Below are 57671 nucleotides of genomic sequence, written 5' to 3' on the forward strand. Positions count from 1 at the left end.
TGGAGCTTATCAGTATATAGTGTCCGAAGCTGCCGAGACCGTCCAGAAGGTGATTTACGTCATCGGCGGTGTAAGCTGTTACATCAATGACAGCGTCAAAGTGCTTATCTCTGAGGGCGTCGCCAAGAGCATGACGGTCTGCGATGATCGGCGTAACATTTTCAGGCTGCGGTTTTGAGCCTCGGTTGAGAACATAGACCCTATGTCCTTTTGATGCAAAATACTCTGCGGTATATCGGCTTGCAAAGACGGTACCGCCTGTTACGAGAATATCCATAGCTTCCTCCTTATGAATTAACGATACAATTATTATATCATTAACGCGTAAAAAGAGCAAGGTGGATACTTCACAATAACGGGAAATGTATCAGAAAGCGCTGCTGTCGAATTCTTTTTTCAGCTTTCCGATAGCTTTTTTCTCAATTCGTGAGACGTAGGAGCGTGATATGCTCATTTTTTTCGCTGTTTCGTTCTGAGTGTGTGGTGAGCTGCCGTAAAGACCATAGCGATAGGTGAGAATTTCAAGCTCCCTTTTGTCGAGGCAGGTCCTGATGAAGCTGTATAGCTGACGAGAGCGGATAAGTATATCCACCTGTTCGTGAATGTCAACACCATCGTCTATAAGATCCATGAGGGTCAGGGTGTTTCCGTCCTTGTCGGTCTCAACGGGCTCGTTTATATAAATGTCCCCGGCGGATTTTTTTGCGGCGCGGAATTGCATGAGTATCTCGTTTTCGATGCAGCGACTTGCGTAAGTGGCAAATTTTGAGCCTTTGGTATAGTCGAAAGTGGACACTGCTTTGATAAGACCAACTGTTCCGACTGAAATGAGTTCGTCCTGTTCATCGGCGGAAGAAGCGTATTTCTTGACAATGTGGGCAACAAGTCTCAGATTATGCTCTATGAGATGGCTTCGGGCTTTGTTATCTCCGTGTGACATTGCTTCAAAGCATTGGAGCTCCTCTTTTTTTGAAAGTGGCTTGGGAAAAACGGAAGAGTTTTCAACGTGAAGGGCAAAAAAGAAAAATGTCCTGAGTAATTCAATGAGCATATGCGGATACCTCCAGAAGTTCTATGGCACATTGTATGCGGAACTGCATGGACAATATATTCAAATCAAAAATATTGACAAATCTCTTCTTGCTTTTTACTGTTAAAATTACGGAAAAAGCATAGCTAACTATTGACGGAAAGGGATAAATATTATATAATAATAGTGTATGGTTTTTGAAAGATCTATTTTTGCCTGAAGTTTAAGGCGAATGAATTCGGAAGAAGTGATAAATTGAAGAATTATGTTTCAGCCTCCGTGCTGAGCGCGGATATGCTTGAGCTGAAAAATGAGATAAAAAAGCTTGAACAAAGCAATATCGATATGCTCCATTTTGATGTGATGGACGGCATTTTCGTGGATAATATCACATTCGGTCTCCCCGTCCTCAGACAGGTCAGGGCGGCTACGGATATGACTCTCGATGTGCACCTTATGATAACCGATCCGCTGAAGTACATTGATAATTTTGCGGATTTCGGCGCTGATATTATTTCATTTCACATTGAAAGTGAAAGCGATACTATGTCTGTCATCAAGGCTATAAAGGCGAAGCGGATCAAAGCTTCCATTGCCATAAGGCCTGCTACTCCTGCTGAGAGCGTATATGAGTTTCTTCCCTTTGTGGATATGATACTGGTGATGACCGTAGAGCCCGGCTTCGGCGGTCAGAGCTTCATTCCCGAGACCCTTGACAAGGTAAGAGCTGTCAGGGAGAGGATCAGGGAGCTTGGGCTTGAAGTTGACGTTGAGGTAGATGGAGGCATCAATTCCGATACAGCTGCTGCAGTGAGGGCGGCAGGTGCCAATGTGCTGGTATCGGGAAGCTTCCTTTTCGGGGCGCAGGATATGGCTGCTGCTTCGGAATCTCTCAGGAAAGACATATCATGCTGAAAAAAGCAAGAAAAGAACGCCTTGTATGGCTGGATATAATGATAACTCTCCTCACTCTTGAACTGATGTCCTATTTCTACTATGGTTTGCGTTCTGTTTTCCTTGCAGGTATATGTGTTCTGACAGGTTTTGCTGCGGAGCTTGTATCTGTGCGACTTATGAAGCGTAAATTCACTGCCGATGACCTGACATGTACATCCGATGCACTTATCCTCGCACTTATGTTTCCGGCGGTAATGGACTATCATATCTCGGTGATCGCTGTGCTGTTCGCTATTATAGTCGCAAAGAACCTCTTCGGCGGTCGTCTGAATATGATATTCTCACCTGCGGCGGCGGCTTATGTGTTTGTTCTGACATCGTGGGAGCGTCAGCTTTTGCAGTATACAGAGCCTCATGTTAAGACAGGCTTTTTTGAAACACCCGACAATCTTGTTAAGTCAGCTTCTTATATTTTCGATCATACAGGAACCTTCAATCACACCGATTTTGAGGTCCTTCTCGGAAACTTCAGCGGTCCTGCGGGAGCTGTAAGTATTCTTCTGCTTGCAGTAGCAGCGGTGGTACTGATGATGAGAAGGAGTATTTCAGCAGGCGCATTTCTCGGAACTGTCTTTGGAACAGGACTTTTTGCTGTAATAACTCCTATGGTCAGCTCAAGAGCTGATTCGCTGAAGTATTCACTTGTTACCAATATGGTGCTTTTCTCGGCAGTTTACATCGTCTCTGATGTAAGGATCGCTCCGAAAAGGGATTATTACGCTTTTTTCTACGGGTTGTTTATCGGCATAATCTCCTATATACTTGTGCTGACCGGTGCAAAGGAGAACGCCATAGTCATTGTTTCGGTGCTGTTTACGCCTATTGCTCTCGGATTCAGACATCTTGAAAAGCAGATAGACAAAGCCGCACAGGAGCACGCACTCGCAGAGGCTGCGGCAGGCACTTCAGACGTGACCGCAGCAGGAGAGGAGGCGGTTTCCGATGACTGACCGCAAGAAAGCACTCCTTGGCGGAGTTCTTGGCGATAATATCGTATTATCGGGACTCATGGTGATCTCTCCCGTAATAATCTGCGGAGACACGCTGAAAAATGCAGTAGCTCTTATATATGCCTTTTCGGCGATAACCTTCCTCTCGGTGCTCATATCTTCATTTGTACCGAAGAAGCTTCCATATACAGCCAAGGTGATAATCTACGCGCTTATATCAGCTCTGGTCTATATACCCGTTAAGCTTGCGGCACAGGAGTTCTATCCCGAGTCCATAGAGCGTATCGGCATATATTATCCGCTCCTTGCAGTGAATTCCCTTATCGTTTTCCAGACTGAGGCGAAGTTCTTCCGCATGAAGAAGGGCGATATGATAATATCACTGCTGAGCTGTATCGTCGGATTTGATATTGTTATGCTTCTGACGGGGTTTATACGTGAGCTCTTTGCCTACGGTACCATAAACAGCAGGATCGTAGATGTTAATACTCTTATCGGAGGTCTTTCACAGCCCTTTGGTGGATTTATCTTTCTCGGACTTATGTGCGGAGCTTACCGCTTTATCAGGGGACTTGTCTCGAGAAACAGCAATAATGATGTAAGGAGTGACGCTGATGTTTCTGATAAATGATCTCATTGCACTCCTTGCAGCTAACCTTATTCTTTCACAGGCGCTTGGAACGAGTACCATTTTCATAGCCGCCGGAAGCAGGAAGAACCTTATCGGTACTGCGGGTGTCATTACCGTATTCACAACTATCGGAGCGGCAGCTGCCTACCTGATAGACCTTCTTATCCAGCCCTCTATAGCTGACCTGAGACTCCTTTTCTATACGATAGTCATAGGTATTCTCTATGTTGCGCTTCTTGCGGCGGTCTACAGGTTCGCAAACAAATGGTTTGAGGAGCTTCGCAGGTATATCCATGTATCTGCTTTCAACTGTGCGGTCATGGGCACTCTGTTTACAATAAACAGCAGAGCTTCCATGGACGGCACTATGTTCAATCTCGGGGGATATGTTTCGGCAGGACTTGAGGCAGGCATCGGCTTCATAATCGCTGCACTTATACTTACTGCGGCGTATAAAAGGCTGAATTCATCAAAGGTGCCTGCATCGTTCAGAGGATTTCCTGCAATGCTTGTATATCTTGGAATTATATCAATGGCAGTATATTCGCTGAAGTAACTGTAATATACTGATATAGGAGAGTTAGTTTAATGAAGTTCAAAAATAAAGGAAGGAAGATCTATAAGACCAAGGAAAAGAACTACTACGGAAAAAGCCCTGTTGGAAAGGCGTTCTCCGTTGGCCTTACAGTTCTTCTGATCGGCGGGATCGTGTTTATTGGCTACAGTGTTGCCGAGCCGCTTATCAATTACACAAAGAAAAAGGGTGACAGCACTGGCGGATCTTCGCTGATCGTTTCCGATACTACTCCGACAGATGAAAACGGAGAGCCTGTTACAGACGGCGGCGCTGAGCCTCCTGTACCTGTAAGTGCAGAGGCATACAGAGCCTTTGCACTTGATCCTCTTGATATTTCTGACGCACAGTCCATAAAGGCAGCGCTGAAGAGAGTTCCGTCAGAGGAGAAGATAGAGTATATCGAGGTGCCTCTTAAAGTCAGCGGCGGAAATATCTACTATGCTACCAATAACTATTACGCTACTTCATCGGGCGTTATACAGTCATATACCAAGCTCAGTGAGATAGTTTCCGCTATCTCCGAACAGGGGTATAAGCCTGTAGCCCTTATCAGCACCTTCAATGATAATATTATCCCAAATTATTTCCGTGATATGAGTTATCTTACCGTTGATGACGGCTCACAGTGGATAGACAATGACATAGATGCGGGCGGAAAGCCCTGGATGACGCCTTTCTCGGATTCTGCTGTCGAGTACAATACTGATATTGCGGAGGAAGTTGCTCAGGCGGGCTTTGACAGAGTGGTATGCTACGATTTCGTTTTCCCGGATTTCAGGCAGAGTGATGTTGAGTATCTGGGCGAAAAGGTCGTGAGCACCGACCGGTACATGGCTCTTACATCAGCTGCGAACATGATGTATGACACTATAATGAACGAGGGCTCGAAAATGATGCTTGAGGTCAATGCCTCAGACCTGCTCAAGGGTAAGAATGACGTTCTTCAGCCCATGCTTCTCAAGGTAAACACAGTCATACTCAATATAGATCTTGATCTAATCAGCTACGGAGTTTACACAGACGATACTGTTTATGAGTTTACCGGAACTCCTGCTGAAAATGTCAGAAAAATGCTTGAGCTTGTAAGCGATGACGTTTCGGATTTCAACGTTGCAGTCCGCGTCTCGGGAACAACTCTGAGCACACAGGAAATGCTTGAAGCAAAGGATGAGATAGTCGGGTACGGCTTCGACTCATATGTACTCGGCTAAAAAATAATTCCCGATCACCGATCGGAGAACGGAGCTTATTATGGCAGAGAATTTTAAAGTTTCGCTTCAGAGCGTCATTGACGAATTCAAACTGGAAGCGATATACGTTCACAAAGATGCTAACGAACTGATGATCGACGAAAACGACGTAAACCGTCCGGGACTTCAGCTCATGGGTTTTTATGAGTACTTCAATCCCGAGCGTATTCAGATCATCGGAAAGATGGAATTCGCATACCTTTCAACTATTGACGAGAAGACAAGACGCGAGCGCCTTCAGCTTCTCTTTGCACAGCGTATCCCTGCTCTCATAATCACAAGAGAACTGCCCTATTTCGCAGAAATGCTTGAGCTTGCAAAAGAATACGAGGTTCCTCTGCTCAGAAGCAAGGAGAGCACATCAAACTTTATCGCAGGTCTTATTGCCTACCTTAATCTTACACTTGCTCCCAGAATAACCCGCCATGGTGTTCTCATCGAGATCTATGGTGAAGGTGTATTCATCACAGGTGAGAGCGGTGTTGGTAAGAGCGAGACCGCCATTGAGCTTGTTAAGCGCGGACACCGCCTTGTTGCGGACGATGCTGTTGAGATCAGAAAGGTCTCCAATATTAGCCTTGTAGGAAGCTCTCCCGACAATATCCGCCATTTCCTCGAGCTCCGCGGTATAGGTATCATCAATGCAAGACGACTCTTCGGTATCGGTGCTGTCAAGATGACTGAGAAGCTTGACCTGGTAGTTGAGCTGGAGCAGTGGAATTCAGAGAAGGTATATGACAGAATGGGCGTGGACACAGAGTTTGTATCCCTTCTTGGCGTAAAGGTGCCGTCTCTTACGATACCTGTAAAGCCCGGACGTAACCTTGCTGTTATCCTTGAAGTTGCGGCTATGAACAACAGACAGAAGAAGATGGGCTATAATGCTGCAAGAGAGCTTCTTAACCGTCTGGGTATGGAATCCGATCCCAAGGAAGTAGTCCGCGATTACGAGGCATTCTGACAGCCTTTAACATTCTTGAATAATTCAGGGGGAAACTATGATAGACATAAGTGAATTATCACAGCTCTGCGATAAGCTGGGCTGTCGGATAACACCCGAATGCTCACTGAGCGAATATATAACCTTCCGCTTCGGCGGTCCCTGCAGAGCGCTTATCAACGTTAACTCTGCAAGATCTGCTGTAGAACTCATTAGGTTCATGAAGGAAAAGAACATAAAATACGGAGTTCTCGGAAGAGGAAGCAACGTCCTTGTATCCGATGAGGGCTTTGACGGAGTCATTCTCCTTTTCGGCAGCGATTTTGCACGTATAGATGTAAACGGCAACACTATCCGCTGTGATGCGGGAGCTTCTCTTGCAGCTGCCTGTGTAAGAGCACAGCAGTCGGGACTCACCGGTATGGAAAATCTCTTCGGCATCCCCGGCACCGTAGGCGGTGCTCTCTATATGAATGCGGGAGCCTATGGCAGTGAGATGAAGGATATTGTTGCTTCAGCGGAGTATATCGACGAGGACTGTGAAATAAAGACGATAAAAGCCGAGGATATGGAGCTTGCTTACCGCAGAAGCTTCTTTTCGGGAACTGAAAGAGTTATAACATCAGTTACCATGATGCTTAAAAACGGTGATCCCGAGGAGATAAAGAGCGCTATGTCAGAGTGTATGGCTAAGAGAAGCTCCAAGCAGCCCCTCGAATATCCCAGTGCGGGAAGTACCTTCAAGCGTCCAGAGGGAAGCTATGCTTCACTTCTGATAGATCAGTGCGGACTCAAGGGACTTACCTGCGGAGGGGCCATGGTCAGTGAAAAGCACAGCGGCTTTGTGATAAACAAGGGATATGCGACCTGTGCCGACGTGCTTGAGCTTTGTGAAAAGGTAAAGTCTGTCGTTAAGGAGAAAACGGGCTATCAGCTTGAGCTTGAGCCTGTTATCCTGAGATAAGACCATATTATAAGGAGATTTGTATGCAGCTTTTGATAGTAACGGGTATGTCGGGCTCGGGAAAGTCAAGCGTCATGGACGTTATGGAGGACATTGGCTTTTACTGTATCGACAATATCCCACCCAAGCTGATAACTCAGTTCGTGGATCTGTGCAGACAGTCCGAATCTGAGATAAATAAGATCGCGGTTGCGGTGGATATAAGATCGGGAGATATGTTTGCAGAGATCTTCCGTTCATGGCAGGAGCTCAAACAGCGCAGCGACGTTGATGTAAAGGTGCTCTTTATCGAGGCTAACCATGATGTGCTTCTCAAGCGCTACAAGGAGACTCGCCGCAAGCATCCGCTTTCCGAAAAGTTCAACGGAAATATCCATGAAGCGATAAACTATGAGTGGGTACAGCTCTCACAGCTTCGTGAGATAGCGGATTACTACATAGAGACTTCAAACTTTACCGCTTCCCAGCTCAAGGAGCAGGTAAAGGAGCTCTTCCTTGAAAAAAGCTCGGACTCTCTGCTCATCAAGGTCATGTCCTTTGGCTTCAAATACGGAGTTTCCACAGAGGCTGATCTTGTATTCGATGTAAGATGTCTTCCGAATCCCTTCTATGTTGAGGAGCTTCGCAACCATACTGGCTGTGACAGCTGCGTAAGGGATTATGTCATGAGCTTTGAGCAGTCAAGAGTGCTTTTTGATAAACTGACTGACCTCATAGATTATCTTATACCTCTTTATGTCCATGAGGGAAAGAGCCAGCTGGTAATTTCCTTCGGCTGTACGGGCGGAAAACACCGCTCCATAACCTTTGCCGAGCTTATGGCTGACCACCTTATCGAAAAGGAGTACAAGGTACAGAAGTACCACAGAGATATAACAAAGGATAAAAAATTCTGAGTAATGGGGTGAGTATAGATGTCCTTCTCAAATGATGTAAGAAGAGAGATCTGTTCCTCTGTAAATGATAAAGACAGGCGTTTTGCCTGTCTTTATGGTATGCTCCTGTTTTCCAGAACTCTCACCGACAGATATATTTGTTTTCAGAGCGAAAGCGGTACATCAGCAGAGCTGTTCCACAGTCTTTTCGGTGCTGTATTCAGGTCTGAGCCTGTTATGGATCAGCATACCAGAAAAAACGGCACGGTGCTTTACACCTGCGAGGTAAGGGACGCTGATGCTGAAGCGGTCTTCCGAAAGTACAGGATCGCAGGAAATACAAGAGCTATAGATTCCGAGATTATTGCCACCAATAGTCTCGGAGTTTTTACAGCAGGGGTATTTCTTGCCTGCGGAAGTGTAAATGATCCCTCCAAGGAGTATCATCTGGAGTTCGCCTGCCCTGAGGAGGGACTGGCTTCCCAGCTTGCTACGCTTCTTCATGACATCGGAGTTACCGCCAAGACAATGATACGCAGAGGACAGAATATAGTTTACATCAAGGGCAGCGAATCCATTGAGGATACGCTGACCTTTATCGGTGCGCCCCATTGTACTCTGGAGCTCATGAATATGAAGATATACAAGGATATACGCAACAAAGCCAACAGGATAGCCAACTGTGACGCTGCCAATATAGATAAGGTCGTTAAGGCTGCCATGAAGCAGATAGAGGATATAAAGCTTATCGACAAAGTGATCGGACTTGATGAGCTTTCCGATGAACTTCGCGAGGTGGCACAGCTTCGTCTTGACAATATAGATATGAGTCTCCAGGAGATAGGAGAGACCCTCAGTGAGCCCATAAGCCGTTCGGGAGTGAATCACCGTTTCAAGAAGCTTGCAAAAATGGCAGATGAGCTTCGTATGGGAGGTGCGGAGATTGAAAAGTGACGAATTTGTAAACCTCCATGTCCATACCGAGTACAGCCTTCTGGACGGAGCATGTCGCATAAATAAGCTCATAGCCCGAGTAAAGGAGCTGGGGCAGACTGCTGTTGCCATTACGGACCACGGTAATATGTACGGTGCAGTAGAGTTCTGGAACGCCGCAAGAGCCGAGGGGATTAAGCCTGTTATCGGCTGCGAGGTCTATGTTGCCAGAAGGACGCGTCATGACCGTGAGCCCAAGCTGGACTCCTCTCCCTATCATCTCATACTTCTCTGCGAGAACAATGAAGGCTACAGAAACCTTGTAAAGCTTGTTTCAGCGGCAAGTATAGAGGGATTTTACAACCGCCCGAGAGTTGATATGGAGCTGCTGAAAAAGTATAACAGGGGACTTATCTGTATGTCAGCCTGTCTTGCAGGAGAGATACCGCGGCTGCTGGTCGATGGTCACTATGATGAGGCAAAAGCAGTTGCCCTTAAATATCAGGAGATATTCGGCAAGGGCAACTACTTCATTGAGGTTCAGAACCACGGCATAAATGACGAACTCAGGATACTGCCCCTGCTTTACAAGCTCTCAGCTGAAACAGGGATAGAGCTTGCGGCGACCAATGACTGCCACTATATAAATAAAAGCGATGCCGAGATGCAGAACGTGCTCCTGTGTATACAGACGGGAAAAACATTGGACGAGCCTAATCCCATGCGCTTTGAGACCGATGAGTTTTATGTTAAATCAGCGGAGGAAATGGCTGAGCTTTTCAAAGGACATGAGGAGGCAGTCACCAATACTGCTAAGATCGCAGATCGCTGCAATGTGGAGTTTGAGTTCGGGAATATAAAGCTGCCCAAGTTCACTATTGAAGGAGTAGAGGATAATACTGTTTATTTTCGTGAGCTCTGCCGCAGGGGCATGATAGAGCGATACGGTGCAGAGCCTCCTGAAAATGTCAGGGAGCGCATGGAGTACGAGCTTGATGTCATAACAAAAATGGGGTATACGGACTACTACCTTATTGTCTGGGACTTCATACGATATGCCCGTGAGCATAATGTCCCCGTCGGTCCGGGACGCGGCTCGGGAGCGGGAAGCCTTTGTGCCTATTGTATCGGAATTACGGGCATTGACCCTATAAAGTTCAATCTGCTCTTTGAGAGATTTCTCAATCCCGAGAGAGTTAGTATGCCCGACTTTGATATTGATTTCTGTATTGAGGGACGACAGAGTGTAAAGGATTATGTAGTAAAACGATATGGTTCTGACAGAGTTTCCGAGATAATCGCCTTCGATACCCTTAAAGCCAGAGCAGCAGTACGCGATGTGGGACGTGTTCTGGGAATGTCATATCAGCTTTGTGACAGGGCTGCCAAGGAGATAGATCCCAGAGCTACCCTCGATGAAGCACTTAAAGAGTCTGAGGAGCTTGACTCGCTTTATCATACCGACAGGGATATGAGAAAGCTCATAGATCTTGCACGTCAGCTTGAAGGTATGCCCCGCCATGCTTCGACTCACGCGGCAGGCGTTGTTATATCGGCAGTTCCACTCAGTGACCTTGTACCCCTTCAGCGTAATGATGATACCATAGTCACACAGTACACCATGGGTATACTTGAGTCGCTTGGACTTCTGAAAATGGATTTTCTTGGACTGCGTAACCTTACTATTATAAGAGATACAGTCAACGAGATTCACCGGACTGATCCTGATTTTGACATAAGCCGTATCCCAACTGATGATATTGAAGTATATAGGATGATGTCGGCAGGCGACACCGAGGGCGTGTTCCAGTTTGAGAGCGAGGGCATGACAGCCAGAGTTATGGAGCTGTGTCCCGAGAGACTTGAAGACCTTATCGTTATAATCTCATTGTACCGTCCCGGACCTATGAAGTCCATACCGCTGTATATCGAGAACAAAAAGCACCCGGAGAAGGTCACCTATAAGCACCCGCTGCTGAAGGATATACTTGAGGATACCTACGGCTGTATGGTCTATCAGGAGCAGGTAATGGAGATATGCCGCAAGCTTGCAGGCTATTCCTACGGTCACGCAGATATAGTCCGCAGGGCTATGGCTAAGAAAAAGCACGATGTTATGCTGAAAGAGCGCGAGAGCTTTGTAAAGGGCGCCTCCGAAAACGGAGTCTCAGAGGAGATCGCCAACTCTGTTTTTGACGAAATGGTAAGCTTTGCCTCCTATGCCTTTAATAAGTCTCACGCGGCAGCTTATGCTTACCTTGCCTATCAGACAGCATATCTCAAGTGTCATTACCGCGGTATTTACATGGCTGCACTTATGTCAAGCGTTATGGGAGTCAGCGGAAAGCTGGCAGAGTATATAAACTCATGCAGAGATTACGGTATAGAGATACTTCGCCCCGATATAAACAAGAGCAACAAGGGCTTTACCTTTGTGGACGGTAAGATGTACTTCGGACTTCTTGCCATAAAGAATGCAGGAAGCGGACTTGCTGATAAGATAATCGCAGAGCGCACCGAAAACGGCGATTTCAAAAGCCTTCAGGACTTCTGCGAGAGAGTTGAGGGCAGAGAACTAAACAAAAAAGCTCTTGAAAACCTCATCAAGGCAGGCGCCTTTGACGGTCTTGGCTATAACAGGCGGCAGATGCTGGAGAGCTATGAGATGCTGCTGGATATGGCTGGCTCGGGCAACAGGGGAGTTATTGAAGGGCAGCTCAACTTTCTTGACGGGGCAGACACTTCTGAGATGAATGTGCGGATACCCTATAAGCAGGAGTATGACCACAAGACCCTCCTCACCCTTGAAAAGGACGCCACGGGAATGTACCTCAGCGGTCATCCGCTTTCACCCTATAATTGGCTGATGGAGCTCATGCACACACGAAAGATAGGTAATATCATATCTGACTCATCTATAAGGGACGGCATGGCTGTCAAGCTTATCTGTTCCGTAGAGAGCTCAAAGCTCCATATTACCAGAAACGGTGACAAAATGAGCTTTCTTGAGCTGTCAGATGATACGGGAGAGATCGAAGCAGTAGTGTTTCCGGACCTTTTCATGGTAAGCGGCTCTAAGTTAGTAAGCGATGCTATCGTATACATCAGCGGAAAGATCTCTGTCAAAGACGACAGAGTTACGGTCATATGCGGATTTATCGCCTCAGAGAATGAGTTTGCAAGACTTGCTTCCACAATGAAGCTGTGTATAAAGACTACCTCCGCAGCAGCCTCAGTAAGTGACGAGCTGAAACAGCTCTGCGACAAGCACAGAGGAGATACAGCAGTCTGCTTTTATCTCTCAGATGTGAAGAAAACAGTTTCGCCCCGTGTAAGGCTGTCACTTTCCGTGAATGAGACTTCTTTTTCGGAGCTGAGTGAACTTTTCGGAAGTGCGAATATCGGCCTTATAAGCTGATTTTTCGGACAAAAGCAGATCATTGCGGAAAAAATGTGGAATATACTTGACATTTTTTCCACAAAGTAGTAAAATATAAGAGTATGGAATTATGCCGCAGCAAAACTGCGGGTTCAACAATATATGCCAAGCGCAGAATGGAGAATATGTATGATCAAGAAAATCGGTGTCTTAACAAGCGGAGGAGACGCTCCGGGAATGAATGCCGCAGTCAGAGCAGTTGTAAGAACAGCTCTCAGCAAGGGCATGGAGGTCTACGGAATCCGCAGAGGTTATGTTGGACTTATCAACGGCGACATCATCAAGATGGACGAGAGAAGCGTTTCTGATATTATCCACACAGGCGGTACTGTTCTTTATACAGCAAGATGCCCCGAGTTCAGGACCATGGAAGGCGTTGCAAAGGGCAAGGCTAAGTGCGATGAGCTTGGTATCGAGGGTCTCGTAGTTATCGGCGGCGACGGTTCATTCAGAGGAGCTGCTGACCTTTCGGCACAGGGAGTTCTCTGTATCGGTCTTCCCGGTACTATCGACAACGATATTGCCTGCACAGATTATACCATCGGATTTGATACAGCTATGAACACAGCTATGGAGCTTGTTGACAAGCTTCGTGATACATCTCAGTCCCATGACAGGATCTCAGTTGTTGAGGTAATGGGACGCGGAGCAGGTCACATCGCTGTAAATACAGGTATTGCCTGCGGAGCTACAGATATTATTACAAAGGAAGTTCCTTACGACATCAATGCTATTGCAAATACAATGCTGGCTAAGAAGGCTAAGGGCAAGCAGAACTTTGTTGTTATCGTTGCTGAGAGCGTTGGTCACTCACAGGAGATCGCTACTGCTCTTCAGGAGAAGACAGGTATCGAGGCAAGAGCAACTATCCTTGGTCACGTTCAGCGCGGCGGCTCACCTACAGTAAGAGACAGAGTTGAAGCTACAAGAATGGGCTACTATGCAGTTGAACTCCTTGAGCAGGGTATCGGCAACAGAGTTGTTGGTATCAAGGACAGCAAGATCGTTGATTACGATATACAGGAGGCTCTGTCGATGCATAAGCCTTATGACGAGAAGCTCCACCATATTGCAGAGCAGATCGCATTCTGAGTATAATAAATATAATGCACCTGAGTATATCAGGTGCATTTTTTATCAGAAGACGGTTTTTATGTTTTTGCCGGATGATGCAGTGGAGTATTGCCAGAGACATATTTTGTCGTCATCTATAAAGTATTTTATAGGAAGCGGTTCGGAGCTTTCTCCGCAAACGTCAACGATTATCAGCTTTATCTTCATCTTATCCGGTATTATCGCCTTAATGTAGACACTGACGCTCTGCCCTGCCTTTATGCCTTCTTTGGGTTCCGCCAAACCTGCAAGATTGGGGGCAAGCTCAACAAAGACTCCATAATCTTCAATTGAACGAACTATTCCCGGCACTGTTTCTCCAGTCCTGAACTGACGTGCATTTTCCTCCCATGTGCCGAGCAGTTCCTTGTGGGAAAGGAATATCCTGCCGTTTTCGTTTTTTGTAACTACGGCTTTGATCAGCTGACCGGCAGTAAAACGGTCGGATGGGTGGGATATTCGTGAAACTGACATTACATCTATCGGGATAAGAGAGGGCACGCCGCAGCCAATATCCACGAAGCTTCCGAACTGCTCAAGGTGAGTGACTCGTGCTTCTATTATATCACCAGGTGAGAGCTTGGATATGTATTTGTCTATACATTGAAGCTGAGCGTCTTTTCTGGATAATACAGCAATAAGTTCGTCATCATTTCCGAGAGCGAGCTCCTTGACCTTGAAGCAGACGATTTTATTCACCCGTGATATAAGAGCAATATCACGGGTGTTTCCTTCCTTTACGCCAATGGCGCCTTCCTCGCGCGGTATAATGCCTTTTGCGCAGGGAAGATCAACGATGAGGTCATGGGAGCTTGTGCAAAGTACAGCTTTCGCCTCAAGAATAATACCCTTCTCCATAGCTTCGGCAAGACCTTCGTATGTGGATATGAGCCTCTGATTTGCTATACTTTCAAAAATGCAGCCTTCAGGTCTGTGATCCATATTTATACCTCCGTAATTATAAAAACTTTGTAGTTGATTATATGCACAGGAGGTGAAGGATATTCTACTGTGCGAACCTTATATTAAGTCCGCCCATAGCATTTAGAAATGCGATGACGTTGTCAACAGCAGCACTTCCACATATTATGCAGGTAGTGGTCTTTCTGTTTCTTGCAGGCTCGGGGATAATGTCCTTTGACGCCGGGGACTCAATTACCGAGGTCAGGAAGTTAGTATGAGTGTTATAATAAGTGGGGATGACAGTAAATGTTGTACTTCTGCCTATACGTTCTGCACGTTCTGAGAACCTGTTATAGATCATTTTAGCCGAATACACATAGTCCACGCTTTCCCTTATTCTCTTCATTGCGTACTCCGCAAGCTCGGGAGTTTCAAATTCAGCGGTAACTCTTGATAACATAACTTTGATTTCCTTTCTGGTTTTTTGTATGTGTTCAATATGTTTGACTGGGAGTTTTTATTATTTTTCACCAAAATGAAAAAAATATACTCCTAAAATATTGATTTGAGAGCGTATTTAGGGTATAATGAAGAATGTACGATTTTTCATTTTTTGCGGAAGGGGGATACTGCTTTGGATATCAGACCGGGTGATGTGCTTACTATGAAAAAAAATCATCCCTGCGGCGGAAACAAAATGTTTGTGATCCGTTCGGGAATGGACTTCAGGCTCAGATGTATGAAGTGTGCAAGAGAATTCATGGTTGCCCGCAATAAGATAGAGAAGAGTATCCGAAACGTAAAACACGCTGATGAGGGTTAGCTTACTGCAACGTCTTTTGTAATATTTTTAGCATTAAGGAGAATACTGAATGTTTGAAAAGCTTGCATTAATGGAGCAGAAGTATAACGAGATAAGCGAAAGGCTTGCTGATCCAGAAGTCATCAGCGACAATAAGCTGTATGCACAGCTTATGAAGGAGTTCAAAAATCTTACACCTATCATCGAAAAATACAGGGAATATAAAAAGGCACAGGCGTCCTTTGAAGAAGCAAAGGAGCTTCTGGAAGGCGGCGGACTGGACAAGGACTTCAAGGAAATGGCTCAGGCTGAGTACGATGAGTCAAGAGAGTCCATAGAGAGCACGACTCAGGAGCTTAAAGTGCTGCTCCTTCCCAAGGATCCCAACGATGATAAGAACGTTATAATTGAGATAAGAGGCGGCGCAGGCGGCGAGGAGGCTTCTCTCTTTGCAAATTCACTGTACCGTATGTATACAATGTATGCGGAAGCCAACGGCTGGAAGCAGGAGGTGCTCAGCGCCAATCCTACCGAGCTGGGCGGTTTCAAGGAGATCTGCTTCTCTATTGAGGGCGAGGGCGCATATTCCCGCCTTAAATATGAGAGTGGTGTCCACCGTGTACAGCGCGTTCCCGAGACTGAGTCTCAGGGACGCATCCACACCTCGACAGTTACCGTGGCAGTCCTTGTCGAAGCAGACGAGGTCGAGCTTGAAATAAATCCCACGGATCTGAAAATAGACTATTTCCGCGCAAGCGGTGCAGGCGGACAGCATATAAATAAAACAGAGTCCGCTGTAAGAATAACATATCTGCCCACCAATGTTGTGGTGGAGTGTCAGGACGAAAGAAGCCAGCATAAGAACAAAGATAAAGCAATGAAAATTCTGCGCTCAAGGATCTACGAAGCTATGCAGGAGGAGCACGACGCTAAGATCGCATCGGAGAGAAAAATGCAGGTCGGTACAGGAGACCGCTCCGAGAGGATCAGGACTTACAATTATCCGCAGGGACGTCTTACGGATCACCGTATCGGTCTGACTATATACAGACTCGAGGATATCCTTAACGGAAATCTTGATGAAGTATTTGATGCGCTTGCTACTGCCGATCAGGCTGCCAAGCTCGCAAATCAGGAAGCGTAGTTTTTATGGATACAGTTTTACTTAGCGACAGGGAATCAGATCTTATAAAGGCTGCTGAGTTTATAAAAAGCGGCGAAATAGTAGGCATACCTACTGAGACTGTCTATGGTCTCGGAGCCGATGCTTCCAATGAGGAGGCTGTGGCTATGGTATTCCGAGCCAAAGGCAGACCTGCCGACAATCCGCTCATAGTGCATCTGGCTGATTTTTCTCAGGCTGTGAAATATACAAGTTCGATCCCAGAGCTTGCCTATAAGCTTGCGGAGAGATTTTGTCCCGGACCGCTGACAATGGTGCTTCCAAAGAATGACAGGATCCCCATGATAACCTCTGGGGGACTCGACACCGTCGGAATAAGAGTTCCTTCACACCCTGTAATGCACAGGATAATCGAACTCTCAGGCTGTCCCATTGCAGCTCCGTCAGCTAATACCTCAGGCTACCCCAGCCCTACCTCAGCTTCTCACGTTATGCGTGACATGAACGGAAAGATTGCGGCTGTAGTTGATGGCGGAAGCTCGGAATTCGGCGTGGAATCTACGGTGATCTCCATTGAGAGTGAAAATACCGTCAGGATACTCCGTCCGGGCTGTGTCACCAAGGAGATGCTTTCCGAGATCTGCGACGAGGTCATTATCGACCATGCGATCCTTCACGAGCTTGAAGCAGGACAGAAGGCAGCTTCTCCGGGTATGAAGTACAAGCACTATTCGCCCAGAGCCGATATAATCATGGTAGAAGGCAGCCTTAGCAGCTTTATTTCCTATGTTGGCGAGCACTGTGGTGATGGTGTGTATTCCCTGATTTTTGACACTGACAGGGATAATTTCCCTTACAGATATATGACCTACGGCAAAGACAGCTCCGAGCAGGCACATCTGCTATTCCAGCGCCTCCGCGAGCTTGATGACATAGGTGCAGAGAAGGTCTATGTCCGCGCTCCCAGTCCCGAGGGAGTAGGACTTGCAGTATATAACCGCCTCATAAGGGCGGCAGGATTCGAGGTGATAAGGATATGAACAGTCTCAACGGAGTCATGGTCGTCGGACTTACAGGTCAGACAGGGGCAGGCAAGAGCACAGTCTCAAAGATATTTGCCTCCAACGGCTTTGCTGTCATCGACGCCGATCAGGTGGCGAGAAAAATTGTTGAAAAGGGCACAAAATGTCTCGATGAGATAGCTGATTTCTTCGGCTCTCAGGTCATCAACGAGGACGGTACTCTTAACCGTAAGGCTCTTGCAGGCATCGTTTTCTCTGACAAGTCAAAGCTTGAAATGCTCAATACTATCTCATATCCTTATATCACAGGCGAGATCCTTCGTCAGATCAGAGTTCACTCCATGAAGGGGGAGAAGCTCATACTTCTTGACGCTCCCACTCTTTTTGAGAGCAGAGCCGATGATTTCTGCGAGATAATCATATCTGTTCTTGCTGATGCTGATATACGTGAAAAGCGTATCATCTCCCGTGACGGTCTAACCGCAGATCAGGCAAGAAAAAGAATGAATTCCCAGCTCAATGAGGAGTTTTTCATCAGTCACTCGGATTACATAATCCACAACAACGGAGATCTAGATACTGTAAACGGTATCTCATGGGAAGTTTCGGGAAAGATCAGGGAACTCTTCAAAAGCAAGCAGACACCCGTCCAGTGCAGCAACTCAGCCGATATGGCTGTGCTATAAATCAATATCTATAGTCAACGTCGGAGTATCTATGGCGTTGACTATTAATTTTCTGCGAAAGGAGAATACAATTAATGGCAGAAAAAAAGGACTCAGCAAAGAAGCTCAAAGAAAAGCTCCTTATGCAGCGTAAAAACGCTTATCACCGCATTTCTGACAAGGACCTCAAGGCTTGCGACAAGTTCTGCGAGGGCTACAAGGACTTCATGAACAAGGCGAAGATCGAGCGTGAAGCAGTTATTTATTCTATCGACCTTCTCAAGAAGAAGGGCTTTGTAGAATACAAGGAAGGTATGAAGCTGAAGGCAGGAGACAAGATCTACCGCAATAACCGCGGCAAGGCTGTTCTTGCAGCTATAATCGGTACTGCTCCCATAACAGAGGGAGTAAGGCTCTGCGCAGCTCACATCGACTCACCCAGACTTGACCTGAAACAGAATCCTCTTTATGAGGACACTGAGATGGCTCTTTTCAAGACCCATTATTATGGCGGTATCAAGAAGTATCAATGGACTACTATCCCTCTTGCTCTCCACGGTGTGATCATCAAGGCTGACGGAACAAGCATTTCCGTAAATATCGGCGAGGACGAAAAGGATCCTGTATTCGTAGTTACAGATCTTCTTCCTCATCTTGCTGCTGCACAGATGCAGAAGCCAATGGGCAAGGGTATAACAGGCGAGCAGCTCAATATCGTTATCGGTTCCCGTCCCTTTAAGGACGATGAGGAAAGCGGTTCCGTAAAGCTTGCTATCATGAACATTCTTTTTGAGAAGTACGGTATCACTGAGGCAGACTTCATTTCCTCAGAGCTTGAGGCAGTTCCTGCGTTCAAGGCAAAGGACATCGGCTTTGACAGAAGCATGATCGGCGCATACGGTCATGATGACAAAGTGTGCGCATACACAGCACTTATGGCAACAGCTGAGTGTAAAAAGCCCAAGCATACCGTAGTTACTGTCCTTACCGATAAGGAGGAGACAGGCAGCGACGGAAACACAGGACTCCGTTCTTCATACCTTGAGTATTTTGTAGCCGATATTGCAGAGGCTCTCGGCTCAGATGCAAGAACAGTCCTCTCGGCTTCCGAGTGCCTTTCCGCAGATGTAAACGCAGCTTATGACCCCACATTCCCTGAAGTAAATGAGCGCAACAACAGCGCATACATCAATCACGGTGTAGTTGTTACCAAGTACACAGGTGCAAGAGGCAAGGCAGGCACATCTGACGCTTCCGCAGAGTTTACAGGACGTATCAGACGCCTTATGGACGCAAAGGACGTTATCTGGCAGACAGGCGAGCTTGGCAAGGTAGATGAAGGCGGCGGCGGTACAGTTGCTGCATACATCGCAAACCTCAATGTTGATACTATAGACCTGGGAGTACCCGTGCTCTCGATGCACGCCCCCTATGAGATAGTTTCAAAGGTAGATACCTACATGGCATTCAAGGCATTTGAGGTATTCATGGCTGACTAAGCTATTATTACGAAAATAAGCCATAGTGTTTCGTTATAAAGGAACACTATGGCTTTTTTGTTGACTTGGTATGATTTATAATGTATAATTGATACAACACTACTATTTACGGAGAGAATGATGAAAAGCTTTAATGTATATGAAATGGAATACAGCGGAGAAGCATCAGCACCGCCTGATATAAGTCTTATCCGATTCAGCGAGGAATATTATCCACAGTATGAGCAAATATACAACGAATGCTTCTATGAAATGAGGAAGGCGCTTGATGTAAAGCCATATAATTTTTATAATGGTATAGAACAGCTGATAGATAAAGCAGAACACATATATCTTTTATTCGATGGCAATACGATCATAGGCAGCGTAGGCTGCTTCGGCGCTGAGATAGATGATCTGATAGTTGATCGGGCGTATCAGGGCAGGGGATTTGGAAAGAAGCTTCTGTTGTGGGCGATAAACTATATACGAAGCTATACTGATAAGCCTATAACTCTCAATGCAGCACAATGGAACAACAGAGCAGTGCAGCTATATGAAAGTGCAGGCTTTGTGATAACAAAGACAGTTACAATTACCCGAAGCTGACATTATGAAGAAAAATCGAAGTAAATATTAATGAAATGTAAATTGCTTACTTAAATAATCGATAATAAATAATACATATAAAGGAATTAAATTTTTATATTTGCATTAAATAGCACCTTATGCTATAATAATTTATGGAAAGTCATTCTTTCATAAATGACAATCTCATATCCCCTTATTAAGAATGAGAACCTCCCCCCTAATGGCTCTCATTCTTTTTTTCGCCAAAAAAAGCCCCGATCAAAGACGGAAAGCCGTCTGATCGGGGTATAATTATATTTCAAGTCCTTCAACCTTATCAGCATACTCGTAAACTGCTCTGATACAGTCAGCGATGAGTGTGCTGTTTTCGCTTGCTTTACGATAGATTATCATATCTCTGTTGAGATTATTTGCGTATGAACATTTTCTTGTTACAAGGTCGTTGTACTTCAATACCTTCTGAGACATGGGAGGTACCCACATATAGGAGTTCTTGACAGTCTTGAGCATACTTACCTGTGTACCTCTGTCATAGATAAAGATACGCTTTGTGGAGCGCTTGTCATCATAGTCCTGATTGATGGAGGCTCTCCTCATCATCTCAGGCTCGTCATCACCGTGGATTATCTCAGGATAATCGAAGAGAAGCTCATAGGGGATATCCTCATATTTTGCAAGAGGGTGATTCATACCCATGACTATCTGGAGGGGGAACTCCATTACAGTGCGACCAACAAGGTTACGTGCCTTGAGACGGCTTTCGATCATGTCTGCATAAGTGCTGGGGATCCTGATGAAGCCAATATCATACTTACCTGCGCAAATATCTTCCATGACCTTGGCGGTACTTGTCTCCATAACGTGTACCTCTATCTTGTCTGTCCTTTCGGAATAGTCGCTGATGAGCTTACCCATTGCAGATGTTGCGTAGGTGGAACGAGCAGCTGCGACCTTGAGTTTGAGTTCATTCTCGGGAGTCTGAGCATAGTCTCTTTCAAGGCTTTGCATTTCGTCAACGATAGTCTGGGCTCTTGCAAGGAATTCTTCTCCCTCGGGAGTAAGGATCATGCCATTGGGAGAGCGGTTGAAGATCTGTATGCCGAGAGAAGCTTCGAGCTCCTTAAGAGCGATACTGATATTAGGCTGTGCCTGATACAGTTTTTTTGCTGCCTTAGTGATACTACCTTCTCTGGCAACAGCGATTACATATTCAAGCTGCTGAATTTTCATAATACATCCTACCTTTATCCTTTGTCATTTTTGTGCTTAATATTATATCACTTTTTAGCTGAAAAATCAAGACATATTTTGCGATTAATATATTAATTCTTTCCAGCCAAGTATTCGTGACTTCATTTCCTCAATATTGAGTATTCCATAGGCGAAACCTTTTTTTACAAGCTCCGGGGGGAGAAACTCATCATACTTCTCAAATACGGGGACTTCGCCCTGATATACAAGATCAAGAGGATCAAATTCTTTCTGTGCTTCCTCAAGAAGAACGGCAAAGAATTCTTGCGGTGACACCTTCATAGTGAACTGTATATAGTAGGGGCGGCAGGAGTCCATGCCCCTTAGTCCGAGTCTGTCTCCGCATTTCAGCTTCAGGAAACGCTCCATGGCGAAGAATGCGTATGTACCCAGCCACGGGAACAGGCACCACATATTTCCGCCAAGACAGATGAGCGGCTGATCTATGACACCTGAGTTCTGAGCAGTCATACGAGCCTGAGCCAGTCTTGCAACAGCATTTTTCATAAGATATGGGTACTTTTTATCCTCTCTGAGTACCTGCTGCATACGCATTATGATCTTGGTGTTTATATCTCCGGGACAGTCTCCGAAATATGCGGGGACTTTTCCTTTTATCTGTTCGCAGTAAACAAGCCGTCTTTTGTGGTCCACTTCTTCAACTATCCACACATGACCTGCAATAGCGATCTTTTCGCCTTTAGGAGGCGGCATAACGATAGTGCCAAGCTCCTGAGAGCCCCAGCGCACGGTGTATTCTTCGTTTTCCTGGAATACCGCGTAAAACTTGAAGCTGTTAACAATACTTTCTCCTGCAAGTCCGACAATGAGACCGCCTTCTTCAGTACGCTGTATATGGTCATTTTCAAGAAGATGTCTCAGAAGTACTTTATAGTCCTCCTGAGTTATCCTGTGGAAGTATTTCAGCGAGAGTACCTTTGAAGCCAGTGCAGCAGGGGAGAGCTCACCACAGGAAGCAAGAGTGCTCATGGTCTGATGATAGAGCAGACTGAATGGAAGTCGGTCAAGCTTCGGCGGCTCAACCCAGCGCTCCTCCAGATATACCTGAATAAGAGCGATACCCTGTATCAGCTTCCACGGTATTGTTTCGGGTAGCATTGAACGCGGTTCCGGAAGCTCCTCACGTATAACGAACCACATCTCTGGCGGAAGGTCGCGTCTGCCGGTGCGTCCCATTCTTTGCAGAAATGATGATACAGTAAAAGGAGCATCGATCTGAAAAGCACGTTCCAGTCTGCCTATATCTATTCCAAGCTCAAGTGTAGCCGTAGTACAGGTGGTCATAAAGGTGTCCTCGTCCTTCATGGCTTCCTCGGCAGTCTCGCGGTAAGCAGCTGAAAGGTTTCCGTGATGTATCAGGAACCTGTCACGTTCATGATTAGCCTCGCAGTAGGAGCGCAGTGTAGTTGTCACCGCCTCGCACTCCTCCCGTGAATTGACGAAAACAAGGCATTTTTTCCCTCTTGTGTGCTCGAAGATATACCCCATGCCCGGGTCTGCGTGTTCGGGAGCAGTATCCGTTTTAGCATCAAGAACCGGCAGTGCTTCCGAATTTTCCTTTTCATCAGGCTGATTTTGCTGGCTTATGTAAAAGTGTTCCATGGAGAGACGCCATTTTACGCCTTTATTTTCTATTCTGGGGATAACAGTTCCTCTGCCTGTACCATAGGAGAGAAACTCACCTGCGGCTGTGGGATCGCCAATCGTAGCGGATAGACCTATCCTTCGCGGATTTACACCTGCCATTCTGCAAAGTCTCTCGATAAGGCAGATCGTCTGACCTCCGCGGTCACCCCGCATAAGGGAGTGTATCTCGTCGATGACAATGAACCTGAGGTCACCGAAAAGCTTTGGTATCAGTGCGTGCTTGCGAAGTAGCATAGCCTCAAGAGACTCGGGGGTTATCTGGAGTATGCCCGATGGATTTTTCAGCATTCTGCTCTTGTGGGACTGGGCAACATCACCGTGCCAGTGCCAAACGGGAATATGCGCCTCCTCGCAAAGCTCATTGAGACGCATGAACTGGTCGTTTATAAGAGCTTTCAGAGGGCCGATGTATATAGCGCCAATGCTCATGGGCATATCCTCGCTGAACAGTGTGAGGATAGGGAAGAAGGCAGCTTCAGTCTTTCCCGAAGCAGTTGAAGCAGTCAGCAGTACATTCTCGTCCGTATTGAAAATCGCATCGCCTGCCGCAGCTTGTATAGCGCGCAGAGACTCCCAGTTATTACGGTAAATGAAGTCCTGTATGAAGGGCGCATATCTGTCAAAAATACTCATAATACAGATCCTTATATTTCAAACTCAGCAAATTCTTCATTGGTCTGGTCGTTCTGACCAACAGAAGGCTTCACATGAGCCATTGAGTCGGAGGCAATGAACTCGCTGACATTTATCTGCGGATTCTGGTAAACGATGTCCAGCAGCTCAATAAAGTCACGTATGACCTCGCGGGGCGTGATATGGCTGTCAGAGCCTATTCGGGAAAATTCCAGCTGAATAAAATGTACCATATCTTCCTGAGTTATTTTCTGAGCGTAGTCAAAGAGCTGTGCGTGAATATCGGCAAGCTTTTCCGTCAGCACCAGCATTTCCTCATAGGTAAGGGGAATGAGATGAATAACAGGAGCCAGCATATCCTTGACGCCTTCACGTCCGAAGCGTCCTTCAGCCAGTCGGGAGCGGAGAGCCTCATAGCTGTAGACGCCGCGTCGTGTATCCTCGATACACTGAGGAGTTCCGCCCATTATGATACCCATATACTTTGCCTTGCCCTGAAGGGTATCATTGTACATTGTCAGTATCTTTTCATAGTTATACTGCCTTGTGATGCTGTTCGGTATCTTGTAAATGTTAACAAGCTCATCGATGAGTACAAGAAGACCGCTGTAACCTGCCATTTTAAGGAACATGGCAAATAGCTTGATATATTCGTACCAGTCGTCATCGCTTATGACGATATTGACTCCCAGCTCAGACTTAGCCTCGGTCTTGTTGACATATTCGCCGCGGAACCATTTCACTACCTTTGCTTTATCCTCATCATTGCCCTCTGAGGACGCGCGGTAGTATATGGTAAGGAGCTTGGCAAAGTCAAAGCCATGGACCATTTCGTTCAGAGCATTTATAACTTCATATATCTTTTTTTCTACAGCCTTTCCGAACTCGACAGAGTCGGGAGAAAGACCTGTTTCTGCGGCAGTTTCCGCCTGTACTCCGCTTATCCATCTGTCGAGGATAAGGGTAAGCGCTCCGCCGTCTGGACGTGTTTTTGTGGACATATTGCGGATAAGCTCCTTGTACGTGGCAAGTCCCTGTCCCTTTGTGCCCTGAAGGCGCCTTTCGGGAGATAGATCGGCGTCCACTACGACGAAGTTCCTGTCCATAACATGACTTCTTATAGTTTGCAGCAGAAAGCTCTTACCGCTTCCGTATTTACCCGAGATAAAGCGGAAAGCTGCACCGCCGTCGGCGATAATATCCACATCGTGTAGAAGAGCGTCTATCTCGTTTTCACGGCCTACGGTTATATATGGCAGACCTGTACGCGGCACAACTCCGCCTTTTAGCGAGTTTATAACTGCGGAGGCTATTCTTTTGGGTATCTTCATAGTTTTACTCCTTATTATCCGGGAACATTTCCCTAAGTTCATCTGTGTAATCCTCAATAAGCTCAGGTCTGTCGGCAGAGAAGTCTATAACAGTATCTCCGAAAGTATCAAACAGCTTCTCATTTATGCTGTCGGCGAGTATCGACACCATTTTACCGCAGCTTTTAGCGGCAGCATCAACATCTCTGCCGTACAGCAGTGCTTTTATAAACAAGCTTTCGTCATTATCAAGGGGACTATCATCTGTATTTTCGTGTATCTCTTCCTTTTCAACAACAGTTTGCTCGGGCAAAGGCGTAACATCAGGATATTCGTTTTCGTCTACAAGCAGTTTTTCGCGGGTGCTGTCAGCAGCTTTGCGTATGCAGGCGAGTTTGGAAAAGTCGATCTCTATCCTTGAAGCTTCAGCACGGCGTTTTTCTTCATAGAGGCTGTCTATCTCTGACTGAATTATCTTTACGGCAGCCTTTGAAACTCCTGTATAGCTTATTTTGTGCTTGAAGTCGTTTTTATCGCGCATCAGACTGTCCACAGCCTTGACCAGGTCTCCGAGATGTCCGTTTCTGCCGCGGTTTCCATAGTATTTTCGGCATTTCCATTTTCCGCTCTTACAGGTAAAGGAATGTATTTCATTGAGTGTATATTCACAGTCCCTGAGAGATCGTCTGTCATAGAATATGGACGAGGCGAACATATTGTATGAGCACTCAACTATACTTCCGAAGAGCTTGTCACAGAGCGAGTTCTTTCGCTTATCACGGAAGAACTCCGAGAGCTTTCTGAAGCTCCTTACCGTTACTTCCTTCATATCGTCGGGGCAGGCAGCAAAGAAAAGTGACTTTTTCAGCTGGTATGCAGAAAGAGCGTCAATAGCGGCGAAGAGCTCCTCGTCGCTGTGTTTGTCCCAGTGTATGAGAGTGAGCAGCAGTTTATCATATTGTATGTCCGCTAAATCATCTGCAAGAGAGCTGTCCAGACCATAATAAACTATAAAATCTCTTAGCCACATATCGGTGTATTTTGTAATGCTTTCGTCTATTACGGAATAATCTTTGCAGAAGCTTATGAACATATTAAAGCAGTCGACAGGTTCTTCATAACCGATACAGTTTATCAGTTCATAGAGGTATATGTAAACAAAGGGGGCAGGAGCCTTTTCGATATTTCCTTTACGTATTTTTGAACGCCAGGAGAAATAGCCTCTTAGCTGTTCGGTAGTCATATCACGGTATGAAGGATAATACTTGACAAAATCCTCTTTATAATCGTAAACGTCATCGAAGTCCTCCATGAATTTGCCCTGAGTGTAAAACAGCCAGGCAGAGGTCTTCCAGTAAGCTTCGGGAGTGAAGGCAAGCCCCTTCATTTCCTTTATCTTTTCCGGAGTTCTGGGGCGTGGGATCTGCGACGCAGTACGTATTATAGGTTCATCAGTGTATATCTTGTCGCGGAAAGCGCGGCTTTTAAGAAGCTTCTCATCATTCAGTATCTGGTGAAGTATCTCTTTTACGTCTGACATTTTTCACGCCCCCTTTTCTGCAAGTTCAACTTATATTATAACACATATATACACCGTTGTCAAACACTTGTTCGATTATGAAGACAAAAAAGATACTGCCGATCTCTCGGCAGTATCATAGTTATTCTATACGGTTATTTATCTCGTCGGGCTTTTCTACTCCCGATGTGTCGATTATATTATCAGAGGCATTGTTGCTGTTTCCGCTTATATTTCCTGCGTTTCTCTGATTGATAACGTGGACGACATAGTAGTTGAATGCGGCAAAGAGAAGGAGCAGTACACCTGTAAGTATACGGATAATCTTGCTTGCGTGGAACGGATTGAACATGAAGAATATTCCTGCTACCAGAAGTAGTATGCCGAATACCAGCTGTACATTCCTCATACCGTTGGAAAGATCTTTTTTACGGGACTTGACTATCTGGACGATACCAACGATAACAAGCACCATTCCTGCTATAATTGCGATATGAGAGCTTATAAGCTTCGGCAGATACATGATGAACAAGCCGATACCGGCTCCGACCATGCCTACAGAGAAGAGTGATCCGCCCTCTCCGCCCGACAGACCGGTGAGAAGGCTTCCTATAATGATGATACCACCGATTATATAGAAGACCCATGCCAGAACACCCGGAAAGAATGTGAGGAGTATACCGCAGGCTGTCAGCAGGATAGCTTTGAATAAATATCCCGAATTATCAATTTTCATGATACCCCTCCTATTTCAGAACACTGACATACATCAGCTTCAGCTTGTTTACACGATTTGACTTGCTATAGAGCTTGTCCGAGATAGACTCAACAGTTTTGAGGCATTCCTCGACTTCCTCAGCGGTAGGAGTTTCCTTGCTGAAGGTCGCTCTGAGAGCAACATCTGTGAGCTTTTCAAAGGCACCTTTTTCAAAATAGATGCCGCCGTAATTCTTTTCTACATCCTCGGCGAAGCTCTTGTAGTTGCCGTTTTCGCTTCTCATTTCCAGCGTTTCAAGGAGCTTTTCTGCATAAGCGTAGATATATCCTGCCTTCTTCTCGGCTTTTCCTGTAGTAAAGCGCTTTTTTCTCAGATTGATGATGAAACGTCTTCTGAGAAGTATGAAAGCAGCTATAAGGATCATTGCAAAGAGAACGAGAAGTATATTTCCGACTGCCTTGGGGATATGAATACCATTGCCGTGTCCTGAACCGATGGCACCGTGTCCTGTGGTTGCGGGAGCTGTCGACGAGGCAGTTACGGTGGTAGTTGTTGCCGCCTTTGTGGCGGGACCTGATGTACGTTCAGCAGTGGTCATTGTAGTAGTGGTTGCATCATTGGTAGTAGGCTCAGCAGTTGTAACAGGCTGTGTTGTTATCTCGCGTGTGGAGTATCCTGCGGTGAATTCGTAGGGGACCCAGCCTATGCTGTCAAGATAGATCTCAGCCCAGGCATGGCTCCTGTTGTCCTTTACGTCGATGGTAAGTGAACCGTCGTTATTTTGCTTTCCTGCATTCTGATCGTTCTCAACAACGATATATCCTGTTGCATATCTTGCGGGGATACCTGCCATTCTTGCAAGCATAACGCCTGAAGTGGCGAAGTGTGTACAGTATCCCTTTTTGTTCTCAAGAAGGAAGTAGTTGACAAAGTCGCGGTTTGAAGGAGTTTTTCTCGGATAGAGCGAGTAGGTACACTCAGACTCCATACGGCTGTGTATGCCGTCAAGTACAGCGAATGTACTCTCTACAGTACCATCATAAGCGTCAAGAATGTCAGCGTAATGTTCGCGGACTTCCTCCATAGCCTTTGTATCAGGGACCTCAAGATAGTTATCATAAACGAAGTTCTTGTAGCTGTTCTGGAGCAGCTCTGCAAGAAGTGTGTCTCCGTCATTCAGAAGATAATTAGGATCAGCATGAATGTCAAAGTCAACGGGGAAGAAGTCGTCGTAGGAGATCAGGTCGTTTTCACGGCAGTATTTGAGTATCTTCTCACGCTTCTTGCTGTCGGTTATGTCCGAAGCAGAGTAGACTACTCGTGAAGGCACATATTTGTTCTGCTGTTCCGAGAAAATGAGCTTGTTTGAGAGATCATCTACATTAACATTTATGAACTTATAAGAGCTTTCTCCCTTTTTGGCACCCTTGTTGGAAATTGTAAGATCCTTGTTATAAGAAATCCCGTTTACACCGATAGTGCCATATGGAGCATATGTGTGACGGCTTTTCTTCTGACTTGGTTTGATCCAGATAGTTGTTTCCTGATAAGAAGGATCCAGAAGTTTTGTGAACATGGCAGGAAAATCCTGTGGATGAAGATCATATGAATCAAAATCATCGAAGATCTCATGCTTATATGAAGATGAAGGAAGTCCGAACCACTCGTTGTTCTTGTAAATAGCGCCTGAATAGTCTTTAAGGTAAAGCGCACCCTCCATAGGATGCTCCAATGTAACAGTAAGGTCTGTGACATTCTTGTATCTTACATGGTCATTGGTACCGAGTTTGTGGTTTTCGTACTCAAAATCAAATCCGATGGCACTGCTTAAGTTTGAAAGGCTTTCGGCAAGATTATCAAATGAAAAATCGTTGAGTGCCTCAGTGACCTCACGGCGCTTATTATCAAGCTTTTCACTTCTTTTATAGTGTGTGAGCTTAAGGAAGCAGGAAGAAACACCTGCAACAGCGATAACAGAGGCAACGATGAGCATTCCGCACTTCTCAGTGACCTTGAGCTTCATATGCCGTTTCGGGAAGAACAGGTCGTTCTTTCGGACAAATCCGCTCTGTCCGCCAGAGTATTCACCTACATCGATGGTTGACATGGCAAGCAGAGCCAGCCAGAAGGCGATACAGAGTATTCCCCATAAAACAGGTACTCTGATGCCGTTGTACATTCCGATCTCAAGAACAGGGAATGTAGTCATCAGCGGCAGCACCGGATTGGGACGGCAGATAGTGAAGAAGAATACAACAATAGCCAGCAGCCAGATATAGAAGATGAACAGCGTATTTACCGACGGTATCTCCAGAGCTGATTTAAGACCCTTGTAGTATTCGATCTCAGAGTGATAAGCGTCCTTATATATAATATTGTATATGAATTTGAAGCCAAGAGCTATTTTAGATGCTTTCTTGTATGCGCCGATGACAAACAGAACAACAGAGCCTGCATAGACCCATAGTGCTTTTTTAGAGATCAGAGCAAGTACAAGGTAGAATGTTCCGATAGCAGCTGCTGCAAAGAATATCTTCTTTGGTGAATAGTTGAAACTGAACATTCCAAGAAATGCCATGATCACCGAAACAAAGCCGATAACTGCAATAGCTGCCGAGAAGGGCTTTCGGTAATTGGCGTGTTTTCTTTTAACGGACATAACAATGCTGTCGCTGATGGATATGCCGTTTTTGTTTTGTATGTTCTTTCTTTTCATTATATATCTATATCCTTTATCGAGGCAGAGATCTTGCCTACGGCTACGGGGATAACACTGAGAGACTGGTATCCGGAAAGCTTTTCAGCAAGGCTCTGAGCCGAGTTTACGACAAGAATTGCGTTCTTAAAGTCAGCTTCGATGTTTTCGTCGATATGATCGAGCATTTTATGGCTTGTGGCTGAACTTATCATCGAGAACGAAGCATATGAAAGTGAATTGTTTTCAGAGAAGTAGACCTCCGGGGACTGACAGAAAAGATCATCCCTTAAAGAGGTTATTATCTCGCTTATGAGAACTGTAAGATCTGATGGAGCTGTAATAGTATGCTCCACAAACCTGTTCTGTGACGAATTGAAGAATATCACAGAGTGACCGCGCTCATTCTCCAGCAGGAACTGAGAAAGAGAAATAGCCGTTTCGATAAGGGTATCGAAAACAGGCAGAGTCAGCTCGCTGTCCTCATAGCATTTAAGATCAAGGAAAAGAGAACAGGGGACATCAATTGGAAGGCTGTAGTCCTTGACGATGAAATCGTCCTTCTTTGAGCTGAGCTTCCAGTGGATACGGTTGAGCTTGTCGCCCTGATTGTACTCTCTTAGGTCAAATACCTCCGAGGGATCGTCGCCCGGCTTGTACTCTGAGAAAATATCACTTTCCTCGTTGACGCGGTCGGTATAGTGTACTATACCGCCTATCTCATGACATTCGGGCATTACAGCCACCTCTGTGCAGATATTCTTGGCTGTTTTGAATCTGAAAAGTCTCAGCGGATCATAAATATTCAGGTACGCTGAGCGTATTTTGATTATTCCGCAGAATTTAGAACTCAGTTGAAATGTCACGCGCTGAGAATTTCTTGATTGTATGGGCAGATAGAGATCGAAAGCAGAGACCTGGTCGCTGAACACATTATAATACTCAATGTGAGCTTCTGCTTTTCCGATAGGAAAAATACTTCTGTTTGTTACCACCAGCTGTACAGGGAAGTCCTTGTTTTTTGCGACATTCTTGTCTTTTACGGCAAATTCCACTGTTATGAGCTTCTTGGTGATCAATGTTGTTATAAACATTATAATAGGAAGGGCTGCAATAACGATCAGAAGAATGAGAGCAAAGTCCCACACATAGAGAACGTAGAAGCAGAGACATACTATTATAAGTATAATAAACAGGATCTTTGTCAGGATCATATTTTACCCTTACTTTGCGCTGATCCCGGGAACGGGAACGGTCTTCAGTATCTCGGTAATGATGTCGGAGGCGCTGGTCTCTGAAAGCTTTGCCTTTGAATTGAGCATTATCCTGTGCTCAAAAACATCATTGCAGATGTACGAAATATCTTCCGGGATAACATAATCTCTGCCCATTGCAACTGCAATACCCTTTGAGAGCTGCATAAGAGCCAGTGTACCTCTGGGGCTGACGCCAAGCTTGAGCATAGGATGATTACGCGTAGCAGCCGAAAGCGATACTATGTACTCATAGATCCTGTCATCAACATAAATATTGGAAATATACTCCTGAAGTTCAGTAATAAAAGAACTATCAGCAACAGGATTTACATTATCAAGAGGATTATTGTTTCGCTTTGCTTTCAGGATAGTTACCTCGCCGTCAAAATCGGGGTAACCCATGCTGAGCTTGATCATGAAACGATCCAGCTGGGAATCGGGGAGATTGTGAGTACCTGCGGAACCGATAGGGTTCTGGGTAGCGATAACGGTATAGGGCTCGGGGAGCTTATAGGTATTTCCGTCAACAGTGATACTCTTTTCTTCCATGAGCTCAAGGAGAGCAGACTGAGTTTTGCTTGATGTACGGTTGATCTCGTCAGCAAGGAAGAGATTACAGAAAGCAACACCGGGACGGAACTCAAATTTGCCGTTGCTCTTATTGTATACAGAAAATCCTGTAACGTCAGAGGGGAGTACATCGGGGGTAAACTGCATACGGTTATGCTCCAGTGAAAGCGCCTTTGAAAAGGCAAGCGCAAGGGTCGTTTTACCAACACCGGGAATATCCTCAATGAGGATATGGCCCTTACAAAGCATTGCAAGAAGAGCCTTGATAATGATAGCGTCCTTGCCGATTACAGCTTTTTTGACCTCGGCAATGACAGAATTGATCTGATTTGTATAATACGTCTTGTTCATATTGTTTCTCCTGTAAAATTTGTTTATACCTATTTATTATAACATCAATGCCTTCTTTTTGCAATAGCTATCTGTATATTTTTACAAAACGCCAATGTAATTTTTCAGTTACTTTTTAGGGGATATGTATATGTCGAAAAAAAGGAAAAATGACGTTAAATAGGCGTTTGGATATTTTGGGATTTGCTCTGAATGGGCAGCTTTTGTTACCGTTTTGTAATAAACAGCTGATAAATAAACAGCTTTATTAATTTTGAGTTCATATATAATCCATAAAATAGAAATCTAATATGTGCAGTTTTACTTCGAGGATAGAATTATTGTGGAAAAAAGCAGCCACAAAATGGAAAAAATCCTAAAAGTATTGATATTTCGTAGGATATGTGTTATCATATCATCAGCCCGAAAAAATTTGAATGAAATTAAGTTTTCAGGAAAGGATGAGTTGATGGGTAATCTCAGAGCCGCAGCGTTAGCTTGCGGAGTAGTTGCATCAGTCCTGGGCGGAGGATTCGGAGTTGCATATCTTACATCTTCGACCGTAAGTACAGCTGATCTCGTTACTGAGGAAAATACAGACGATCCTGTCGTCGGTAGTTCAAACGCTTCAGCAACTGCAAGTACTTCATTTGCAGTTTCTAACGAGAAAACAACTACATACAACAGAACAACCACCAAGAAATCTTATACAGCCGAAAATACTACGGCTGCAAGCAAATTCTCAATGTACACAGAGGAAGGCACAACTTCCCAGTACAAAACAGAGGCCGCTACAGCAGCTTCACGGATTTCAAGATCGGTGCCAGCACCGGCTCACGCGCCGGCTGCATTAACACAGCCCTCCACACAGGCAGCTACAACAGCAGCAAAGGTTGCTATGATAACAGCTACTGATGTGAAGGTAACAACTACAGCGTATAAGCCTGTAGTAACTACAGCGATAATAACTACCGCTGCAACAACGACCACCACTGTTGCGACAACAACAACGACAGCTGTTACTACTACAGCTGCTCCCGAACCGACCACCACATACGTCGAAGTAACGGAGGAGCCTGAAGTATGGACAGAGGTTGAAGAAGTTTCCGACAGCGGGTCACTTCCGATATCCGATGAGGAGTATATAATACTCTGTAACGCAGTTGCACACGAAGCAGGCTGCAGTTGGATAAGCGAAACTGACAAGGCGTATGTTGTAGAGGTGATCATGAATAGAGTTAATTCACCTAAATTCCCGAATACGATCTATGACGTGCTTACACAGCCCGGTCAGTTCTCGGGATCTTATGGATATGTAAATTTGGGCACATATTCTTCATATGTCACTCAGAGCGTTAAAGATGCAGTAACACTTTACTTTACAGAGCCTGAATCCTTTACTCAGGGTTACCTTGGTTTCTGGGGTGACGGATACTGCAATCACTTCAAATAATAGGAAATAACGGTCGGCGTACTGCCGACTGTTTTTTTATCCTTTAGCCGAAGTAGATAAATGCAAAGATATGTGTTATAATGTTTCTGAGAAGATCAGTTTGTATCGCTGCTCATGCTCACCATATATATAAACGATACAAAAGTCGGAAATGTGACATTTTTTTAAAATAATTTTACGGAGGAATAATATGAAGTTTATATGCTATCCTAAATGTACTACCTGTCAGAAGGCGAGAAAATGGCTTGACGCTAATGGAGTTTCATATGAACTCAGAGACATCAAAGAGGATAATCCTTCATATGAGGAGCTCACGGAGTGGTACAAAATGAGCGGACTTCCGCTTAAAAAGTTCTTCAACACCAGCGGACAGGTTTATAAATCAATGGAGCTCAAGAACAAGCTTCCTGATATGACTGTTGAAGAGCAGTTAAAGCTTCTGGCAACTGATGGTATGCTTGTAAAGCGTCCCATACTTATCAATGGCAGTAAAATTGTGATAGGCTTCAAAGAGAGCGAATATGAGGAAGCTGTCAGATAACTTTCAAACGGACCTTATCGGTCCGTTTTTATGTTAGCCTTGGTTAATTGACACTTGTCAGCATATTTGATATAATAATATCAAGCAAATACGGAGGTGTTTTGATGAAACAATTCAATGTAACAGGCATGAGCTGTGCAGCCTGCAGCGCAAGGGTCGAAAAGGCTGTTTCGTCAGTCAAAGGCGTATCATCATGCTCTGTTAGCCTGCTTACCAATTCCATGGGAGTAGAGGGAACAGCTTCCGACAGTGATATAATAAATGCAGTAAAAAATGCAGGCTACGGCGCCTCCGTCAAAGGTGCAAAAGCTTCGTCATCTGCGGAAGATGAGCTTAAAGATACTGAAACGCCTGCTATGAAAAAGCGGCTTATTTCTTCTCTTGGCTTCCTGCTGCTTCTCATGTATATATCAATGGGGCATATGATGTTCGGTTTCCCGCTTCCGTCATTTATGGAGGGCAACCACGTCATGATGGGACTTGCTCAGATGCTGCTTGCTGCCATTGTCATGGTCATTAATCAGAAGTTCTTCATAAACGGCTTTAAAGGAATTATCCACCGCTCACCCAATATGGATACTCTTGTGGCTCTTGGCTCGGGAGCTTCTTTTGTGTACAGCACTGTTGCACTTTTCGCAATGACTGACGCTCAGCTGAAGGGTAATACTGACGCGGTCATGAACTATATGCACAATTTCTACTTCGAGTCAGCAGCTATGATACTGACGCTCATTACTGTCGGAAAAATGCTGGAAGCCCGCTCCAAGGGCAAGACCACCGACGCACTCAAGGGGCTTATGAAGCTTGCACCCAAGACAGCTGTCCTAATCCGTGAGGGCGAGGAGACTGAGGTGCCTGTTGAACAAGTCAAAAAGGGTGACATTTTCGCGGTTCGTCCCGGAGAGAGTATTCCGGTTGACGGTGTTATCATAGATGGTGAGAGCGCTGTGAACGAGGCTGCACTGACGGGTGAAAGTATTCCTGTAGATAAAGCAGCAGGAGACGGAGTTTCAGCAGCTACAATAAATCAGTCAGGCTACCTGAGTTGTGAGGCAACAAGAGTCGGCGAAGACACTACTCTTTCTCAGATAATAAAAATGGTCAGTGACGCCGCAGCTACAAAGGCTCCTATTGCAAAGATAGCTGATAAGGTATCGGGAGTATTTGTTCCTGTGGTTATCGGAATTGCACTTGTGACGTTTATTGTCTGGCTTCTGGTGGGAAGACCTGTAGGCTATTCTCTTGCAAGAGCAATATCTGTACTTGTAATAAGCTGTCCCTGTGCTCTCGGACTTGCCACTCCCGTTGCTATAATGGTGGGAAGCGGTGTCGGAGCAAAGAACGGACTGCTTTTCAAGACTGCCGTTTCACTTGAGGAGACGGGAAAGGTGCAGATCGTTGCACTGGACAAGACCGGAACCATTACAAGCGGTCAGCCAACTGTCACTGACATTATCACGGCAGAAAACACGACCGAGGTGGAGCTTCTCCGTCTGGCATATTCTCTTGAAAAGAAGAGTGAGCATCCTCTTGCAAAAGCAGTTCTCAAATACGGTGACGAGAATAATATCACCGCAGAAGATGTCAGTGAGTTCAGAGCTGTTGCAGGAAACGGTCTTACCGGTAAGAACGGCGACTGTATCCTCACAGGCGGTAATCTCGGTTTTATAAGTGAACATACCGAAGTTCCGCAGGAGGTCAGAGCTGCTGCCGAGTCTCTTTCAGAGCAGGGAAAGACACCGCTGTTCTTCGCTAAGGACGGAATACTAATGGGCGTCATTGCAGTAGCTGATGTCATAAAGGAGGACAGTCCGCAGGCAGTCAGAGAGCTTCGGAACATGGGTATCCATGTGGTCATGCTTACAGGCGATAACGAGAGGACTGCCAAAGCTATCGGTGAGCAGGCAGGCGTTGATGAGGTCATAGCAGGAGTGCTTCCTGACGGCAAGGAGAGCGTTATCCGCCGTCTGAAAAAGAAGGGCAAGGTAGCTATGGTGGGCGACGGAATAAATGACGCTCCCGCACTTACAGCTGCCGATATGGGCATAGCTATCGGTGCCGGCGCTGATGTAGCCATAGACGCGGCAGATGTAGTGCTCATGAAAAGCCGCCTCAGCGATGTTCCTGCGGCGGTACGTCTCAGCAGGGCAACTCTGAGAAATATCCACCAGAATCTTTTCTGGGCATTCATATACAACATTATAGGCATACCTCTTGCGGCAGGTGTTTACTACAAGCTTTTCGGTTGGCAGATGAACCCCATGTTCGGAGCGGCAGCCATGAGCCTTTCAAGCTTTTTTGTAGTGTCGAATGCTCTAAGGCTGAACTTTTTCAAGGTCCATGACGGCAGCCGTGACAAGAAGCGCAGTAACGTTCTTGCAGAAGTCAGCAGTGATACAAGTGAAGTAACTCTGAAAATAAAGGGTATGATGTGCACCCACTGTGAAGCGAGAGTAAAGAAAGCCCTGGAGGAACTGCCCTTTGTGGACGAGGCGATAACAAGCCATGAGAAGGGAACTGCAAAGCTTACTCTGTCAGGAGCTCTTGATGAAAAAGCAGTAAAAAAAGCGATAACCGATGCAGGATACAAATATCTCGGAACAAAATAAGAGAGAAAGCAGCTGTTATGGCTGCTTTTTTCGGTATATAGGGGATATTTTTTACTGCGGACTTGCAAAATCATTTCTGTTGTGCTATAATAATTAAGTATGCATTAAAACGTGACTGAAAGGCAGTGTATTATGGCTAAGAAACAAGATTACGGCAATGACAGTATCTCAATGCTGAAGGGCGCGGACAGAGTCCGTAAGCGTCCTGCTGTTATATTCGGATCGGACGGTCTGGACGGTTGTGAACATTCGATCTTTGAAGTCATCTCAAACTCAATAGACGAAGCCCGTGAGGGTTACGGTAATAAGATCATCATCACTCATTTCAGGAATAATGAGATAGAAGTAGAAGATTTCGGACGAGGCTGTCCTGTTGACTACAATAACAATGAGAAGCGCTATAACTGGGAGCTGGTCTACTGCGAGCTTTATGCAGGCGGTAAGTATGACACTTCAGCGGAGTCCTATGAGTATTCTCTGGGTCTGAACGGACTCGGTCTGTGCTCAACTCAGTTCTCATCTGAGTTCATGGACGTTGAAGTTATCCGTGACGGCTTCAAGTATGATCTTCACTTTGAAAAGGGAAACAATGTAGGCGGACTGAAAAAGGAGCCCTGCAAGAGAAAGCAGACAGGCACAAAGACCCGCTGGCGTCCCGACCTTGAGGTATTTACCGATATAGATGTTTCTGACGAGTTTTTCTGCGATATACTCAAGCGTCAGGCTATAGTAAACCCCAATATCCTTTTTGTGTTCCGCTCAGAAAACGAAGCAGGCGGTTTCAACGAGCAGGAGTTCTTCTATGAATCGGGAATTACAGAGTACGTTCAGGAGATAGCAGGGGATGGCGCTCTCACTTCCATCCAGCACTGGACAGCCGAAAAGAAGGGCAAGGACCGTGAGGACAAGCCTGAGTACAAGGTAAAGCTTGACGTAGCACTGACCTTCTCAAATAAGGCAAAGCTTACGGAGTATTACCATAACTCCAGCTATCTTGAGCACGGCGGCTCACCTGCCGAGGCAGTAAAGCGAGCATTCCAGTCTCAGATAGACAGCTATATAAAGTCCATTAACGGTTATCAGAAGAACGAGAGCAAGATAACCTACGCCGATGTTGAGGAGTGCCTTATCCTTGTATCCTCGTCATTTTCCACACAGACTTCATACGCCAACCAGACCAAAAAGGCTATCACTAATAAGTTTATCCGTGAAGCGATGACGGAGTTTCTCCGCCACCAGCTGGAGGTATATTTCATAGAAAATCCCGATGAGGCTCAGAAGATAGCCGAGCAGATACTCATAAACAAGCGCAGCCGTGAGAACGCTGAAAAGGTTCGTCTCAACGTCAAGAAGAAGCTGACGGGAACTATCGACCTTGCAAATATGGTCGAGAAGTTCGTTGACTGCCGTACCAAGGACGTTTCACGCCGCGAGATCTATATAGTGGAGGGCGATTCGGCTCTGGGTTCCGTTAAGCTGGCGAGAAATGCGGAGTTTCAGGCTATAATCCCTGTCCGCGGAAAGATACTCAACTGTCTGAAGGCTGAGTACACAAAAATATTCAAGAGCGAGATAATCACAGACCTTATCAAGGTACTTGGCTGCGGTGTGGAAGTTACCACCAAAGCTAACAAGGAGCTTTCAAACTTCGACATTAACAACTTCCGCTGGAGCAAGATTGTCATCTGTACCGATGCGGACGTTGACGGCTTTCAGATAAGAACACTTATCCTGACAATGCTCTACAGACTTACCCCTACTCTTATTGAGCAGGGATATGTATATATCGCCGAATCTCCGTTGTTTGAGATCAATACCAAGGAAAAAACCTATTTTGCCTACACCGAGCAGGAAAAACAGCGTATTCTTGATATGATAGGCGACAAGAAGCATACCATACAGCGCTCGAAAGGTCTCGGTGAAAACGAGCCCGATATGATGAGCCTTACGACTATGAATCCCGACACCCGCCGTCTTATCAAGGTAACTGCCGACGATATTACAGAGTCTGCAGAGGTTTTTGAGATGCTTCTTGGTGATGACCTTCAGGGACGTAAGGATTATATATCCGAATACGGAGCCGACTATCTTGAATTAGCAGATATAAGCTAAGGAGATTTGATATGAAAAGGGTCAAAATGACAAAATGCCGTTTCTGCGGCGGAACTGAGTTCATTACAGGCTATCAGAATTTTTACGGTGCGGTTTACAGCGCAGACAGTATGCTGCGTTCAACTTCACTGTATCATACTATCTGCCGCGACTGCGGAAGCGTTGTAAGGACCTTTGTAAAAGATCCCGAAAAGCTTGTGAAAAAAAGCGAAAGACGTACAGAAGGAGAATCATAAATGCCAAGAAAGAGGGAAACTCCCAAAAAGCAGCCCGTGTTCAAGCACGAGGCTTATATAGAGGGTTCGGGCAGTGTCGTTGATGAAAAGATAACGGACACGCTGAAAAAGAACTATATGCCCTATGCCATGAGCGTTATCATCTCCCGAGCTCTTCCCGAGATAGACGGCTTCAAGCCTTCACACAGAAAGCTTCTTTACATGATGTACAAGAGGGGACTGCTTAATCCCGATAAGGAGCGTTCAAAGTCTGCGAACGTGGTCGGTGAGACCATGAAGCTCAACCCCCATGGCGATCAGGCTATATATGAGACCCTTGTCCGTATGACAAGAGGCAACGAGGCTCTGCTCCATCCGTATATCGACAGCAAGGGAAACTTCGGTAAGCAGTACTCGAGCAAAATGCACTTTGCGGCTCCGCGATATACAGAGGTAAAGCTTGAAAAGATATGCAATGAGCTCTTCCGCGACATTGACAAGGAGACTATAGATTTCGTTCCTAACTATGATAATACCATGCAGGAGCCTACACTTCTGCCTGCAACCTTCCCGACAGTACTTGTAAACTCAAATACGGGAATTGCCGTTTCAATGGCAAGCAATGTGTGCCCCTTCAATCTTGAGGAGGTCTGCGAGACTACCATCGCTCTGATGAAAGATCCCGACCACGATATCCTCAGTACTCTCAAGGGTCCTGATTTTCCCGGCGGCGGACTTATGCTCTACGATGAGGCAGAGCTGAACAAGGTCTACGAGACAGGACGCGGAAGCATAAAGGTGCGCTCAAAGTACAGCTACGACAAGAGCGCGAACTGTATTGAGGTCACCGAGATCCCCTACACTACCACTGTTGAGGCTATCATCGAGAAGATAATCGACCTTGTAAAGCAGGGCAAGATAAGGGAGATCTCCTATATCCGTGATGAGACAGACATCGACGGTCTCAAGATCGCTATCGACCTCAAACGTGGAACAGACCCCGATAAGCTCATGCAGAAGCTCTATCGTCTGACTCCGCTCCAGGACAGCTATCCCTGCAACTTCAATATCCTTATCGCAGGAACTCCCAAGGTAATGGGCGTACGTGAGATACTTACCGAGTGGACTGCATTCCGTGAGGAGTGCATCATGCGAAGGACCTATCATGACCTCCAGAAGAAGAAGGAGAAGCTCCATCTTCTGGAAGCTCTCTCGAAGATACTTCTTGATATTGACAAGGCAATAAAGATAATCCGCGAGACCGAAAACGAAGCTGACGTTGTTCCGAACCTGATGATCGGCTTTGGAATAGACGAGGTACAGGCTGAATATGTGGCAGAGATAAAACTGCGTAATATCAACAAGCAGTACATTCTTCGCCGAGTTGAGGAAGTAGATCAGCTGAAAAAGGACATCGAGGAGATGGAGGAGATACTCCGCGACAAGAAGAAGATAAGAAAGATCATTGTAAATGAGCTCCGCGAAGTCATAAAGAACTATGCAATGCCCAGAAAGACCATGTTCTACTATCAGTCTGATGTTGAGGAAGAGGAGGTAATTGACGATACTCCCGATTATCCCGTACATCTCTTTGTATCAGACAGCGGCTACTTCAAGAAGATTACACCTCAGTCACTGAGAATGAGCGGCGAGCAGAAGCTGAAGGAGGGTGACTTCATCAGCCAGAGCTTTGAAGCAACTAACAAGACCGAGCTTGTTTTCTTCTCAGATCAGGCACAGGCGTACAAGTCAAAGGCAAGCGCTTTTGATGATACAAAAGCAAGCGTTATGGGCGATTATATCCCTGCAAAGCTAAGCTTTGACGAGAACGAGGGACTTAAAACTCTTGTTCCGACTACGGATTACAGCGGATATATCGTATTCTTCTTTGAAAACGGAAAGGCTGCAAAGGTTCCGATGAAGTCATATGAGACCAAGACTAACCGAAAGAAGCTGGCAAATGCTTATTCTGCAAAGTCGCCACTTGTGGCTGCACTTTTTGTTGGTGAGGACGCAGATATTCTCCTCAGGACATCAAGCGGCCATGCCCTTGTATTCAACACAGGCATGATACTGCCAAAGTCCACAAGAGACTCACAGGGCGTTCAGGTCATCAATCTGAGAAAGAAGGCTGTTCTTTCATCTGCTTCCATAATCACAGAGGAGGAGCTTCCCGAGCTGGAGAAGTACAGGGCAAAGAGCGTTCCTGCCGCAGGAAAGCCTGCAAAGGAGCTTGGCGACAGCAATCAGCTCACATTCTGATAAAAAAAGGACTGCTTTACAGCAGTCCTTGATTTTTTATTCCTGAGAGATTATCTCCTTGTAGAATTCGGAAACGTCCTTGCGCTTTTCCTTTGTGAACTGGATAGCGGTTCTGGGGTGCTGGTTGAAAAGACCTGTCAGCAGGTACTGAAGGTCATAGCCCCATACAGCACCTTCTTCGCGGAGCTTATCCATGTGCTTTTCGATAAACTGGAAAACAGGGTACACATTGTACTTGGGATTTTTCAGGAAGCCCAGGAGGAGCTCCATAGCGCAGTTTCCGGCGCCTCTGCCCATTGAGGAGTATGTGGCGTCAAGCCAGTCTACTCCGTCGCCGACAGCCTCGATTGTGTTTGCAAAAGCCAGCTGCTGGTTGTTGTGAGCGTGAATTCCGACCTTCTTGCCGTACTTGGCAGCGACCTCAAGGTAAAGGTCAGCTATCCGAGCGATCTGCTCCGGATAGAGAGAGCCGAAGCTGTCAACGATATAGAAAACATCAACAGGGGACTGTCCGAGAATATCAAGTGCGACCTTCATATCACTTTCCTGAGCGTTTGAAATTGCCATGATATTACAGCTGACTTCGTAGCCCTTTTTCTTTGCGTCCTCGATCATATCCACGGCTGTGGGGATCTGGTGAATATATGTAGCTACACGGATAAGGTCAACAGGACTGTTTTCGCGCTCAACGATGTCCTGCTTGTAGTTGCAGCGTCCTACATCAGCCATGATGGCGATTTTCAGGTCTGTATGGTTTTCGCCCACGATAGAGCGTATATACTCATCATCGCAGAACTTACATGGACCGAAATCCTCTACCTTGAACATTTCCTTGTCAGCTCTGTAGCCAAACTCCATGTAGTCAACGCCTGCCTTGAGGTTAGAGAGATAAAGATCCCTTACAAACTCATCGGTAAATCTGAAATCGTTTACGAGTCCTCCGTCACGCAGAGTTGCGTCAACAACTCTCACATCTGATCTGTAATTCATAAGCTTAGATATCTCTTTCATAAAAATTCCTCTTTCCGTGATACTGTAGCACTTTACGCTGTAACGCTTTACGCTGTAATGCTTTAAAGTCTCAACATATATAGTATAGCACACTTTATCTGCATTGTCAAACATTTTTTTGAATTCTGCGTTTTATATCAAAACACATAAAAAAACAGGGACATTTCAGACAATGTCCCCATTTTTTTATATTATTTACGCATTATTTCTTCTTTAAGCTTTTCCAGACGTTCCTTTATATCGTTTATTCTGTCAAATGAGAGCTTCGGGAAAGCTTTTGAAAGTCGTTTCAGAGTAATATCACGTTCCTCGGAGAGTTTTTTGTACTTAGCAGTTAGTTCTTCAAGCTTTTGTCTGCGCTCTGAATTTTTATTCTCAAGCTCTGTTTTCTTCTCTAAAACATATTCAACTCTGCCGAAAATTCTTTCTCCCGCAGCATCGGAGAGCTTCCGCATATCAGCAGAGATACGCTCTGTGAGTATGAGCTTGTTTCTTATATGGATAATGGCACATACCGTAATGATGGCATCGCTGAGAAAGCCTGTGAGAATTATCGACAGTAGAATAATGCCGAGTGTCTGCGGAAACTTAAATACAAACGCCGTAACGAGAGGGTGTATAAGTCGCACTGTCACAAGGCAGGCAACTCCCCATAGCAGGGAGAATTTAAGGCAGATATAGCCCTTCAGATTAAAACGCTCGTTGGTATAGTCCCACCACTTCTGTCTGAATATTTTTTCAAGGAGAAAGCCTGTGATGAATTCCAGAGTGGTAGTAAGCAGAACAGATCCGAGATACAGGACGATAATATTTTCCTTGATCGGATCAAGGACTCCGCATACGATTATAACTCCGAAGCCGTAGATTGGGCAGTATGGACCGTTGAGAAATCCGCGGTTGATGAATTTTCCATGCTCTACCGCCTGGTACACTACTTCCAGACACCAGCCGAAAAAAGCATATATCACAAAGAAACACGCAGTCTGATAGATTGTGGTCAATGTCTCATTCATAGATCAATAGCCCAGTTCTTCGCCGACGATAATGACCTTTATCCTGCCCTTGTGTCTCTGCTGTGCTGAAATAAGGTAGTTACAACATATTCTGCCGTCTCCGCCGCAGCCGTCGCTTATCTGCCGGTCAGCTTTGGAGAGGGATACACATTCTCCCTTTTCTTTACAATAGGTCTCGCAGTTAAGACGAACACAGTTAGGCGGAGCAGCCTCCCTCTTGACCCTTATCTCAGCCTCATTGAGGTCCCTGACTATTTTATTATAGCCTGCAATTATTATTACGGACTTGGGACCGTAAGCGATGGCAGCGATACGGTTGCTGTTTCCGTCAACATTGTATAGCACACCGTCCTCGGTTATAGCATTTGAGCTTGAGATATAAACGTCAGCTGAAAAGGCTCTTATATAGAGCTCCTGTACCTCCTCAGGAGTCATCTTTGAGCGGTCAAGGTAGGTATAGTCGGGTGAGGATAGAAGCTCGCTGAGTCCGCATTCAGCCATTGTCATTGTACCACCGTTGGTTATAACATCTCCCTTTTTGATGAGTGAGGCAACTATGGGACAGACGTCCTCTTTAGTCTCGGCGTAGTAGAACTCCATATTGTTCTTGCGCAGCTTTTCGCCCACAGCGTTGATTCTTTTTTCGATAATTGCTTTCTTGTTATTGTCCATTGTAAACACTCCTTTAAAAATCAATATGCGGGACATATAGCCCCGCATACTGTCATTATGAACTTAGTCGTTATCAGGTTCAAGAACCGCATAGTTGCCGTCTGCACGCTTATAAACCACGTTTATAAGACCTGTCTCGGCGTTGGTGAACATAAAGAACTCATGATCCAGCATATTCATCTGGAGAATAGCCTCGTCAATATCCATGGGTCTCATCTTGAACTTCTTATGCTTGATTACCTCGTAATCAACTGTATCAGGAACAGGATAAGCGAAAGCCTCCTTGAAGGCGGTATCCTTCAGCTTCTTTTCGACTTTGGTCTTGTTCTTTCTGATCTGTCTGATGATCTTATCGATAGCATCGTCAAGAGCAACATACTTATCCTCAGCTGTACGCTCTGCACGGAAAATAATGCTGTTGTATTTTACAGTAAGCTCAAGAATGATCTGGTTTTTGATCTCGGATATAACGATCTTTGCGTCAGCGTCGTCGCCAAAGAACTTTCCGAGACGTGAATCGATCCTTTTCTCAGCGTATTCAGTAAAGTTAGTCGGGATCTGCATTTTCTTAGCTGTGATGGTAGTTTTCATATTAGTCCTCCTTTAAGCTATGCGAAAAACATAGCATAAGTTTATGGTTATATTATACCATAATATAAGAGTCTTTACAAGATATTTTTGTTAAATTCGTTTAAATGCACAAAGAGAAATCTATTATTTGTTTAATCTGACATCAATTATTGTTTTTTAAATTATCAAGAAGCACCTGTGCAATCTGCTCTGTAGTGAGATAGCCGCTGTCCTTGTGTTCGATAAGAATGCAGAAAGCGATGGGGAAGGAAGGATCGTCCACAAAGCCAACAAGAAGTGAATTTTCATGTGCTCCTTCATCTACCTGAGCGGTACCGCTCTTTACGCCGACGGAGTATCCCGATATCGAATAAGCGTATCTGTCGGCGCCGTTGGTGAGAAGTATCTGCTTAGCCGCGGAAGCGGTGCTTTCGGAGAAAAGCTTGTCGCTGTAGCGTGTTTTGGCTTTGTCCTTTACCTTACCGCTGACATCAGTGACATGATCGATAAAATACGGCATAGTCATTCTGCCTGTCTCATTGGCAATGGCGCTCTGCCACATCATGAGCTGCATGGGACTTACAAGGGTATCGCCCTGACCGATACAGCCCCACTGGGTCTTGAACTGATACTTGTCCTCAAGAGTGGTGGAAGCAGTATCACACTGTATACCGTCGATCTCGTAATACGTAGGTTTATCTCCGTTGAGAACATAGCCCATCTTTTCGTACTGCTTCATAACTCTGTCCAGAGGCATATCGTCATCCTCAATAAGCTGTGCGAAAAAGGGATTACAGCTGTTCTCGAAAGCTTCCTGTATATTCTGGGTACCGTGACCGTAAATGTTGTGACAGTCGATAGTATCGCCGGTATGATTGGTGTATTTGCCTGAGCAGTTATAGCTTTTGGCGTAAAGATTGCTTGTTCCCATTATCTCAAGGGCTGTAACAACTGTTGAGACCTTCTGTGTAGAGCCGGGGACTGTACCTGACAAGGTCTTGGACAGGAGGGTACCGGGTCGGAAATTGCCAATGTCGGCATAGCCCTTGGTAACATCAAGGGAGGGGAGACTTGCACTTACAAGCATCTCACCGGTCTTATAATTATAAGCACAGACGCAGCCGTCCTGATAGCCGAAGGCATTGAATACCGCACGGTTTGAAGCATGGTCGAGAGTCGTATAGATAGCTGCCTTGCCGCCGTTCTGCTTTAGACCGTTTGAGAAATCGTAATTATTGAGCTTTTCGATGTTATTTGCGACAAGAGTATTGTTCATCTGACCCTTGTCATCACCGATGATATTTCCCACATCAAGGAAATAATTATCAGGGTAGGAGCCCTCTCCCGTACCGTCAAAGAGTACATCTCCTTTTCGGTCATAGACAAATCCAAGCTCATGCTTGTCGGAATTCATCATATAGAATGAGGATTCGTGTATCAGCTTGAATACAAGCACAGCCATTCCGAGAACGAAAAGAGATATTACAAGACTTATGAGTCTTTGCGTTCGCTTTATGCTCTTCATTCCTTCCACCTCCATGCAGGCTCGGGATCTTCCTGTTTTTTCTGCTTATGCTCCTTGAATACAGGGGACTGTCCTGCCATGAGCATACCTATCATAATTCCGCTTACAAGCAGTGAGCTTCCGCCTGTAGAGATAAAGGGGATGGTTACACCTGTGAAGGGGATAAGATTACATGAGCCGAAAATATTAAGTGCCATCTGGACAATGAAGGCTGCACATACACAGGCAGACATTGAACCATGGAAGTAAGAGCGTGTAGGATTGATAAGAGGCACAGCAGTGATGATTATAATAACAAGGACCATCATAAGTGCATAGAGAAGTCCCCATTCCTCACTTACTGTCGCAAATACAATATCGTTGTCATATGCGAATACATTGGCGAGGAAGCCCTTTCCCGGACCTACGCCGAACCAGCCTCCGTTTGCAATACCGATAAGTGCCTGTGACTGCTGATAGCCGTCACCTGTTTTATCGCTCCATATATCAACGTGAAGTCTGTGCTGAACGTAATCGGGGGCGTACTTGAGTCCAATGATAAGGAAGACAACAAGTACGGCGATAACTCCGAAAAGCTTTTTCTTGGAGAATTTAGCCTTGGGGTAGCATATCCTGAGGAGGAAGCCCATTGCGTAAATACTGAGGAATGTGGGAAGGCTTCCGTAGTCGTGGGACTTTACCTGTACAAGGCAGATTACAGCCATTATACAGAAAAGAGCGATGTTTTCGTAGACTACATTAAAAATGAGTATCTTGTGCCTTTTCTGCTGGTCTGCAATTGATGTGGCGCAGGCAAGAACAAACAGGGGCTTTATGAACTCAGAAGGCTGCAAAGTGAATGAGCCTATCTCTATCCACATATTCTCCGCACTTGTGAATACAAGGGTTATGAGGACCATAACGCCGATAGCGCCGTATATGTACAGTTTTTTATCCTGAAGTAGCTTGTGGTCCCTGCACAGCATATATCCTGCCTTGCAGGCAGCAAGACAAACGATACAGGTTATGTAGTGCTTAACGTCTAATTTGACATGTCCGAAACAGGACTGGAATATAACGCTCATACCTATTATAAGTATAAGCAGGAAGTCAAGGGCGTATGACATCTGCTTGAATGCGAGTATGACAGCGAAATAGGCGATGTCAAGTATAATGACAGCCGCGCCCAGCACTGCAACATCGCGGACTTCCGTATAATTGCCGTTGAACCAGATGTTGCTGAGCATTGCAAAGTGTGCTATAAGAACGAATATACATGAGAAAACATATGCAACAGGATTAGCGTACACGTGGATCCCTCCTTTTTCTGAAGAGAAGGCGGCGGTTTCCGAGCTTTATCATATCGTTTTCATGTAGCACGGCTTCACGGGTAAGCTCACCGTTTACAAATATGCCTGATTTTGAGCCGATGTCCTTTATTGTCCAGACACCATTCGCAACTGTCAGCATTGCGTGGTATCTTGAAACGGAAAGGTCGGGAAGTCTTATATCTGCCGAAGCGTGTCTGCCGATGAGTACTTCGTCACAGCCAAGCTCATAGGTCTTGTCCTGCTCAGCGAGCTCCATGTCACTTGAGACCTGATGCCAGTTCTTTTTAGTCGATTTCTTCTCACGATAAGCTGTTATGATGAGTACAAGGATACATATATCCAGTGCAGCCGCCGCAACAGCACATAGTATGAGATTAAGAGAATCCAAAATAACACCTCCGTGTAAAAATACTTTTTATATTATAACACAATGGAATAATTATTTCAACAACAAATCATTTGAATTAAAAATCCCGAAGAAAAGCTCTTCGGGATCTTTCGTTATTAGTTGTTTTCGGGAGAAGGCTCTTCGTCAAAGCCGAGACCGCCCACAGGCTCCTCAGGAGCATCATCTGTGAGGACTGATTCACTGATCTCGCCTCTCATAAGCTTTTCAAAATCGTCTCCGTCGATCTTTTCATATTTGAGAAGATACTTTGCAAGGAAGTGCATTTTGTCGGAATTGGCTCTGAGGATCGCTGTACAATCGCTGTAAGCCTTTTCGATGATGGAGCGAACCTCTTCATCGATCTGTGCAGCAACAGCCTCGCTGTAGTTCTTGGTGTGACCGTAGTCTTTTCCAAGGAACACCTCATCATTGTCTGAGCCATAGGTAACAGTACCAAGCTTTGAAGAGAAGCCGTACTTGGTTACCATGTTTCTTGCAGTAGCAGTCGCTCTTTCAATATCGTTTGAAGCACCTGTGCAGATGTCGTCCAGGAAGATCTCCTCGGCGCAGCGTCCGCCAAGCATAGTGATTATACGCTCACGCATCTGATTGCGGGAAACGTGCTGATCGTCTGTATCGGGACGGTAGATGGTAAGACCTGCTGCCATACCTCTCTGGATAATAGTAACCTGATGTACCTTATCCTGAGTAGGAAGATTGTACGAAGCGATAGCATGACCTGCTTCGTGATAAGCAGTTACCTTTCTGTCGTGCTCTGTAACTATCCTTGACTTTTTCTCGGGACCTGCAATGACCTTGAGTGTAGCTTCCTCAATATCAGCCTCTGTGATAGCACGGCGCTCATTTCTTGCTGCAAGGAGAGCAGCTTCGTTGAGCACATTTTCAAGATCCGCACCTGTAAAGCCCTGAGTAGTCCTTGCAATACGCTTAATATCAACATCGGGACCAAGAGGCTTGTTCTTTGCGTGGACTCTGAGTATCTCTTCACGTCCCTTGACATCGGGATATCCAACAACGATCTGTCTGTCAAATCTGCCGGGTCTGAGAAGTGCGGGATCAAGAATATCGCGTCTGTTTGTAGCAGCGATAACGATAACGCTTTCGTTTCCGGTAAAACCGTCCATCTCAACAAGGAGCTGGTTCAGTGTCTGTTCGCGTTCATCATGTCCGCCGCCGAGACCTGCGCCTCTGTGGCGTCCGACAGCATCGATCTCATCGATAAAAATGATAGCGGGAGCGTGCTTCTTAGCCTGCTCAAAGAGGTCTCTTACTCTTGAAGCACCTACACCGACGAACATTTCTACGAAGTCCGAGCCTGAGATAGGGAAGAAGGGACAGCCTGCTTCGCCGGCAACAGCACGGGCAAGAAGGGTCTTACCTGTACCGGGAGGTCCGAGAAGGAGAACGCCCTTGGGCACCTTAGCGCCAAGCTCAGTATATTTCTTGGGGTTCTTGAGATAGTCAACTATCTCGACAAGTTCCTGTTTTTCCTCATCTGCACCTGCAACGTCCTTGAAAGTAGCCTTTCTTGCACTTGCACCGTTTTTAAGGTTAGCCTTTCCGAAGGTGGTGTACTTACCGCCGCCTCCGCTCTGTTTCATCATAAAGTAGAGGATAGCGATTCCAAGGATTATAGTCAGCAGAACAGGGATAAGCGAGTAGAGCCATGTCCTGTCGGTGATCTTGATGTAGTCCTGTACAAGCGGAGCATCAGGATTATCCTCGTTATACTCCTGACGGTAGTTTTCAGTATCCGTAAGGAAGATATTAACGTTGGGGACAGTGTAATGCTTTTCGGTCTCATCGTCCTTGAGTTTGTAGGTCAGCTCTCCTGTGCCAAGATCAAGCTTGTAGTATGAGACCTGTTTGTTGTCGAAATAACTGATGACCGTAGTGTATTCGGTCTTATCTGCATCAGCATTGATCCTTGAACTGATGAAAACGAGACAGAAAACTGCGATAACGATCAACAGCAGGTAGGTAATAATACCCTTGCTTTTCTTTGGTGTCAAATTATCCTCTCCATTCTTTATGATCGTATAAATGAAATTTCAAGAAAACGGGCTGTATTGCTTTCAGGGGCAATTCTATCGGCGATGCCGAGACTTTCAGCCAGGATCGTCCCCTCCTCGTCTTCGATAAAGAGAAGACCGTTCCTTTTTTCAGGCGGGATCTTTTCGTTGATAAGCTTTTTTATCGAGGAAGTGAAGTTCCTGCCTTTAAGTCGTATCCTGTCGCCATACTTTCTGGTACGCACAATAAGCCTTCCTCTTATTTTATCATAATCAAGCAGATAAAATGTGGATTTTTTGTGAACAGCTTCAATTTTCTTCAAATTATCACATTCAAACAGATCGCATCTGACAGTGCAATTGTCACATATAATATTGTCACCGAGCTGAAGAGGCATTTCCACAACTATTTCAGCCTCGTCCGTGATAGTTCCGAGACTTACTGAGCCATTTTCTGCTGTAAGATAAATATTACGCGAAATATTAAGCTTTCCGCCGTTCATGAGAACATTATCGGCATCCTCGAGCCGCTGATGTGAGTAGGGGAGCTTATTCTCAGAGAGAAGCCTTGATATACAGCGTTTTCTAATAACAGGCGGATATTCCGAAAGTCCGTTAAGACTATTTACGTGCCTGCATTTTTTCATTGCAGCGTCTGTATCTGCTTCGATAACAGCATTCTCCTCCCTGACCGTCTCAAGGGTATTTACGGAGGTGGCAACAACGGAGCTGTTTATCTCCTCAAGAAGGGGAATGATCTTATGTCTGATCTTATTCCTCGTATAATCATCTGAGAGATTAGTGCTGTCGGTAACATAGTTTTGCCCCGATACGCTTAGAAATTCTTCGATCTCAGCCCTTGTAACTGTCAGCAGGGGACGGATGATATTCTCACGGGTGCATGGGATACCTGCAAGTCCTTTTATGCCTGTACCGCGAGTGAGATTAAGGATAACAGTCTCCAGATTGTCATTTGCATTGTGAGCAGTGGCAAGCTTTTTGCCCTCTGAGTGCTTTGCAAACTCCTCGTAACGCATTATCCTCGCAGTCTCTTCTGTGGATCTCTGCCATATTTTCGACTGACTGATAACGTCGCAGCGCACTGCTGTAAAGGCTATATCAAGACTTTTGCAGAGCTCACGGCAGAACTCCTCGTCGCCGTCGCTCTCCTTGCCTCTGATACAGTGATTTACATGTAGAGCTTCAACGCTTATACCCAGTTTCTCTCTTAGCTGATACAGTGAAAGCAGCAGGGCAACACTGTCAGCGCCTCCCGAGAGACCGCAGACTACTGTATCGCCGCTGCTGAGCATATTATTTTCAGTTATAAACTTGTAAACCTTAGCTAACATCATTATACATTTTCGGGAGGAGTCTCATAATCAGGATTTGAAAACCTTGTATACTGACCGTCCCATATAAGTTCGACAGTACCCGTTTCACCGTGACGGTTCTTTGCAACGATACATTCGGATATATTCTGTCTCTGGCTTTCCTTATTATAATAAGCCTCTCGATAGAGGAAAAGAACAATATCTGCATCCTGCTCGATAGATCCGGATTCACGCAGGTCCGAGAGCATGGGGCGCTTATCGGTACGGCTCTCAACAGCACGGGAGAGCTGCGAAAGGAGGATGACAGGAACATTAAGCTCCTTAGCCATTACCTTGAGCTGACGTGTGATCTCACTGATAACGGTAACACGGTTATCAGAATGTGATGTGGATTCCATGAGCTGGAGGTAGTCGATGATGACCAGTCCGAGATTTTTTGTACGCCTCAGCTTAGCCTTCATCTGCTGAACGGTCATACTTGCGGTATCGTCGATGTATAGGGGGAGTGAGCTGAGGTAGCCTGCGCTGGTAGCAAGCTTGACCCAGTCATCGCCTGAGATCCTTCCGTTTCTGAGCGTGTTTGACTCGACAAGAGCCTCTGTGGAGAGTATTCTCGTAGCCAGCTGCTCCTTTGACATTTCCAGGTTAAAGGTAACTACTTCCTTTTCAGCGCGTCTTGCTACATTTGTAGCAATATTCATTGCAAAGGAGGTCTTTCCCATACCGGGACGGGCAGCTATGATTATCAGGTCAGACTTGTTAAGACCTGAAGTTATGCTGTCAAGAAGCGTGAAGCCGGTCCTCGCACCAACATACTTGTCCTTGTCGGGACCTGAGATCTTTCCCAGTCTGTCATATGCCTCGGCGATAGCCTCCGAAAGGGGAACAAGTCCGCGTACATCGCGTCCCTGTCTTATATCATATATCTTCTGCTCGGCAGAGTCCAGAAGAAGCTGGGCATTCTGCTCACCTGACTGCACTTCCTCAAGAATAGTTCTTGCGACGTAGCTGAGGCTTCTCAGGAAGTATTTGTCGGCGACGATCTTGCAGTAGCTTTCGATATTTGCGGTAGATGGGAGCATATTGCCAATCTCTGCAAGATAGCGTCTTCCCTCAGCCGCACTTTCAAATATATGCTGCTTTTCTGCTTCATTGAGCACCGTTACAATGTCAACAGGGAGACTCATTGAGTTCATTTGCAGCATGATCGAGAAAAGTGCTTTGTGCTGATCATTGTAGAAATACTCCGGCTTTATGAGCTCAAGGACGTCAGAGAGCACTGATGGATCAGAAATAATAGCTCCTAAAACGGACTGCTCCGCCTCGATACTGTGGGGCAGTTCGCGGGCGGAGAGCAGGATTTCATTTTCGTCCATATTATTCACCGATCAGCCTTCTGTAACTTCCACATCAACTGTCTCGGAGATACCGTTATACAGCTTTACTGTGGCAGTATAGGAGCCGAAGTTCTTGATGTCTGTGCTGAGAGTGATCTTCTTCTTGTCAACGGTCACGCCGACCTGTTCTGCAAGAGACTCTGCAACGTTGGCGCCGGTAACTGAACCGAAAAGCTTGCCGTTGGAGCCTGCCTTTGCTTTGATGTTTATCTTTTTGCCCTTGAGCTTGGCAGCTGCGTCCTTTGCATTCTGAATATCAACGTCGATCTTGTGCTGAGCGGAAGCCTGAGCGCCCTCCAGCTTGTTCATATTCTCGGGAGTTGCCTCAACAGCAAGACCCTTGGGGAGGAGCATATTGCGTGCATATCCGTCTGCAACGTTCTTTAATTCGCCCTTGTTACCTGAGCCTTTTACGTCCTTTAAGAAAATAACCTTCATATTTATACCGACCTTTCTTTAATAATTATTCCGAAGTATTCCTGCGGCAGTCATCTATTGCGTAGATAAGTGCTTTTACAGCTTCCTCGACAGAGGCGCCTTCAAGCTGAGTTGCTGCCATAGTCTGGTGACCTCCGCCGCCCAGCTGTTCCATAATGACCTGAACATTTAGTGCGCCGAGAGATCTTGCTGATATATTTACTGTGCTTCCTGTCTTGTATATGACAAATGAAGCGTCAACGTCTGTTATGCCGAGGAGCTCGTCGGCAGCCTGAGGTGCTACGAGCCTTATGTCATCTGATTTGAAATCAGCAGCTGCGATAGCGCAGTTGTTATGTATCTTTGCAGAAGCGACTATCTGGGTCTTTCTTCTGTAAGAGTCGATGGAATTTGAGAAAAGGAGCTTTACAGCAACCGTATCTGCGCCCATTTTCTTCAGGTATGCAGCAGCTTCAAAGGTCCTTACGCCTGTTCTCATGACGAAATTCTTTGTGTCAAGCATAATACCCGCAAGCAGCGCGTCGGCGTGACAGCTTGCGAGCTTTTCGTCGGAGCCGTAATTAAAATACTGTATTATCTCTGTTACCATTTCCGAAGCTGACGAAGCGTAGGGCTCATGGTGGAAGATAACGGCGTCGTCGATGAAGTTTACTGTCTTCCTGTGGTGGTCGATGACTACAACAGATTTCGCCTTTTCGTAGAGATCGCGGCTTTCCACATAGTCCTTATTATGGGTATCAACTATAATGAGCATATCATGGGGACCTATCATCTCCTCAGCTTCAGCGGGGGTGATAAAGAGTCCGCAGTTTGTTTCCTCGTCAACAATATCAATAAGGTTATTTGCGAGGTTTTTTGAGCGGTCGACGGCGATATATGCTTGTTTGCCCAGTATCTTCAGTGCTCCTGCCATACCGCAGGATGCTCCTACAGAGTCCAGGTCACCGAAGCGGTGCCCCATGAGGAATACTCTCTCCGAGCTCATAATAAGATCCTGCATAGCATTTGCGATAATTCTGGTCTTTGATCTTGAACGCTTCTCAACGCCCTTGGAAACGCCGCCGAAGAAACGATAGCCGTTATCTGTCTTGATAACAGCCTGATCGCCGCCTCGTCCAAGAGCCATATCAAGGCACTGTCTTGCGATGCTCTCGCTTTCGGAAAGGGAGGAAGCTCCCTGACCGACACCGATAGAGAATGTGAGAGGGTATTTTCCTGCGATCTTGATGTTCCTTGCTGCGTCGAGTATCTTGAACTTATCGTCGATTATACCATTGAGATGACGGTTTTCGATGATTGCGAAGAATGTATTTGAGGAGGTCTTCTTTATGAAGCCGTTGGTCTTGCTCATGAAGTTTTCGATGAGCTTTTCGGTCTCAACAGATGTCTGAGCTTTTTCGCTCTCCTTTGCATTCTGCATAATGTCGTCATAGTTGTCGATAGTTATAACGACAACATTAGGGTGAGACTCGTCCATGGTCTTCTTCATTGCGAAGTAATTGGTTTCATCATGAAAATAAAGGACCAGGAAGGACATATCGTTCTTGTCGAATTTTTCGGCAGTTACATCATATATACTGCCGTTGATGGGACAGATAGCCTTTCCGTTGGATATGAGCGAATCAATATCCATCTTCACGAAGCCTTCAAAATCATGTCCGTAAACGTCCTGACCCAGACCTATCTTTTCCGCAAAGATCTGGTTATACCAGACGAACTGCCTGTGATCGTCGATAACAGCCACAGGTGCTGGGAGGAAATTCATGAATTCAGCAGCAGAGCTTTCAAGATGCTTGTTCATTTTTGAGATATGCCGCATTGAATTCCTTGAATAGATGATAGTATAGATAATGCAGATAAAAATGATAACGGCAGATGCCAGAAACAGCCAGTCTGCTGTACGGTCGGTTTTACCGATCAGCAGATAAGTGGTGATCATTGTACCGAGCGCAAGCAGGTGCAGGATCATCAGAACTGCCGGAAATTTCTTTTTCACCTTTAAGCTCCTTTCGGAAAGATCATGTCTCCATAATTATAGGAAGTATCATAGGACTGCGCTTTGTTTTCTGGTAGATGTAATCAGAGAGTGCGTCACGGAGCTTGCCCTTGAGAGAATTCCACTCCCTGAGCTCGCTTGCAGAGCAGTTTGCAAGAGTATCCGAAAGGAGACTGCGAGCCTCTACCATAAGTTCTTCCGATTCGCGTACATAAACAAAGCCTCTTGATATTATATCAGGACCTGCAACTATCTCATTGGTGCTCTTTTCGATGCCGATAACTATGATGATAAGTCCGTCCTGAGCCAGATGCTTTCTGTCCCTGAGGACGATGGAGCCAACGTCGCCTACGCCGAGACCGTCAACGAGGACACGTCCTGCGGGAACCTGTGAAACGATCTTCATAGTATTTCCGTCAGTCTCAATAACGTTGCCTATTTCAGCAATAATGACATTTTCTCTGGGCATACCCATCTGAAGTGCCAGATCGGCGTGCTTTTTAAGATGCTTGTACTCACCATGAACAGGAATGAAGAACTTGGGCTTGGTAAGTGACTGCATGAGCTTGAGCTCCTCCTGGCAGGCGTGTCCCGAAACGTGTACCTCGTACATAGCTTCATAAACCACCTCTGCGCCCGATTTCATGAGCTCGTTGACAACTCTTGTAACGAATTTCTCATTGCCGGGGATAGGAGTTGCTGAAATAATGATGAAATCCATAGGAGTGATATTGACCTTTTTGTGGTCATTCATAGCCATTCTGGTAAGAGCGGACATAGGCTCGCCCTGACTTCCTGTGGTTATGAGAACTATCCTTTCGCTTTCATAGCGGTTCATCATTTCAATATCTATGATAATACCGTCGGGGACATCAAGGTATCCCAGCTCAATAGCGGTATTGATAACATTGATCATGCTCCTTCCGAATACAGCTACCTTTCGTCCGTATCTTACGGCGCAGTTGATGATCTGTTGTACACGGTGGATATTAGAGGAGAAGGTAGCGATGATAATACGCTTGCCTTCACCCTTCTGGAACAGCTTATCGAAAGATTCACCGACTGTTCTCTCCGAGTGGGTATATCCGGGACGCTCGGCGTTGGTGGAGTCAGCCATAAGAGCAAGAACACCTCGGCTTCCAAGCTCGCCGAAGCGGGCAAGGTCGATGATCTTTCCGTCGATGGGAGAATAGTCCACCTTGAAGTCGCCTGTGTGGACGATAACGCCTGCGGGAGTGTGTATAGCCATACCAACAGAATCGGGGATAGAGTGGTTGACCTTGATGAATTCAACAGCCATACAGCCCATTTTTACAGTCTTTTTAGGTTCAACCACATTGAGGTTGACCTTGCCGTAAAGTCCCTGCTCCTTGAGTTTGCCCTCAATAAGACCGATAGTGAGCCTTGTTGCGTAAACAGGAACATTGATCTTCTTGAGAAGATAAGCAAGACCGCCGATGTGATCCTCGTGACCGTGGGTGATGACGATACCTCTTATCTTATCCTGATTGCGCTCAACATAGGTGAAATCAGGGATAACAATGTCAACGCCGGGCATATCCGCATCGGGGAAGGCAAGTCCGCAGTCGAGAATGAACATATCGTTTGAGCACTCGAATACAGTCATGTTCTTGCCGATCTCGTTGAGACCGCCCAGTGGGATTATCCTTACAGGAGTCTTCTTGACTTCCTTGGGCTGTCTTGTACGCGACCTGGGCTTGGCAGAAGCAGTCTTTTCGGATTTTGCAGCAGTTTCCTTCACTGCTTTTTCCTTAACCGGCTTTTCCTTTAAGTTTTTTTCCTTTGGAGCAGCAGTTCTCTTTCTGTAAGTTCTTTTAGGAGCCTCAGTGCTATTCTTTCTGGGCATGGTATTTTTCTCTTTTTCGTTCACTATATGACCTCACTTTCAAAAATCGCAAGACCTCTGCATGAACGGCGCAGAAGTCTGAAAAAGGTATGTAAAAGGTCCCGGAATGTAAGATCAGATCGATCTTTACTTTCAAAAGGCGATAAAAAGACTGACCACACAGAAAACAGGGAACGTACAAGCTCTTTTTTGAGCAAAACCTGTATGGAACATATGTGATCCTGAAAATATATTTTTCCGAAAACCCGATGAACCGCCTATCGCCCAGCGGTCCTATATCTTAATGACGATCTTTCTCGTCATAAAAGCCGTAATAATTTTATATAAAAATACTCATTGTTAATTGCCGTCAGAGCATAATTATTCACACTATAATTATACAAAAACAGGAGCTTAATGTCAATAGCAAAAGTGGATGAAATAAACATTTGGCATTATCAATAAATTTTTATCATTGTTTTAAATAATTGTGGTGCGGGAGATTTTCTGCTATATGTGTTATTGACTAATAACGGGACTTTATTCATTTTTTACCTTCTTTGCAAGAAACAGCAGTCCGATAACGTTAGGAATCATCATCAGTCCGTTGAATATATCGGAGATAGTCCAGAGAAGTTCCGACTTAAAAATAGCTCCCGATGCTGCTGTTAAGGCAAATATAAACGAAAATCCTTTGCATTTTCCATTTTTGAAGATATAAAGGAAAGCAGTTTCGCCGCAGTAATACCAGCC

Annotated in this window: 49 protein-coding genes (2 of these 49 running past the window's edge); 23 read left to right on the forward strand and 26 right to left on the reverse strand. The window is 45.6% G+C overall.

The annotated features are described in order from the left end of the window. A protein-coding gene (locus tag T488_RS0108525; protein WP_037297604.1) for an NAD-dependent epimerase/dehydratase family protein crosses the window boundary here: on the reverse strand, positions 1-277 show its start. It extends 632 nt beyond the left edge of the window; the window shows 277 of its 909 coding nt (coding positions 1-277); it begins with the start codon at positions 275-277; its stop codon lies off the left edge, out of view. Between the two features lie 90 nt (positions 278-367). Next, complete coding sequence (sigK, locus tag T488_RS0108530; RefSeq protein ID WP_028520408.1) at positions 368-1051, reverse strand: RNA polymerase sporulation sigma factor SigK; 684 nt, start codon at positions 1049-1051, stop codon at positions 368-370. A 234-nt stretch (positions 1052-1285) separates the two neighbouring features. Here sigK and rpe point away from each other — a divergent pair, with 234 nt between their 5' ends. From rpe to pfkA, 11 genes are all read left to right on the forward strand, one after another. Next, positions 1286-1945, forward strand: a complete 660-nt coding sequence (gene rpe, locus T488_RS0108535; protein ID WP_028520409.1) for a ribulose-phosphate 3-epimerase — start codon at positions 1286-1288, stop codon at positions 1943-1945. Next, the gene (locus T488_RS0108540) at positions 1939-2937 is read left to right on the forward strand and encodes an RnfABCDGE type electron transport complex subunit D (RefSeq protein ID WP_028520410.1); all 999 of its coding nucleotides are present in this window, start codon (positions 1939-1941) and stop codon (positions 2935-2937) included. The genes rpe and T488_RS0108540 overlap by 7 nt, the downstream gene beginning before the upstream one ends. Further along, complete coding sequence (locus T488_RS0108545; RefSeq protein ID WP_028520411.1) at positions 2930-3568, forward strand: Rnf-Nqr domain containing protein; 639 nt, start codon at positions 2930-2932, stop codon at positions 3566-3568. Before T488_RS0108540 ends, T488_RS0108545 begins: the two co-directional genes overlap by 8 nt. Then, positions 3552-4124: an Rnf-Nqr domain containing protein gene (locus T488_RS0108550; RefSeq protein WP_028520412.1), complete on the forward strand. Its 573-nt coding sequence runs from the start codon at positions 3552-3554 to the stop codon at positions 4122-4124. Before T488_RS0108545 ends, T488_RS0108550 begins: the two co-directional genes overlap by 17 nt. Positions 4125-4156: 32 nt before the next feature. After that, on the forward strand, positions 4157-5356 hold the full coding sequence (locus T488_RS0108555; RefSeq protein ID WP_028520413.1) for a putative glycoside hydrolase: 1200 nt from the start codon (positions 4157-4159) through the stop codon (positions 5354-5356). 40 nt (positions 5357-5396) lie between these two features. Further along, positions 5397-6356 (forward strand): HPr(Ser) kinase/phosphatase, encoded by a 960-nt coding sequence (gene hprK / locus T488_RS0108560; protein ID WP_028520414.1) that lies wholly within the window; start codon positions 5397-5399, stop codon positions 6354-6356. A 37-nt stretch (positions 6357-6393) separates the two neighbouring features. Beyond that, a complete protein-coding gene (gene murB / locus T488_RS0108565; RefSeq protein WP_028520415.1) occupies positions 6394-7299 on the forward strand; it encodes a UDP-N-acetylmuramate dehydrogenase in 906 nt (301 codons plus the stop codon). A 23-nt stretch (positions 7300-7322) separates the two neighbouring features. Beyond that, positions 7323-8195 (forward strand): RNase adapter RapZ, encoded by an 873-nt coding sequence (rapZ, locus tag T488_RS0108570; protein WP_028520416.1) that lies wholly within the window; start codon positions 7323-7325, stop codon positions 8193-8195. Positions 8196-8213: 18 nt separating this feature from the next. Continuing rightward, a complete protein-coding gene (whiA, locus tag T488_RS0108575) occupies positions 8214-9128 on the forward strand; it encodes a DNA-binding protein WhiA (protein WP_028520417.1) in 915 nt (304 codons plus the stop codon). Continuing rightward, complete coding sequence (locus tag T488_RS0108580) at positions 9118-12525, forward strand: DNA polymerase III subunit alpha (RefSeq protein ID WP_028520418.1); 3408 nt, start codon at positions 9118-9120, stop codon at positions 12523-12525. Before whiA ends, T488_RS0108580 begins: the two co-directional genes overlap by 11 nt. A gap of 150 nt (positions 12526-12675) precedes the next feature. Further along, entirely contained in the window at positions 12676-13638 is a 963-nt protein-coding gene (gene pfkA / locus T488_RS0108585; RefSeq protein ID WP_028520419.1) for a 6-phosphofructokinase, read from the forward strand. A 45-nt stretch (positions 13639-13683) separates the two neighbouring features. Here pfkA and T488_RS0108590 read toward each other — a convergent pair whose 3' ends face one another. Beyond that, entirely contained in the window at positions 13684-14601 is a 918-nt protein-coding gene (locus T488_RS0108590; protein ID WP_028520420.1) for a S1 RNA-binding domain-containing protein, read from the reverse strand. A gap of 64 nt (positions 14602-14665) precedes the next feature. Further along, positions 14666-15022: a hypothetical protein gene (locus tag T488_RS0108595; protein ID WP_028520421.1), complete on the reverse strand. Its 357-nt coding sequence runs from the start codon at positions 15020-15022 to the stop codon at positions 14666-14668. A gap of 174 nt (positions 15023-15196) precedes the next feature. Between T488_RS0108595 and T488_RS0108600 the strand changes: the two genes are divergently transcribed. From T488_RS0108600 to T488_RS0108625, 6 genes are all read left to right on the forward strand, one after another. Further along, positions 15197-15385, forward strand: a complete 189-nt coding sequence (locus T488_RS0108600) for a DUF951 domain-containing protein (protein ID WP_028520422.1) — start codon at positions 15197-15199, stop codon at positions 15383-15385. A gap of 49 nt (positions 15386-15434) precedes the next feature. Beyond that, positions 15435-16508 (forward strand): peptide chain release factor 1, encoded by a 1074-nt coding sequence (gene prfA, locus T488_RS0108605; RefSeq protein WP_028520423.1) that lies wholly within the window; start codon positions 15435-15437, stop codon positions 16506-16508. Positions 16509-16513: 5 nt separating this feature from the next. After that, positions 16514-17527 carry an L-threonylcarbamoyladenylate synthase gene (locus tag T488_RS0108610; protein WP_028520424.1) on the forward strand — a complete coding sequence of 338 codons (1014 nt, stop codon included), beginning with the start codon at positions 16514-16516 and terminating at the stop codon, positions 17525-17527. Beyond that, on the forward strand, positions 17524-18195 hold the full coding sequence (gene coaE, locus T488_RS17475) for a dephospho-CoA kinase (protein ID WP_051536402.1): 672 nt from the start codon (positions 17524-17526) through the stop codon (positions 18193-18195). The genes T488_RS0108610 and coaE overlap by 4 nt, the downstream gene beginning before the upstream one ends. A gap of 74 nt (positions 18196-18269) precedes the next feature. Beyond that, the gene (locus tag T488_RS0108620) at positions 18270-19673 is read left to right on the forward strand and encodes an aminopeptidase (RefSeq protein WP_051536403.1); all 1404 of its coding nucleotides are present in this window, start codon (positions 18270-18272) and stop codon (positions 19671-19673) included. A 117-nt stretch (positions 19674-19790) separates the two neighbouring features. Then, positions 19791-20261: a GNAT family N-acetyltransferase gene (locus T488_RS0108625; protein ID WP_155267189.1), complete on the forward strand. Its 471-nt coding sequence runs from the start codon at positions 19791-19793 to the stop codon at positions 20259-20261. Positions 20262-20534: 273 nt separating this feature from the next. Here T488_RS0108625 and T488_RS0108630 read toward each other — a convergent pair whose 3' ends face one another. The 8 genes from T488_RS0108630 to T488_RS0108665 form a co-directional block, all read right to left on the reverse strand. Next, a complete protein-coding gene (locus tag T488_RS0108630) occupies positions 20535-21473 on the reverse strand; it encodes a LysR family transcriptional regulator (RefSeq protein ID WP_028520427.1) in 939 nt (312 codons plus the stop codon). An 84-nt stretch (positions 21474-21557) separates the two neighbouring features. Further along, positions 21558-23795, reverse strand: coding sequence for a DEAD/DEAH box helicase (locus tag T488_RS0108635; protein WP_028520428.1), 2238 nt, complete (start codon positions 23793-23795; stop codon positions 21558-21560). A gap of 11 nt (positions 23796-23806) precedes the next feature. Further along, positions 23807-25126 carry an ATP-binding protein gene (locus T488_RS0108640; protein ID WP_028520429.1) on the reverse strand — a complete coding sequence of 440 codons (1320 nt, stop codon included), beginning with the start codon at positions 25124-25126 and terminating at the stop codon, positions 23807-23809. Positions 25127-25130: 4 nt separating this feature from the next. Continuing rightward, entirely contained in the window at positions 25131-26645 is a 1515-nt protein-coding gene (locus T488_RS0108645; protein ID WP_028520430.1) for a TerB N-terminal domain-containing protein, read from the reverse strand. 121 nt (positions 26646-26766) lie between these two features. Beyond that, complete coding sequence (locus T488_RS0108650) at positions 26767-27360, reverse strand: DUF308 domain-containing protein (RefSeq protein ID WP_028520431.1); 594 nt, start codon at positions 27358-27360, stop codon at positions 26767-26769. Between the two features lie 10 nt (positions 27361-27370). Next, on the reverse strand, positions 27371-30058 hold the full coding sequence (locus T488_RS0108655) for a transglutaminase-like domain-containing protein (protein ID WP_028520432.1): 2688 nt from the start codon (positions 30056-30058) through the stop codon (positions 27371-27373). Then, complete coding sequence (locus T488_RS0108660) at positions 30058-31251, reverse strand: DUF58 domain-containing protein (protein WP_028520433.1); 1194 nt, start codon at positions 31249-31251, stop codon at positions 30058-30060. Before T488_RS0108660 ends, T488_RS0108655 begins: the two co-directional genes overlap by 1 nt. A gap of 9 nt (positions 31252-31260) precedes the next feature. Beyond that, complete coding sequence (locus T488_RS0108665; RefSeq protein ID WP_028520434.1) at positions 31261-32214, reverse strand: AAA family ATPase; 954 nt, start codon at positions 32212-32214, stop codon at positions 31261-31263. Positions 32215-32662: 448 nt separating this feature from the next. Here T488_RS0108665 and T488_RS18760 point away from each other — a divergent pair, with 448 nt between their 5' ends. From T488_RS18760 to T488_RS0108695, 6 genes are all read left to right on the forward strand, one after another. Further along, positions 32663-33646, forward strand: coding sequence for a cell wall hydrolase (locus tag T488_RS18760; RefSeq protein WP_028520435.1), 984 nt, complete (start codon positions 32663-32665; stop codon positions 33644-33646). Between the two features lie 190 nt (positions 33647-33836). Beyond that, positions 33837-34187 carry an arsenate reductase family protein gene (locus T488_RS0108675; protein WP_028520436.1) on the forward strand — a complete coding sequence of 117 codons (351 nt, stop codon included), beginning with the start codon at positions 33837-33839 and terminating at the stop codon, positions 34185-34187. Between the two features lie 104 nt (positions 34188-34291). Next, entirely contained in the window at positions 34292-36796 is a 2505-nt protein-coding gene (locus T488_RS0108680; RefSeq protein WP_028520437.1) for a heavy metal translocating P-type ATPase, read from the forward strand. 132 nt (positions 36797-36928) lie between these two features. Then, entirely contained in the window at positions 36929-38908 is a 1980-nt protein-coding gene (locus tag T488_RS0108685; RefSeq protein WP_028520438.1) for a toprim domain-containing protein, read from the forward strand. Positions 38909-38919: 11 nt separating this feature from the next. Next, entirely contained in the window at positions 38920-39144 is a 225-nt protein-coding gene (locus T488_RS0108690) for a hypothetical protein (RefSeq protein ID WP_028520439.1), read from the forward strand. Continuing rightward, entirely contained in the window at positions 39145-41385 is a 2241-nt protein-coding gene (locus T488_RS0108695; RefSeq protein WP_028520440.1) for a DNA gyrase/topoisomerase IV subunit A, read from the forward strand. A gap of 36 nt (positions 41386-41421) precedes the next feature. Here T488_RS0108695 and T488_RS0108700 read toward each other — a convergent pair whose 3' ends face one another. The 14 genes from T488_RS0108700 to T488_RS0108765 all read right to left on the reverse strand — a co-directional run. Then, a complete protein-coding gene (locus T488_RS0108700) occupies positions 41422-42396 on the reverse strand; it encodes an aldolase catalytic domain-containing protein (protein ID WP_028520441.1) in 975 nt (324 codons plus the stop codon). Between the two features lie 191 nt (positions 42397-42587). After that, entirely contained in the window at positions 42588-43409 is an 822-nt protein-coding gene (locus tag T488_RS0108705) for a putative ABC transporter permease (protein ID WP_037297613.1), read from the reverse strand. A gap of 3 nt (positions 43410-43412) precedes the next feature. After that, the gene (locus T488_RS0108710; protein WP_028520443.1) at positions 43413-44081 is read right to left on the reverse strand and encodes a lactate utilization protein; all 669 of its coding nucleotides are present in this window, start codon (positions 44079-44081) and stop codon (positions 43413-43415) included. A gap of 63 nt (positions 44082-44144) precedes the next feature. After that, positions 44145-44672, reverse strand: coding sequence for a ribosome hibernation-promoting factor, HPF/YfiA family (gene hpf, locus T488_RS0108715; protein ID WP_028520444.1), 528 nt, complete (start codon positions 44670-44672; stop codon positions 44145-44147). 142 nt (positions 44673-44814) lie between these two features. After that, on the reverse strand, positions 44815-46176 hold the full coding sequence (locus T488_RS0108720) for a penicillin-binding transpeptidase domain-containing protein (protein WP_028520445.1): 1362 nt from the start codon (positions 46174-46176) through the stop codon (positions 44815-44817). After that, complete coding sequence (locus T488_RS0108725; RefSeq protein WP_028520446.1) at positions 46173-47465, reverse strand: FtsW/RodA/SpoVE family cell cycle protein; 1293 nt, start codon at positions 47463-47465, stop codon at positions 46173-46175. Before T488_RS0108725 ends, T488_RS0108720 begins: the two co-directional genes overlap by 4 nt. Continuing rightward, positions 47455-47874, reverse strand: coding sequence for an FHA domain-containing protein (locus T488_RS0108730; protein WP_028520447.1), 420 nt, complete (start codon positions 47872-47874; stop codon positions 47455-47457). The genes T488_RS0108725 and T488_RS0108730 overlap by 11 nt, the downstream gene beginning before the upstream one ends. Positions 47875-47990: 116 nt before the next feature. Continuing rightward, positions 47991-49907 carry an ATP-dependent zinc metalloprotease FtsH gene (gene ftsH, locus T488_RS17490; protein WP_037297616.1) on the reverse strand — a complete coding sequence of 639 codons (1917 nt, stop codon included), beginning with the start codon at positions 49905-49907 and terminating at the stop codon, positions 47991-47993. 17 nt (positions 49908-49924) lie between these two features. Beyond that, positions 49925-51262 carry a tRNA lysidine(34) synthetase TilS gene (tilS, locus tag T488_RS18765; protein WP_051536404.1) on the reverse strand — a complete coding sequence of 446 codons (1338 nt, stop codon included), beginning with the start codon at positions 51260-51262 and terminating at the stop codon, positions 49925-49927. Beyond that, on the reverse strand, positions 51262-52617 hold the full coding sequence (dnaB, locus tag T488_RS0108745) for a replicative DNA helicase (RefSeq protein WP_028520449.1): 1356 nt from the start codon (positions 52615-52617) through the stop codon (positions 51262-51264). Before dnaB ends, tilS begins: the two co-directional genes overlap by 1 nt. Before the next feature lie 12 nt (positions 52618-52629). Next, on the reverse strand, positions 52630-53076 hold the full coding sequence (gene rplI / locus T488_RS0108750) for a 50S ribosomal protein L9 (protein WP_028520450.1): 447 nt from the start codon (positions 53074-53076) through the stop codon (positions 52630-52632). Positions 53077-53101: 25 nt separating this feature from the next. Further along, a complete protein-coding gene (locus T488_RS0108755) occupies positions 53102-55072 on the reverse strand; it encodes a DHH family phosphoesterase (RefSeq protein ID WP_028520451.1) in 1971 nt (656 codons plus the stop codon). Between the two features lie 22 nt (positions 55073-55094). Then, entirely contained in the window at positions 55095-56939 is a 1845-nt protein-coding gene (locus tag T488_RS0108760; protein WP_242838319.1) for a ribonuclease J, read from the reverse strand. 519 nt (positions 56940-57458) lie between these two features. Beyond that, positions 57459-57671 carry the end of an alanine/glycine:cation symporter family protein gene (locus tag T488_RS0108765; protein WP_028520453.1) on the reverse strand. The gene runs 1029 nt beyond the window's last position, so only the last 213 of its 1242 coding nucleotides appear in the window; its start codon lies off the right edge, out of view; its stop codon occupies positions 57459-57461.

Source organism: Ruminococcus flavefaciens ND2009 (assembly GCF_000621785.1).
Classification (GTDB): Bacteria; Bacillota; Clostridia; order Oscillospirales; family Ruminococcaceae; genus Ruminococcus; species Ruminococcus flavefaciens_C.

What these genes read in the sequence shown, in the direction of transcription:
- sigK (WP_028520408.1), bottom strand. Translation starts at nt 1,051, where the DNA reads ATGCTCATTGAATTACTCAGGACATTTTTCTTTTTTGCCCTTCACGTT.
- T488_RS0108540 (WP_028520410.1), top strand. Translation starts at nt 1,939, where the DNA reads ATGCTGAAAAAAGCAAGAAAAGAACGCCTTGTATGGCTGGATATAATG.
- T488_RS0108545 (WP_028520411.1), top strand. Translation starts at nt 2,930, where the DNA reads ATGACTGACCGCAAGAAAGCACTCCTTGGCGGAGTTCTTGGCGATAAT.
- T488_RS0108550 (WP_028520412.1), top strand. Translation starts at nt 3,552, where the DNA reads ATGTTTCTGATAAATGATCTCATTGCACTCCTTGCAGCTAACCTTATT.
- T488_RS0108555 (WP_028520413.1), top strand. Translation starts at nt 4,157, where the DNA reads ATGAAGTTCAAAAATAAAGGAAGGAAGATCTATAAGACCAAGGAAAAG.
- hprK (WP_028520414.1), top strand. Translation starts at nt 5,397, where the DNA reads ATGGCAGAGAATTTTAAAGTTTCGCTTCAGAGCGTCATTGACGAATTC.
- murB (WP_028520415.1), top strand. Translation starts at nt 6,394, where the DNA reads ATGATAGACATAAGTGAATTATCACAGCTCTGCGATAAGCTGGGCTGT.
- rapZ (WP_028520416.1), top strand. Translation starts at nt 7,323, where the DNA reads ATGCAGCTTTTGATAGTAACGGGTATGTCGGGCTCGGGAAAGTCAAGC.
- whiA (WP_028520417.1), top strand. Translation starts at nt 8,214, where the DNA reads ATGTCCTTCTCAAATGATGTAAGAAGAGAGATCTGTTCCTCTGTAAAT.
- pfkA (WP_028520419.1), top strand. Translation starts at nt 12,676, where the DNA reads ATGATCAAGAAAATCGGTGTCTTAACAAGCGGAGGAGACGCTCCGGGA.
- T488_RS0108590 (WP_028520420.1), bottom strand. Translation starts at nt 14,601, where the DNA reads ATGGATCACAGACCTGAAGGCTGCATTTTTGAAAGTATAGCAAATCAG.
- T488_RS0108595 (WP_028520421.1), bottom strand. Translation starts at nt 15,022, where the DNA reads ATGTTATCAAGAGTTACCGCTGAATTTGAAACTCCCGAGCTTGCGGAG.
- prfA (WP_028520423.1), top strand. Translation starts at nt 15,435, where the DNA reads ATGTTTGAAAAGCTTGCATTAATGGAGCAGAAGTATAACGAGATAAGC.
- T488_RS0108610 (WP_028520424.1), top strand. Translation starts at nt 16,514, where the DNA reads ATGGATACAGTTTTACTTAGCGACAGGGAATCAGATCTTATAAAGGCT.
- coaE (WP_051536402.1), top strand. Translation starts at nt 17,524, where the DNA reads ATGAACAGTCTCAACGGAGTCATGGTCGTCGGACTTACAGGTCAGACA.
- T488_RS0108620 (WP_051536403.1), top strand. Translation starts at nt 18,270, where the DNA reads ATGGCAGAAAAAAAGGACTCAGCAAAGAAGCTCAAAGAAAAGCTCCTT.
- T488_RS0108625 (WP_155267189.1), top strand. Translation starts at nt 19,791, where the DNA reads ATGATGAAAAGCTTTAATGTATATGAAATGGAATACAGCGGAGAAGCA.
- T488_RS0108630 (WP_028520427.1), bottom strand. Translation starts at nt 21,473, where the DNA reads ATGAAAATTCAGCAGCTTGAATATGTAATCGCTGTTGCCAGAGAAGGT.
- T488_RS0108635 (WP_028520428.1), bottom strand. Translation starts at nt 23,795, where the DNA reads ATGAGTATTTTTGACAGATATGCGCCCTTCATACAGGACTTCATTTAC.
- T488_RS0108640 (WP_028520429.1), bottom strand. Translation starts at nt 25,126, where the DNA reads ATGAAGATACCCAAAAGAATAGCCTCCGCAGTTATAAACTCGCTAAAA.
- T488_RS0108645 (WP_028520430.1), bottom strand. Translation starts at nt 26,645, where the DNA reads ATGTCAGACGTAAAAGAGATACTTCACCAGATACTGAATGATGAGAAG.
- T488_RS0108650 (WP_028520431.1), bottom strand. Translation starts at nt 27,360, where the DNA reads ATGAAAATTGATAATTCGGGATATTTATTCAAAGCTATCCTGCTGACA.
- T488_RS0108655 (WP_028520432.1), bottom strand. Translation starts at nt 30,058, where the DNA reads ATGAAAAGAAAGAACATACAAAACAAAAACGGCATATCCATCAGCGAC.
- T488_RS0108660 (WP_028520433.1), bottom strand. Translation starts at nt 31,251, where the DNA reads ATGATCCTGACAAAGATCCTGTTTATTATACTTATAATAGTATGTCTC.
- T488_RS0108665 (WP_028520434.1), bottom strand. Translation starts at nt 32,214, where the DNA reads ATGAACAAGACGTATTATACAAATCAGATCAATTCTGTCATTGCCGAG.
- T488_RS18760 (WP_028520435.1), top strand. Translation starts at nt 32,663, where the DNA reads ATGGGTAATCTCAGAGCCGCAGCGTTAGCTTGCGGAGTAGTTGCATCA.
- T488_RS0108675 (WP_028520436.1), top strand. Translation starts at nt 33,837, where the DNA reads ATGAAGTTTATATGCTATCCTAAATGTACTACCTGTCAGAAGGCGAGA.
- T488_RS0108680 (WP_028520437.1), top strand. Translation starts at nt 34,292, where the DNA reads ATGAAACAATTCAATGTAACAGGCATGAGCTGTGCAGCCTGCAGCGCA.
- T488_RS0108685 (WP_028520438.1), top strand. Translation starts at nt 36,929, where the DNA reads ATGGCTAAGAAACAAGATTACGGCAATGACAGTATCTCAATGCTGAAG.
- T488_RS0108690 (WP_028520439.1), top strand. Translation starts at nt 38,920, where the DNA reads ATGAAAAGGGTCAAAATGACAAAATGCCGTTTCTGCGGCGGAACTGAG.
- T488_RS0108695 (WP_028520440.1), top strand. Translation starts at nt 39,145, where the DNA reads ATGCCAAGAAAGAGGGAAACTCCCAAAAAGCAGCCCGTGTTCAAGCAC.
- T488_RS0108700 (WP_028520441.1), bottom strand. Translation starts at nt 42,396, where the DNA reads ATGAAAGAGATATCTAAGCTTATGAATTACAGATCAGATGTGAGAGTT.
- T488_RS0108705 (WP_037297613.1), bottom strand. Translation starts at nt 43,409, where the DNA reads ATGAATGAGACATTGACCACAATCTATCAGACTGCGTGTTTCTTTGTG.
- T488_RS0108710 (WP_028520443.1), bottom strand. Translation starts at nt 44,081, where the DNA reads ATGGACAATAACAAGAAAGCAATTATCGAAAAAAGAATCAACGCTGTG.
- hpf (WP_028520444.1), bottom strand. Translation starts at nt 44,672, where the DNA reads ATGAAAACTACCATCACAGCTAAGAAAATGCAGATCCCGACTAACTTT.
- T488_RS0108720 (WP_028520445.1), bottom strand. Translation starts at nt 46,176, where the DNA reads ATGAAGAGCATAAAGCGAACGCAAAGACTCATAAGTCTTGTAATATCT.
- tilS (WP_051536404.1), bottom strand. Translation starts at nt 51,262, where the DNA reads ATGATGTTAGCTAAGGTTTACAAGTTTATAACTGAAAATAATATGCTC.
- dnaB (WP_028520449.1), bottom strand. Translation starts at nt 52,617, where the DNA reads ATGGACGAAAATGAAATCCTGCTCTCCGCCCGCGAACTGCCCCACAGT.
- rplI (WP_028520450.1), bottom strand. Translation starts at nt 53,076, where the DNA reads ATGAAGGTTATTTTCTTAAAGGACGTAAAAGGCTCAGGTAACAAGGGC.
- T488_RS0108760 (WP_242838319.1), bottom strand. Translation starts at nt 56,939, where the DNA reads ATGCCCAGAAAGAATAGCACTGAGGCTCCTAAAAGAACTTACAGAAAG.